Source organism: Planctomycetota bacterium (genome assembly GCA_035384565.1).
GTDB lineage: Bacteria > Planctomycetota > PUPC01 > DSUN01 > DSUN01 > DAOOIT01.
The window spans coordinates 57,672-111,705 of sequence record DAOOIT010000015.1 but is presented as its reverse complement, the minus strand read 5'-3'; the positions used below and the strand labels follow the sequence as shown (position 1 = coordinate 111,705).

Annotated in this window: 44 protein-coding genes and 1 pseudogene (1 of these 45 running past the window's edge); 19 read left to right on the top strand and 26 right to left on the bottom strand. The window is 69.0% G+C overall.

Annotated elements, in window-relative coordinates; genetic code table 11:
* Positions 1-170 precede the first annotated feature (170 nt).
* Positions 171-2,153, bottom strand: a complete 1,983-nt coding sequence (locus PLE19_07940) for a hypothetical protein (protein HPD14864.1) — start codon at positions 2,151-2,153, stop codon at positions 171-173.
* 74 nt (positions 2,154-2,227) lie between these two features.
* The gene (locus PLE19_07935) at positions 2,228-3,025 is read right to left on the bottom strand and encodes a 16S rRNA methyltransferase (GenBank protein HPD14863.1); all 798 of its coding nucleotides are present in this window, start codon (positions 3,023-3,025) and stop codon (positions 2,228-2,230) included.
* A 177-nt stretch (positions 3,026-3,202) separates the two neighbouring features.
* Here PLE19_07935 and PLE19_07930 point away from each other — a divergent pair, with 177 nt between their 5' ends.
* The 5 genes from PLE19_07930 to tgt all read left to right on the top strand — a co-directional run bounded on the left by PLE19_07930 (position 3,203) and on the right by tgt (position 9,897).
* A complete protein-coding gene (locus PLE19_07930; GenBank protein HPD14862.1) occupies positions 3,203-5,503 on the top strand; it encodes a hypothetical protein in 2,301 nt (766 codons plus the stop codon).
* A 156-nt stretch (positions 5,504-5,659) separates the two neighbouring features.
* Positions 5,660-6,955: an L-rhamnose isomerase gene (locus PLE19_07925; GenBank protein ID HPD14861.1), complete on the top strand. Its 1,296-nt coding sequence runs from the start codon at positions 5,660-5,662 to the stop codon at positions 6,953-6,955.
* A 112-nt stretch (positions 6,956-7,067) separates the two neighbouring features.
* A complete protein-coding gene (locus tag PLE19_07920) occupies positions 7,068-7,850 on the top strand; it encodes a type II restriction endonuclease (GenBank protein ID HPD14860.1) in 783 nt (260 codons plus the stop codon).
* A complete protein-coding gene (locus PLE19_07915) occupies positions 7,847-8,779 on the top strand; it encodes a Dam family site-specific DNA-(adenine-N6)-methyltransferase (protein HPD14859.1) in 933 nt (310 codons plus the stop codon). Before PLE19_07920 ends, PLE19_07915 begins: the two co-directional genes overlap by 4 nt.
* 29 nt (positions 8,780-8,808) lie before the next feature.
* Positions 8,809-9,897 (top strand): tRNA guanosine(34) transglycosylase Tgt, encoded by a 1,089-nt coding sequence (tgt, locus tag PLE19_07910; protein ID HPD14858.1) that lies wholly within the window; start codon positions 8,809-8,811, stop codon positions 9,895-9,897.
* Here tgt and PLE19_07905 read toward each other — a convergent pair.
* Positions 9,879-11,297: an FAD-dependent oxidoreductase gene (locus tag PLE19_07905; GenBank protein ID HPD14857.1), complete on the bottom strand. Its 1,419-nt coding sequence runs from the start codon at positions 11,295-11,297 to the stop codon at positions 9,879-9,881. The two genes, tgt and PLE19_07905, sit on opposite strands and share 19 nt — an antisense overlap.
* Positions 11,298-11,444: 147 nt before the next feature.
* Here PLE19_07905 and PLE19_07900 point away from each other — a divergent pair, with 147 nt between their 5' ends.
* Both PLE19_07900 and PLE19_07895 read left to right on the top strand, forming a co-directional pair.
* A complete protein-coding gene (locus PLE19_07900) occupies positions 11,445-11,654 on the top strand; it encodes an AbrB/MazE/SpoVT family DNA-binding domain-containing protein (GenBank protein ID HPD14856.1) in 210 nt (69 codons plus the stop codon).
* Complete coding sequence (locus PLE19_07895; protein ID HPD14855.1) at positions 11,651-12,037, top strand: type II toxin-antitoxin system VapC family toxin; 387 nt, start codon at positions 11,651-11,653, stop codon at positions 12,035-12,037. The genes PLE19_07900 and PLE19_07895 overlap by 4 nt, the downstream gene beginning before the upstream one ends.
* 2 nt (positions 12,038-12,039) lie before the next feature.
* Here PLE19_07895 and PLE19_07890 read toward each other — a convergent pair whose 3' ends face one another.
* Positions 12,040-13,386 carry a glycoside hydrolase family 71/99-like protein gene (locus tag PLE19_07890; GenBank protein ID HPD14854.1) on the bottom strand — a complete coding sequence of 449 codons (1,347 nt, stop codon included), beginning with the start codon at positions 13,384-13,386 and terminating at the stop codon, positions 12,040-12,042.
* 1,180 nt (positions 13,387-14,566) lie between these two features.
* Between PLE19_07890 and PLE19_07885 the strand changes: the two genes are divergently transcribed.
* Positions 14,567-15,502 (top strand): hypothetical protein, encoded by a 936-nt coding sequence (locus PLE19_07885; protein ID HPD14853.1) that lies wholly within the window; start codon positions 14,567-14,569, stop codon positions 15,500-15,502.
* A 67-nt stretch (positions 15,503-15,569) separates the two neighbouring features.
* Here the strand turns inward: PLE19_07885 and PLE19_07880 are convergent, their stop codons facing one another.
* From PLE19_07880 to PLE19_07860, 5 genes are all read right to left on the bottom strand, one after another.
* On the bottom strand, positions 15,570-16,334 hold the full coding sequence (locus PLE19_07880; GenBank protein ID HPD14852.1) for a sugar phosphate isomerase/epimerase: 765 nt from the start codon (positions 16,332-16,334) through the stop codon (positions 15,570-15,572).
* A gap of 1 nt (position 16,335) precedes the next feature.
* Positions 16,336-16,812, bottom strand: coding sequence for a class I SAM-dependent methyltransferase (locus tag PLE19_07875; protein ID HPD14851.1), 477 nt, complete (start codon positions 16,810-16,812; stop codon positions 16,336-16,338).
* Positions 16,788-17,489, bottom strand: coding sequence for a prolyl oligopeptidase family serine peptidase (locus PLE19_07870; protein ID HPD14850.1), 702 nt, complete (start codon positions 17,487-17,489; stop codon positions 16,788-16,790). The genes PLE19_07875 and PLE19_07870 overlap by 25 nt, the downstream gene beginning before the upstream one ends.
* A 99-nt stretch (positions 17,490-17,588) precedes the next feature.
* Positions 17,589-18,293: a superoxide dismutase gene (locus tag PLE19_07865; protein ID HPD14849.1), complete on the bottom strand. Its 705-nt coding sequence runs from the start codon at positions 18,291-18,293 to the stop codon at positions 17,589-17,591.
* Between the two features lie 12 nt (positions 18,294-18,305).
* Positions 18,306-19,964 carry a hypothetical protein gene (locus tag PLE19_07860; protein ID HPD14848.1) on the bottom strand — a complete coding sequence of 553 codons (1,659 nt, stop codon included), beginning with the start codon at positions 19,962-19,964 and terminating at the stop codon, positions 18,306-18,308.
* A 130-nt stretch (positions 19,965-20,094) separates the two neighbouring features.
* Here PLE19_07860 and PLE19_07855 point away from each other — a divergent pair, with 130 nt between their 5' ends.
* Positions 20,095-22,017 (top strand): hypothetical protein, encoded by a 1,923-nt coding sequence (locus tag PLE19_07855; protein ID HPD14847.1) that lies wholly within the window; start codon positions 20,095-20,097, stop codon positions 22,015-22,017.
* Positions 22,018-22,246: 229 nt separating this feature from the next.
* Here PLE19_07855 and PLE19_07850 read toward each other — a convergent pair whose 3' ends face one another.
* Positions 22,247-22,795: a rubrerythrin family protein gene (locus tag PLE19_07850; GenBank protein HPD14846.1), complete on the bottom strand. Its 549-nt coding sequence runs from the start codon at positions 22,793-22,795 to the stop codon at positions 22,247-22,249.
* A 129-nt stretch (positions 22,796-22,924) separates the two neighbouring features.
* Here PLE19_07850 and PLE19_07845 point away from each other — a divergent pair, with 129 nt between their 5' ends.
* The 5 genes and pseudogenes from PLE19_07845 (at position 22,925) to PLE19_07825 (ending at position 28,150) form a co-directional block, all read left to right on the top strand.
* Positions 22,925-23,944 carry a non-reducing end alpha-L-arabinofuranosidase family hydrolase gene (locus PLE19_07845; GenBank protein ID HPD14845.1) on the top strand — a complete coding sequence of 340 codons (1,020 nt, stop codon included), beginning with the start codon at positions 22,925-22,927 and terminating at the stop codon, positions 23,942-23,944.
* A 445-nt stretch (positions 23,945-24,389) separates the two neighbouring features.
* A pseudogene (locus PLE19_07840) lies at positions 24,390-24,638 on the top strand (hypothetical protein).
* Between the two features lie 121 nt (positions 24,639-24,759).
* A complete protein-coding gene (locus PLE19_07835) occupies positions 24,760-25,932 on the top strand; it encodes a DNA adenine methylase (GenBank protein HPD14844.1) in 1,173 nt (390 codons plus the stop codon).
* 32 nt (positions 25,933-25,964) lie between these two features.
* Positions 25,965-26,678 carry an EcoRI family type II restriction endonuclease gene (locus tag PLE19_07830; GenBank protein HPD14843.1) on the top strand — a complete coding sequence of 238 codons (714 nt, stop codon included), beginning with the start codon at positions 25,965-25,967 and terminating at the stop codon, positions 26,676-26,678.
* Between the two features lie 50 nt (positions 26,679-26,728).
* Positions 26,729-28,150: an alpha-L-fucosidase gene (locus PLE19_07825; GenBank protein HPD14842.1), complete on the top strand. Its 1,422-nt coding sequence runs from the start codon at positions 26,729-26,731 to the stop codon at positions 28,148-28,150.
* 52 nt (positions 28,151-28,202) lie between these two features.
* Here PLE19_07825 and PLE19_07820 read toward each other — a convergent pair whose 3' ends face one another.
* Genes PLE19_07820 through PLE19_07810 form a run of 3 tightly spaced genes read right to left on the bottom strand, consistent with a single transcriptional unit; the run spans position 28,203 to position 29,626 of the window.
* A complete protein-coding gene (locus tag PLE19_07820) occupies positions 28,203-28,868 on the bottom strand; it encodes a hypothetical protein (GenBank protein ID HPD14841.1) in 666 nt (221 codons plus the stop codon).
* A gap of 51 nt (positions 28,869-28,919) precedes the next feature.
* The gene (locus tag PLE19_07815; protein ID HPD14840.1) at positions 28,920-29,312 is read right to left on the bottom strand and encodes a HEPN domain-containing protein; all 393 of its coding nucleotides are present in this window, start codon (positions 29,310-29,312) and stop codon (positions 28,920-28,922) included.
* The gene (locus PLE19_07810; GenBank protein ID HPD14839.1) at positions 29,309-29,626 is read right to left on the bottom strand and encodes a nucleotidyltransferase domain-containing protein; all 318 of its coding nucleotides are present in this window, start codon (positions 29,624-29,626) and stop codon (positions 29,309-29,311) included. Before PLE19_07810 ends, PLE19_07815 begins: the two co-directional genes overlap by 4 nt.
* A gap of 204 nt (positions 29,627-29,830) precedes the next feature.
* Here PLE19_07810 and PLE19_07805 point away from each other — a divergent pair, with 204 nt between their 5' ends.
* From PLE19_07805 to PLE19_07785, 5 genes are all read left to right on the top strand, one after another.
* The gene (locus PLE19_07805) at positions 29,831-32,095 is read left to right on the top strand and encodes an ABC transporter ATP-binding protein (GenBank protein HPD14838.1); all 2,265 of its coding nucleotides are present in this window, start codon (positions 29,831-29,833) and stop codon (positions 32,093-32,095) included.
* 129 nt (positions 32,096-32,224) lie between these two features.
* On the top strand, positions 32,225-32,911 hold the full coding sequence (locus PLE19_07800) for a DUF1854 domain-containing protein (protein ID HPD14837.1): 687 nt from the start codon (positions 32,225-32,227) through the stop codon (positions 32,909-32,911).
* 40 nt (positions 32,912-32,951) lie between these two features.
* A complete protein-coding gene (locus PLE19_07795) occupies positions 32,952-34,343 on the top strand; it encodes a hypothetical protein (protein ID HPD14836.1) in 1,392 nt (463 codons plus the stop codon).
* Positions 34,336-35,001: a CPBP family intramembrane metalloprotease gene (locus PLE19_07790; protein ID HPD14835.1), complete on the top strand. Its 666-nt coding sequence runs from the start codon at positions 34,336-34,338 to the stop codon at positions 34,999-35,001. Before PLE19_07795 ends, PLE19_07790 begins: the two co-directional genes overlap by 8 nt.
* A 12-nt stretch (positions 35,002-35,013) precedes the next feature.
* Entirely contained in the window at positions 35,014-38,205 is a 3,192-nt protein-coding gene (locus tag PLE19_07785; protein HPD14834.1) for a sugar-binding protein, read from the top strand.
* 136 nt (positions 38,206-38,341) lie between these two features.
* Here PLE19_07785 and PLE19_07780 read toward each other — a convergent pair whose 3' ends face one another.
* The 13 genes from PLE19_07780 to PLE19_07720 form a co-directional block, all read right to left on the bottom strand.
* Positions 38,342-41,530 (bottom strand): CusA/CzcA family heavy metal efflux RND transporter, encoded by a 3,189-nt coding sequence (locus PLE19_07780; protein ID HPD14833.1) that lies wholly within the window; start codon positions 41,528-41,530, stop codon positions 38,342-38,344.
* Between the two features lie 140 nt (positions 41,531-41,670).
* On the bottom strand, positions 41,671-43,545 hold the full coding sequence (locus PLE19_07775; protein ID HPD14832.1) for an efflux RND transporter periplasmic adaptor subunit: 1,875 nt from the start codon (positions 43,543-43,545) through the stop codon (positions 41,671-41,673).
* Positions 43,542-44,975, bottom strand: coding sequence for a TolC family protein (locus tag PLE19_07770; GenBank protein HPD14831.1), 1,434 nt, complete (start codon positions 44,973-44,975; stop codon positions 43,542-43,544). Before PLE19_07770 ends, PLE19_07775 begins: the two co-directional genes overlap by 4 nt.
* 112 nt (positions 44,976-45,087) lie before the next feature.
* Complete coding sequence (locus PLE19_07765; protein ID HPD14830.1) at positions 45,088-45,519, bottom strand: hypothetical protein; 432 nt, start codon at positions 45,517-45,519, stop codon at positions 45,088-45,090.
* A 33-nt stretch (positions 45,520-45,552) separates the two neighbouring features.
* On the bottom strand, positions 45,553-46,245 hold the full coding sequence (locus PLE19_07760) for an amino acid racemase (protein HPD14829.1): 693 nt from the start codon (positions 46,243-46,245) through the stop codon (positions 45,553-45,555).
* 121 nt (positions 46,246-46,366) lie between these two features.
* On the bottom strand, positions 46,367-46,819 hold the full coding sequence (locus PLE19_07755; GenBank protein HPD14828.1) for a universal stress protein: 453 nt from the start codon (positions 46,817-46,819) through the stop codon (positions 46,367-46,369).
* Positions 46,820-46,822: 3 nt separating this feature from the next.
* The gene (locus PLE19_07750) at positions 46,823-47,437 is read right to left on the bottom strand and encodes a V-type ATP synthase subunit D (protein HPD14827.1); all 615 of its coding nucleotides are present in this window, start codon (positions 47,435-47,437) and stop codon (positions 46,823-46,825) included.
* A 3-nt stretch (positions 47,438-47,440) separates the two neighbouring features.
* Positions 47,441-48,946 carry a V-type ATP synthase subunit B gene (locus PLE19_07745; GenBank protein HPD14826.1) on the bottom strand — a complete coding sequence of 502 codons (1,506 nt, stop codon included), beginning with the start codon at positions 48,944-48,946 and terminating at the stop codon, positions 47,441-47,443.
* Positions 48,946-50,706 carry a V-type ATP synthase subunit A gene (locus tag PLE19_07740; protein HPD14825.1) on the bottom strand — a complete coding sequence of 587 codons (1,761 nt, stop codon included), beginning with the start codon at positions 50,704-50,706 and terminating at the stop codon, positions 48,946-48,948. Before PLE19_07740 ends, PLE19_07745 begins: the two co-directional genes overlap by 1 nt.
* A gap of 77 nt (positions 50,707-50,783) precedes the next feature.
* Positions 50,784-51,401 (bottom strand): V-type ATP synthase subunit E family protein, encoded by a 618-nt coding sequence (locus PLE19_07735; GenBank protein ID HPD14824.1) that lies wholly within the window; start codon positions 51,399-51,401, stop codon positions 50,784-50,786.
* Positions 51,402-51,420: 19 nt separating this feature from the next.
* The gene (locus tag PLE19_07730; protein ID HPD14823.1) at positions 51,421-51,726 is read right to left on the bottom strand and encodes a V-type ATP synthase subunit F; all 306 of its coding nucleotides are present in this window, start codon (positions 51,724-51,726) and stop codon (positions 51,421-51,423) included.
* A gap of 48 nt (positions 51,727-51,774) precedes the next feature.
* Positions 51,775-52,143 (bottom strand): ATP synthase subunit C, encoded by a 369-nt coding sequence (locus PLE19_07725; GenBank protein ID HPD14822.1) that lies wholly within the window; start codon positions 52,141-52,143, stop codon positions 51,775-51,777.
* Positions 52,144-52,158: 15 nt separating this feature from the next.
* Positions 52,159-54,034: the 3' portion of a V-type ATPase 116kDa subunit family protein gene (locus tag PLE19_07720; protein HPD14821.1), read on the bottom strand. Its footprint extends 77 nt past the window's final position; the window shows 1,876 of its 1,953 coding nt (coding positions 78-1,953); the start codon falls outside the window, past its right edge; its stop codon occupies positions 52,159-52,161.

Sequence of the window (54,034 nt, the reverse complement as noted above, 5' to 3'; positions counted from 1 at the left end):
GAGCCCTTCAGGCTCCAGAGACAATCACCCTGCCTACAATTCCGGCCCACACCCTGCTTGGCCGGCTCCCTGGTGCCTGAGATGACGGCCTGTTCGGCCTCATCCTCGGTGCAGCCGCGCTCGATGCACTGCTCCCTTGCGTGGTGCGTCGGGCGTATTCTCTCCATGGCTCAGATCCAGAACAGCGAATTCCCGACCTTGCCGGTGAAGTAGTCAATGACGATCCAGACTCCGCTGACGGCGTACTGGCCGAGGATGAGGCCGAGGAAGAACAGGCGGGTGCGCTTGTAGAGGTCGGCGCCGCCATAGCGCAGCACAAGGGCCTTCGCGGCCCAGGCGATGAAGATGCTGAACCACAGTTCCTCGGTGAGCCACAGGCTGGCAATGGGGAAGCCCAGGGGGTGCAGCGGCCACGAGACGAAGCGGTGGTTGAGGATCATCAGGACGGCCATGGCGGCCGCGCCGATGCCGCCGAAGAGCGCGCCGTTGACGCTCGGCCCCTCGGGGGTCCTGATCAGCCGCGTGACGTAGTCGAACGGCAGCGTGGGGCCGGCGCGCCAGAGCCAGTCGTTCGCGTTCGCGCCGCCGTGCTGGAAGGCGACGAGCATGGTGGACCACACGCTGGCGGCGATGGTGACGAGGATGGCGATGATCATGGCCCAGAAGATCGGGCGCTTGCGGCCCTTCACGTCGCTCACCATCTTCAGGCCGTTGGCGGCGGAGGCCATGATGAAGGTGCGGATGTCGCCCATCCAGATGTAGGTCATGCCGAAGGGCACGAGGTTCGACGGCCCCAGGCGCTCGGAGCCGAAGGCCGAGATAAGCACGGTGGAGGCGGTCATGGGCGAGCGGGTCTCGGCCACGCCGCCGGCGGCGACGATGCGCGTGACGCCCAGGAACGTGGCCATCGAGACCAGCACGAGCGCGACGGCGACCCAGAGGCTCATGCCGCTGCGGTGGAGCCAGAAGGCCATGTAGGCCATCCCGGCCATCAGGCCCCAGAAGGCCTGCCTGTAGGAGAGGATCTCCTCCGAGTCATCCACGTCCTTCGCCCGGCCGATGGCCTTGAGGAACACGGCCTTGAGGTGGCGCCTTGCCATCCACAGGCCGTAGAGCACGAGCACGAAGAGCGCGGCCTGCGACTGGTGGGTCAGCAGCGGCCCGCCGCCGCTCTGGCTGTAGGGGTCGAGCTGCTCGACCCCCTCGTAGCCCACGAGGCGCAGCGCGGCGCGCTCGAAGATCGTCACGAGGCCGAAGAACCACAGGCTCAGGGCCAGGCTGGTGCTCAGCAGGTACGAGAAGCCGATCATCGGGAAGCTCAGCCGCAGCTTGAGCACGGTGGTCTTGCGGAAGAGGTCGAGCTTCGTCACCATCTCGATGGCCGGGAAGCTCGGGTCGTAGTGGGTGAGCGCGATGTAGCAGCCGAGCAGGAACGGGATGATGAGGCCCGCCCACATCCACGGGTTGCGGATGAAGGGGTTGGAGAAGCCGGGCCGCGGCTCGGCCCGCACCATCTCCATCGGTAGCTGCGTGATGGGGTAGAGCAGGCGTTCGTGCTCCACCCACTGCTTGCGCAGGATCACCATGGCGCAGATCATCACCCCGTAGAGCACGAGCAGGAAGACGAGCCACTGGCCGAGCGGCAGCAGCCAGGCGCCCCACGGGAGCGCCTCGCCGCGCGGCAGGCCCTCGTAGAGCCAGCGGATCGCCATCGGGTCGTCGGGGTAGAGCCACTTGGGGATGTGGGGCAGGATGATCTCGGCCCACTGGTTCTCCGGCGCCGCGTAGTAGAAGGGTGCGGCGATGGTCGAGAGCCAGTAGGCCGTGAGGCCCATCGTGGGGATCACCGTGCCGATCATCATCATCACGTAGACGACGACCAGCTCGCCCGCGGTGAGCGCGAGCCGCGCCGAGATGGCCCGCAGCGCGCCGTTCACGAAGAAAATGAGCACGAAGAACAGGAAGATGGCGGCGGGCGTGCTGAAATCCAGGTCCATGTAGCTCGCGTGCATCACGTTCGTGGCGTAGGGCGTGCTGACGCCGATGACGGCGCACAGCAGCGCGCCCACCGCGATGGCCCGCACGGTGGCGCCCTGCGCCATGCCGGCCGCGATGCTCGCAAGGCCCTTGCTCTTCTCGCCTTCCGGCGCCATGGCGATCTCCGCGTTGGCCGCAGGATGATAGCAGCCTCGCACGGGATGAGTCAACCTGCGGACCGGGGCGCCCCTCATTTCGTCACGACGAAGGCCAGCTCGGCGGGGAACGGCAGGCGCTGCGCCCGCCAGGGCCGGCCGCGGAGCATCTGGCGGAAGCCCGTCTCGTAGTTCTCCCGCATGCCTTTGGCGCGCCCGCCGAGGCTGGCCACGGGGAACGACACGACCGTGTGCCGCGCGCGCAAGGCGTCGAGAACACGGAGCGCCCCGCCCCGCTCCTGGCGTTCGAGGCTGGCCGCCGCCTTGAGCAGGAAGGCCACGTCGGCCTCCTCGGCCGGGGGCGAACACAGGATATCCGCGTGAAACGCCTCGAAGCCCCGCCCGAGGAGCGGCCCGCAGCGGTTCAGGAAGCCGACGGCGCGGCCATCGAGGTCGCAGGCCCGATACGACGCCTCCGGCGGCAGGCCCATCCAGGGAATGGCCAGCGGGTGCAGGCCGCAGGCCAGGTCGAGCACGCGCGAGGGCACGCCCGTGAGGGCGAAGACCTCGGCGTAGAAGCGGCCGAGAATCGGCAGGCGCTCGCTGGTCGAGGCGTGGCAGTTCAGGGCCGCGCGGCAGGCCGCGCGGAATGCCTCGGCCTCGCCGCTGGCGCGGGCCGCCGCGAGCTCGCCGAAGAGGCGCTCGTAGTCGGGCGCGCGCTCGAAGGCGCCGAACACCTGGTGGAGGCGCGCTTTCGTCGCCTTCAGCGCGGCCTTCGGGCCCGAGCGCTTCGCCAGCTCGGCCGCGCCCAGTCGCCGCACGGTGTCGGGGCACACGGCCCGGTACTTCGGCGTCGCGAGCACGGCGGCCACGAGGTCGTCGAGAGCAGACATGGGTCAGCCACAGAGACACAGAGGGCACAGAGAAGACAGAGCGGCCGTCCACAGATTACACCGGCTTCCGTAGAGAAAGACAAGCTCAGAAGCTGGGGTTGCCGCCGCAGGGCGAATGGCGTAGCATACTGGGCAGCCGCCACGAGGGGAACGAAGGCGAGGCAGAAGGGGGACGCGATGAGGCTTATCTTCCGCGGTGGCGCCCTGGATGGCTACGCCATCGCTCTGCACTGGGACCCGCGCATCCTGCGACTCGGCAGTCTGCGGCTGCGAATGACGCTGTGGCTGGGGGGCGGTTCGCTGGCCGAGGCGAAGCCCAAGGGGCTCTCGGTTTCCGGGCCGTTCGCGTCGTCCAAGGAGCGCATCGTCATCCCCACAACGACCGGCGCCCGCACGCTCCATCTGCCGCGCGACACGCGGCTCGTCGGCCTGGCCGCCGACGGCAGAGGGTGGACGCCGGTCGGCACCGTGGGCCAGCACCCCGCGGCGCTCGTGCGCCGGGGCGAAGTGGTGTTCGCCTTCGACCCCACCGACCTCATCGGCCGCTACTTGAACATGATGGACACGGGCGTGACGGCCGACGTGCTGGACTGGATGGTGCGTTGCGTGCTCGTCGCCGCGGGCCAGAGGCCGGCCAGGCCGCCCGCGAACTGGCGCGACTACCACGCCCTCGGCATCGCCGCCTGGATGGTCTATCGGTTGGCCACCGAACTGCACGTGGACCATCGCCTCGGCCCCGTGAGCCGTCTTGCGGTGCAGGCATTGCGGCGAGGGGGCGACCTGGCGCCCGCCTTCGCCGCGCTGGCCAAGGCCCGCAAGCAGGTGCTCGACCTGCCCATCTACTTCGTGGACATTCTGCACGGCGGCATCCTGATCGGCCGCGAGGGTTTCGCCGAGTACGACTGGCCTCAGGCCGCCGCCGACTTGCTCGACTTCTACGAGGGCTGGAGCCGCGACCTCGGCTACCGCTACTCGCACGACGTGGCCGCGGGCACGCTGGCCAACCTGGCCCCGATGTTCCCCGAAACCATCGCTCGCCTCCGCACCGCGTGGGATGAGGGGCGCACGGAGTTCGCCAACGGCACCTGGTCGCAGCCCTACCTCCACCTTTGGAGCCGCGAGGAGTGCCGCCAGCAGTTCGTCCACGGCCTCGCCGCGTTTACGGAACTCTTCGGCCGCCGCCCCACGACCTATGCCGCTCAGGAGTTCGCCCTCCACCCCGCCCTGCCCGACATGCTCCGCGAGTTCGGCTACACCCACGCCATCCACCGCGTGCAGAATATGGGCACCGCGCCCGACGACAACCGGGCGCTGATTGACTGGGAGGGCATCGGCGGCGCCGTCATTCCCACGCTCCCCTCGCACTCGCCGAAATCCGAGAAGTTCGGCAGCGGCATTTACGCCCAGTGGCCGCGCCTGGTGGCCGAAACGCACCGCCGCGGCCTGCCCTTCGTGGCGCTCGTGAACCTGATTGACCAGACCTTCATCGGCGCCTACAAGGAGGAATTCGTCCGCGCCTGCCGCTACAGCGACGCCCTCGGTCGGTTCACCACCTGTTCTGACTTCTTCGCGGCGACTGCCGACGTGCCGTGGGCCCGCCACCGCTACGCCTGGGACGACTACGTGTTCGACCTCGAGATGCCCACGAACAACTACCACCGCTATGAGTCGGGCAGCTTCTCCTCCACCATCGAATACTGGCGGGGCGTCGTGGCCGACATGGCCGGCCGCGAGCCCACGGCCGACGAGTGGCGCCGCATCCTCGACGGCGAGGCCCACGACACCTACGTGCTGCCCCACTTCAAGACCGGCGCCTTCCTCGACCTCTATCTCACCGACTACCCCGGCCCGCGCTACCGCGTGACGGTGGACGAGCGGCGCGGCGTGACCCGCTTCATCCGCGACGCCGTGGGCTTCCCCCGCGAGTTCCACGCCACGCCCCCCGTGCCGGGCGAGGGCGATGCCCCCGTCGAGGTGGACCCGGCGACCGGCGGCGTGTGGCTCGAGGGCCGGCTCTTCGGCGTCCTCGCCTCCACGCGCGGCGCGAGCCGCGTAGCGAGCATCGAGCCGGGCGTCGCCACCCGCGTCGTGGTGGCCATCGAGGCCGTCGGCGAGTTCACCCTGCGCCTGTGGTCGCGCGACGGTGCGGCCTACGGCCTCGTCGAGCGGCCCGCCGAGATCCCCTGGTTCCGCCACGACCTTCCCTACTGGCAGGATTGCGTGTACCTTCGCCACGCCCCAGCGGAGGGCGACGCGCCGGTCGTCCGTTACTACTGGGGCATCGGCGAGGCGACCCGCCACGCGGAGTTCTATTCGCGCGACCGCGTGACGATCGGGCGCGTCGAGCTGCTCCACGGCGGCAACGGCTTCTACCGCGTCGCGGGCGGCGAGCTTCACAATCGCCTCTGGTCGCACAACGAAACGGTCCGTTCCTTCTGGTGGGGCGCGCGGGTTGACGCCAGGCCGCGGCTCCCGTAGAATGCAGACGGTCCGCTCCATGCAGCGGCACCCGTGTGCACAGGTCGGGAGTGGATGAATGGATGGGTGGATGGGTGTCAGGCAGCCATCCATTCATCCTACCCTCCAAACACCCTCTTTGCTGCCGCACTAGCTGTGTCTAGGCAGGAGGCCCCAATGCCGAAGAAGGCCCTTGACGTGACCCAGCCCCCGAAGGCCGCGCACGTGCGCGCCGCGTACAAGCTGGCCCGCGAGCGCTTCGCCGCGCTCGGCGTGGACGCCGATCAGGCGATGCGCGCCGCCCTGGCCATCCCCATCTCGGTCCAGTGCTGGCAAGCCGACGACGTGCGCGGACTCGAGGTTCACGAGGGCGCGGTAGATTCCGGCGGCCTCCAGGCCACGGGCAACTACCCCGGTGCGGCCCGCAACGGCGACGAGATCCGCGCCGACTTCGATGCCGCGGCCGCTCTCATCCCCGGCAAGCTCCGCTTCAACATCCACGCCATGTACGCCGAAACCGGCGGCCGGCGCGTGGACCGCGACGAGCTGGAGCCCAAGCACTTCGCCCGCTGGATTGACTGGTCGAAGGCCCGCCGCCGCGGCCTCGACTTCAATCCCACCCTCTTCGCGCACCCGATGGTGAAGGACGGCCTCACGCTGTCGAGCTCCGACGACGCGGCCCGCGCCTTCTGGATTCGCCACTGCCTCGCCACCCGCCGCATCGCCAATGCCATCGGCAAGGCCCTCGGCTCGCCCTGCATCAACAATATCTGGATCCCCGACGGCCGCAAGGACTCTGCCGTAGACCGCATGGGCCCGCGCCACCGCCTGCTCCACGCCCTCGACGAAGTCCTCGACCGCAAGCTCCCGCACGTGGTAGACGCCGTCGAGAGCAAGCTCTTCGGCATCGGGTGCGAGGACTACACGGTCGGCTCGCACGAGTTCTACCTCGCCTACGCGGCCACGCGCGGCGTCGCCCTGTGCTACGACCTCGGGCACTTCCACCCCACCGAGAGCGTGGCAGACAAGCTCTCCGCCACGCTGCTGTTCGTGGACAAACTGCTCATCCACGCCAGCCGCGGCATCCGGTGGGACAGCGACCACGTGGTCCGCTTCACCGACGAGTTGCGCGCCGTTTGCGACGAAGCGGTCCGCAGCGGCGCCCTGGGCGACATCCTGTGGGCGCTCGACTACTTCGACGCCAGCATCAACCGCGTGGCCGCGTGGGTGATCGGCGCGCGGGCGTTGCGCAAGGCGCTCCTCTACGCCCTGATCGAGCCCTTCGAGGCCATCGCCGGGCGCGAAGAGGCCGGCAACGGCGCGGCCAAGCTCGCCCTCGTCGAGCACCGCGCCGAGCTCCCCTTCGCCGCCGTGTGGGACTATGCGTGCCTGTGGGCCGACGTGCCCGTCGGCGCCGCCTGGCTCCGCGACGTCGCCGCCTATGAAATCCACGCCCGTGGCGAGCGAGGGTGATCCCGACCTCTGGGTAAGCGGCCTTCCGCAGATGACTTGACTTCGCCGGGAGCTGGGAGTACGATGTGCTTGGGATTGGTGCTAGGTGCCTTTCTCGGAGGCCGGAAGCCCCTTGGACAGCGAATCCTTCCTGAAGGCGCTCCAAACGCGCGTGGCCACGTTTACCAGGGCCGTCGCCACGGACCGGGGCGATTGGATCATCAAGGGCTTCATAGACATCGCGAGGAACATCTACTCCCTGTCCGTGGACACGAAGGTCATCTCCAAAGTGATGGAGCTGCTGCTCTTTCCGGAGCTGGCGCGCTTTGCCGAGGCGCATCGCCTCAAGATGGTGTTGGCGGAGCACCAGAACTTCTACCCCGACATCAGCTTTGTTGACGCCCAGGGACATCGGTTCGCCCTCGACCTCAAGAGCACGTACCGCGTGAATGCCAACCAAGTGAACGGCATGACGCTTGGCGCCTTCACCGGCTACTTCCGAGATAGGCAGAGCAAGAAGAACATCACCTTTCCGTATGCATCCTACCAGGGGCACTTCGTCCTGGGGATCATCTACTCCCAAGCGCCACGCCGACCGGACGAGCGCCGGAGGTATACCCTCGACGAACTCGAGAGCATTTCGTCCGCCATCTCGGACTTCGCCTTTTTCGTTCAGGAGAAGTACAGGATCTCCTCCGACCGGCCCGGCAGCGGCAACACCAAGAACATCGGCTCCGTCACCGCTATCTCGGAGTTGGTCGCGGGGGCCGGGCCGTTCTCGGACCTCGGCCGGGAGACGTTCGACGACTACTGGATGTTCTATCTCACGGCAGATATGGCCCGGGCAGCGGAACTGCCCAAGAGACCCTACACGAACCTCAAGAGCTACTTGAAGCACAAGGGACTGCCTACGTGACCGTTCAGCCGTTGCCCAGAGCTATCCGCAGGGTTCTCGTGCCGCCGATCAAGTGCCAGGGCATAAAGACAAAGCTTGTGCCCTTCATCCTGCGGAACATCCGGTGGGACGGGCAGGGGGCTTGGGTAGAGCCTTTCCTCGGCTCTGGCGTGGTGCTGTTCAATGTGTTGCCGCAACGCGCTCTGGCCTGCGACAGCAATCCGCACCTCATCCGTTTCTACCAAGCGACCATCGAGGGACGGCTGACGCCGAGGTCCGTGGGGGAACACCTCACTCGAGAAGGGGAGCGTTTGGCTGCCCTGGGTGAGAGGCACTACTATGCGGTACGGGACCGTTTCAACGAGGCAGGAGACCCGCTGGACTTTCTTCTTCTGAACCGCGCTTGTTTCAACGGGGTCATGCGCTTCAACCGAAGAGGGGGGTTCAATGTCCCTTTCTGTCGGAAGACCGAGCGGTTCCAACAAGCCTATGTGACCAAGATCGTCAACCAGGTCGCCGCGCTCCAAGACATGATGCGGGGCAGGCAGTGGGAGTTCCGGTGCGTGGGCTGGCGAGAGGCCCTGAGCGGACTCTCAGCCGAGGACTTCGCCTACCTCGACCCGCCCTACGTTGGGCGCCACACGGACTACTTCAGCCAATGGTCTGAGAAGGATGCCGCAGCGCTGGCGGGGGTCGCCCGGGAGTTGCCTTGCGGATTCGCGCTCTCCATGTGGAAGGAGAACAGGTACCGGTCCAACGACTATATCCGGCGACACTGGGCATTCGCCGTTGAGAGAACCGCCACCCATTTCTACCACGTGGGCCCAACGGAGAGCCTGCGCAACGCGATGGTTGAGGCCCTCCTGGTCAAGCCGGGCTACGAAGCGCCTCTGTCAGAGTTCCCGAGGCCCCGGACGGCGGAACAGATGAGCTTGGCCTTTGCGCACTGAGGTCCCAGGCAGCCGCCCCGGTGAAGACCATGCCCTCAATCCGCACCCCTCACGGCGATGTGGCGTTGCCGGCGTTTTTCCCCGATGCTACGCGGGCCGTGGTGCGCTCGCTCGATGCCGCCGACCTGGAGGCATGCGGGGTCCCAGGGCTGGTTGTGTGCGCGTTCCATCTGGCGCGCCGGCCAGGCTCGAAGGCCGTCGCGGCGATGGGTGGCGTCCACCGCCTGATGGGCTGGCAACGCCCCGTCATCACCGATTCGGGTGGGTTCCAGGTCTTCTCGCTCATCCGCCAGAACCCGAAGCTGGGCACGCTGACGAGGCGAGAGGCGATCTTCCGCCTCGCTGAGGGGGGGAAGGCGGGACGCCTCAGCCCCGAGAAGTCCATCCAAGTCCAACTGCGGTTGGGGGCCGACATCCTGGTGTGTCTCGACGACTGCACGCACCCCACGGCGCCGCGCGACGAGCAGGCGGCCTCGGTCGCCCGCACCATCGCCTGGGCCGAGCGGTGCAAGGCCGAGTTCGAGCGGGGGGTGAGCAGGCGGTCTTCTCCCGAAGCCGTTCGCCCGTTATTGTTCGCCGTCATTCAGGGCGGGGCCGACGCCGAGCTGCGCCGGCTGTGCGCAAGGGAACTGGTGGCCATGGGCTTCGACGGCTACGGCTTCGGCGGCTGGCCGTTCGACGCCCACGGGCGCCTGCTCGACGATATCCTCGCCCTCACGGCCGACCTGATGCCGTGCGACCGGCCGCGCTATGCGCTCGGCCTCGGCAGCCCCGGCGCGCTCGTCGCCTGCGCGCGGATGGGCTACACCCTGTTCGACTGCGCGCTGCCCACCCGCGACGCCCGCCGCGGCCGCCTCTACGTCTTCGGCACGCAGGGCGACTTGTCCTACGACCGCCTCTACCTCCGCGACGCCGCGCACCGCCGCGACCGCGGCCCGGTCTCGGACGCCTGCGACTGCCTGTGCTGTCGGGCCTACTCGCGGGCATACCTCCACCACCTCTTCGCCATCGGCGATTCCCTCGCCTGGCGCCTCGCCACCGTCCACAACCTGCGCTTCTACGCGATGCTCATGGGGCGGCTCAGAAACAGCGAGCGGCCTCAGCAGTTTGGGAGGTAAGCGCCGAGCTTCTTGAGGCGGGCCTGAAGCTCGGAGACGGGCACGCCGCGGGTGTCGGTGCCCTTCTCGACGGCGAGGGCCGCGGCCACGCCCGCCGCCTGGCCGGTGATGAAGCACCCAGGCATCACGCGAATCGAGCCCTGGATGTAGCGGTCGGAGCTGACGCAGCGGCCGGCGACCAGGACGTTCGAGAGCTTCCGGGGCACGAGGACTCGGTAGGGGATGCCGTAGCTCTCGCCCTTGCCGTACCGCAGGGTCTTGAACTCCTCGGCGAACTGCTTGTAGTTGGCCTCGTCGGGTTTCGAGGCGTGAATGTCCACGGGGTACGAGTAGCGGCCGATCTCGTCGGGGAAGACGGCCCGCTTCTTGAAGTCGTCGAGGCAGAGCACGTAGTCGCCCAGGATGCGGCGGCTCTCGCGGATGCCGAGGAGCGAGCCGGTGGCGACGAGGGTCATCTTCTCGAAGCCCTTGAGGTACTGCTTGTAGTAGCGCTCGTATTCGAGGAGCGACTGGCGGCCCCACAGGAGGGCCTTCGTGACCGAGCGCTCGTCCGTGCTGTCCACCCCGAAGGTGTGGCCGATGTTGCCGCCGCCGATGTCGTCGCCCACCTGCCACATGCCGGGCAGGTGGCGGTCTTCGATGGTGAACACCTTGTCCCTGAAGGCCGCCTCGAGGCGGCTCTCGCCGGCGCCCAGGCCGCTCTTGCGGACGGTCTCCCAGTCTATGTTCGCCCACAGCGAACAGAGGGTGCCGGGCATCAGGCCGCCGTCTTTGTCGCCCTTCTCGAAGGGCGCGCCCGCCCAGGCCGCCAGGTCGCCGTCGCCCGTCGCGTCCACGAAGACCTTCGCCTTGACGGCGAAGAGGCCGCTCTTGGCGGCCAGGACGGCGTGGCCGACGCGGTCGGGTGCGTCCTTTTCGGCCCCGATGAGCAGCGTCTCGAAGGTGAAGTCCACCCCTGCCTCGGCGAGGAGCGCGTCGTAGAGGCGCTTGAGCACCTCGGCCTTGATGGGCAGGCCGTCGCGGAGCGGGAAGCCGCTGGCCCTCGCCAGCTTGTCGGCCACCTCGCGGCCGATGCCGCCGGCCAGGAAGTTCACGCCGTCGGTGAACTGCATGAACACGGGCACCATGCCCGCCGTGCCCATGCCGCCCAGGCACGTGTGGCGTTCGGCGAGGAACACCTTGCGTCCCTGCCGCGCCGCGGCCACGGCGGCGGCCAGGCCCGCCGGCCCGCCTCCGGCCACAAACACATCCACCTCGTGGCGCACGGGGATACGGCGCGTGAAATCAATCATGGCTTCTCCTTTGGGATTCTCGGCGGCATCCGACGGCACGGCGAGGCCGACACCCAGCCCGGCCGCGGCCACGGATGCCTTGAGGAACGTTCGGCGATCGCAGGACATGGAGCGGACTCCTTCCGTTCTGTGCCTGGCATTCTAAGTGAGGGGGCCGCCGGGCGCAAGAGGCGCAGGATCGTCCTCCCCGGCGCTTGACGCCACCCATCGCTCCTGCTATCGTAATACCAAGAGGCTATCGTTGGAGGAACAGCCATGGCCGCGGTCACGGTGTCGCCCAAGTACCAGATCGTGATCCCCAAGGAGATTCGCGAGCCGATGGGCATTCGCCCTGGGCAGAAGATCCAGATGATGAGGCTCAGGGGACACGTCGTGCTCGTCCCCGTCCGGGACATTGGGGAGATGCGTGGTTTCCTCAAGGGGATGAACACGGATTTCGAGCGGGAAGAAGAGGACCGGCTGTGAACGTCGTGGACTCCTCTGGATGGGTCGAGTACTTCGGAGGGGGGCCGAACGCTGGGATCTTTGCCCCCCCGATACAGGACGTGGGCAACGCCATTGTGCCCAGCATCTGCATCTTCGAGGTGTTCCGCTGGGTTGTGAGGAACCAGAGCGAAGAGGAGGCCGTCGAGGCCGCGGCGCTCATGCGCCAAGGGCTGGTCGTGCCGCTCGACGACGAACTCGCTATCGAGGCCGCCGCCTTCAGCATTGATTCAGAGCTGCCGATGGCCGACAGCATCATCCTGGCCACGGCGCGGGCCTACGGCGCTACGCTGTGGACGCAGGATGCGCACTTCAGGGACGTCGAGGGCGTGAAGTACGTCGTGAAACGCAGGAAGATGGGCTAACGTCAGCGCCTCTCGGGCGGCGCCGCGGTTCGCGGAATCTCGCCCCGCAGCAGGCGCGCCGCCTGGCCCACCAGCCACAGGTAGTGGTCCGATGGCAGGCCCTCGTAGGTGAGGAACTTCGACTCGCCCACGGGCGGGTCGTTGGTGCACTTGAAGATCGCCGTCCCCTCGTCCATCTCGTCGAACATCGCCTGGTAGACCATCGTGGCGCCCGCCCGGACGGCCTCCGCGTATTGCGTCCAGAGGAAGCGGCCCTGGAGCCGCGGGATGTCGCCCAGGGGCGACGCGGGGCGCAGGTTGTGCCAACTGAAGCCCGGGAAGACCACGGGCAGGTAGTCCTTGCCGTGCTCGCGGCACCAGGCGAGATCGGGCGCCCACGTCTCGCGGGCGAACTGCGGCACCTGCTCGGGCGACCGCACGCGGCCGACGGCCCAGGGGCTCACGATGTCGGCCTGGCGCACCAGGTCGTGCACCCGCGGGTCCGCCACGCAATCGCGCCGCAGCGTGCGCCACCAGGTGGGCAGGCCGAGCATCACCGTGTTGCCGCCGTACTTCGGGTCGCTCTTGAGGAACCGGATGAGCCGTTCGCACTCGTCGAGCGTGTACCGCCGCCCGTCGCTGAAGCCGATGCCCCAGAGGGCCACGACCGGCTTGCCCCGGTGGCGCAAGTACGCAGCGTCCCTGGGGTCGCGCGCGATGTGCATGCGGTCCACGAGCAGCTTCCAGTCGTCCGCCACGAGCCGCGTCTCGCCGGCGCCGAGGCCCGAGAGGTCGTACATCACGGCGTAGGCGCGGCCGGTGCGGTTGGCGCCCTCGCGGCAATGGCCGAGCACCACGGTGGCGTGGTTCAGGCCCTTGGGGTGGCGAAGCTCGCCCCCGAAGCGCTGGGCGAAGACCCCGTCGAGGCCGTACTGCCTCATCCACTCGAAGTGGCGGAGCACGGTCTTGCGCTGGAGCGAGCTGAAGACGTGCGCCACGCGGCCGTCGGCGTGGCGGAAGGGCGTCGGGAACTTCTCGTCGGCGTCCAGCTCGCTCACGTCGGGCCACAGGTCAATCGAGCAACTGCCCGGGCGGAAGCCGTCCCGCCCGCCGTAATGGAACCAGCCGCGGCCCGAGCCGTCGCCCTCCGCCGCGAACCAGCCCTGATAGCCGCACATCACCTTGCGGTCGAGCGTCGAGGCGTCCACGCCCTTCACGCTCGGGCCGTCGTAGGGCCGCATCGTGGCCGCGATCACCTGCTCGCGGGTCGCCTGGTCGGTCATGGCGAGCGGCCCTTCGGCCCGGGCGGCCGCGCAGAGCCCGAACAGCGCGCCGCAGGCGAGCCGAGAGATCTGGTACGGCCTGTTCACATCACCTCCGCACCGAAGGCGGCTGCGCCACACGGGTTGCCCCAGCATTGTAGGCGCCGCGCCGACGGCACGCAAGTGCATCCCCCGCCTGCACTTGGGCAGAAGCCAGGAGTTGCCGCCCATGTCGTGATCCCGCCAGCACTTAGAGACTGTTTCAGAACCCACGTGGGTTCTGAGATAGCTTCTTACGCCTGCTCGGCCCCGGATCGCCGATCCTCGCCATTCCACCCATACTTGCTCATCCGCCGGACCGGTTCAGAATGCGTAGACCAGCGAGAATCGCCGATTCGCCCCATTCTGCTCATACTTGCTCACTTCCTCCCCTCAGGGTTGAGCAAGTATGGAGGGCGGGCTGGGCCGAGGCGGTTGCGATGTGGACTTTGGCCTTCGCCAGGGGCGCAGGCTGCGCCTGCAACCGATCCGCGAGCCCCCCTCCCGAACGTTCCATTCCATGCGTTCGGGAGGGTGAGGCCCCCGCGGCGGCCTCCCTCGTCCCTACGCTCTCCTCCCTATTCCTCGGCGCTACGCTCCGCTCCTTATCTCTCGTCCCTACGCTCTGCGTGGGGACGGGCTTCCTGGCCGCTCCGCGGCCTCTTCTCTTCCGCGCGCGCCGGAGCGGGAACCTCCCGCGGGTTGGGGTACATGTCTAGCGTGCGTGGCCATGGTTTCTGTCAGGAGAAAGTGCTAGAGCACGTGGGCCGGGGCCCGGCTTACTATGAGGGGAGGATGAACAACGGCAGGACCCGCAATGGACGATGCCTTGGGAGTAGCCCGCGAACGCGGGCGACCGGGCCGTAGCCCAGGGCGACCGAAGGGAGCCCTGGGACCGGGCGTCCCTGCCCGTCCAAGCCGCCGAAGGGGGCGTTTCACGCCCTGAATCGCCCCCCTTCGGGGGCTCCCCTGTGGGGCCGCCTCTCCCCAGGGCTCCCTTCGGTCGCCCTGGGCTACGGCTCAAACGCCCCCCTTCGGGGGCTAAGCCCCAGCCCCCGGAAAACGTGGGCAAAGATGGGGGTGTTGCCCTGGGCTATCCCAATTCGCTCCTTCGGAGCTCCCGCAGCCACCGACAATTCCGGCCCGCACCCGGTTCGCCCTGCACCGCTGCACCGCCAGGCGATTTGCGCTATAATGTGGTCTTCCGTCCGCCGCCAGGCGGCGCGACGCCATTCGAGGAGACCTGGCCATGGCCATCAAGTTCCAGTGCGAGTGTGGCAAGCACTTGTCGGCGAAGGACGGCTCGGAGGGCAAGCGGGCGAAGTGCCCCGCGTGCGGGCGGCTGGTGACCGTGCCGTCGTCGGGGTTCCGCCTCGAGGGCGGCGAGGCGGCGCCGGCCGCCGGCGCGGCGCGCAACGCCTGCCCCGGGTGCCACCAGGAGCTGGCCGAGGGGGCCGTGATCTGCGTGCAGTGCGGCTTCGACCTGCGCACGGGCGCCAAGGCGGGCGGCGCGTCGGTGCTGCGGGGGGAGAAGGCGCAGACGACCTACACGATCCCGGTCGGCAAGCTGCTCCTGGGCGCCGGCGTCGCGGCCGCGCTGGTGGCCGGCTGGTTCCTCGCGGGCGCGCCGCTGCTCAGCCAGGCGCGCATGTACTGGGCCGTGGGCTACGTGACCAACGGCGACCTGAAGCAGGCGCTGAGCTACTTCGAGGCCCACCGCGACGGGCTCAGCCCGGCCAACCAGGAGCGGGCCGACCTGTGGATCCGCCAGCTCCGCCTCGAGCTGGAGAAGAACTCGGGCAAGACGCTCGACCTGGGCATCGAGGTGAAGCCGGACGATGTGACGATGGAGGTGGCCAAGCAGGGCTTCGCCGGCGGCGCCTTTCTGGCCAAGCTGAAGATCACGAATCACACGAAGGAGCCGCTCACGCTGCGCAACGACCACTTCTACGTGCGCGGCCTCAGCGACATCGTGCTCGCGGCCGTCCACAGCGACAACTCGCTCGACGGCGTGGTGGTGAAGCCGGGCGAGACGAAGGAGGGGGCGGTGGCCTTCCGCAAGGTGCCCGAGCACGGCGTCATCCGCGGCCGGCTCGAGGGCCAGGCGGCCAGCGCGGCCAACACCTACTACTACCTGTCGTTCAACGACGGCACGCACTACGTCAAGCGCACGCTGCCGTTCTGAGCCGCCGGAGAACTCCGGGAGAGGGTCCGGGGGAACCGTTCTGCAAGAAGAAGGTCCCCCCGCGTCCTCACTCCAGCCCCATCGCCTTCAGATTGCGCAGCGAGATGGCCAGGCTCTCGAAGGGGTCGCGCTGGCAGGTGTCCTGCTCGACAATGTACCATTCGGTGCCCGCCTCGCGCGCGGCGGCCAGGATGTCGGGCCAGTCCAGGTTGCCCTCGCCCACCTCGGCCATGAGCTGCTGGCCGCCCCGGTTCGTCATGTCCTTCAGGTGCAGGCAGGGCGCGCGGCCCTTGAGCCGGCGTATCCACGCGGCCGGCGACCCGCCGCCGTGCTGCACCCAGTAGGTGTCCAGCTCCGACAGGAAGACGCGCGGGTCGCTGTCCTCGTAGAGGATCTGGAGTCCCGTGCGGCTGCCGAACTTCTCCAGCTCGAAGCTGTGGTTGTGGTAGACGAACTTCAGGCCGCCCTGGGCGAGGCGGCGGGCGACCTCGGAGGCCTCGCGGGCGAACCGCGGGAAGCCCTCGGCGTTGCGGTAGCTGGCCGGGAGGCCGCCGATGCCGGCGTAGGGGCAGCCGTAGGTCTGGTGCAGCTCGATGACCGCCTGCGGGTCGTCGCGCATCTGCTCGAAGCCGATGTGGGTCGCGCAGATCTTCAGCCCCTCGCCGTCGCACACCCGGCGCAGCTCCTTGGGGTCCATGGGCCCGAGGGCCGAGAGCTGCACGGCCTGGTAGCCGATGGCGGCCACCTTCTTCATCGTCGCCGCGATGTCGGACGGCGTCTTCGTGAAGTCCCGAACCGTGTAGAGCTGTGCCGCGATTGCCGACTTGGCCATGTCATCCTCCTTTCAGATCCGCGCGCCCCGCCCCCCAGGGGATGCAGTGCCAGGCGAAGCGCTTGAGGGCGTTGCTCTTGACGACGATGGCCTCGGGCCGCAGCGTGACGGCGTAGGCCATGAGCAGCGCGATGGCGTCGAGCAGGGAGTGGTAGCCCGAGAGGCCCGACATGTCGAGGTAGACCTTGGTGAAGGGCCGCCCGAGGTCGAGCACGGCGCGCAGGTCGAAGCCGTCGAGCACCTCGAAGCGAATGCCGGGGTGTTCGCGCCGCGCGCGCTCGATGCACTCGGCGCTGATGTCGGTGGCGACCAGCTCGCGGCACTGCGCGGCCAGCAGCGTGCTGGTGGTGCCCCACTCGCAGCCGACCTCGAGCACCACGTCGCCGGGCGCGACCACGTGGGGGATGGTGTCGCGGTACTCGCCCACGTTGGCCGTGGCGAGGAAGCGGGTCTTCAGCTTGAACTCGCCCTTGGACACGTTGCCGCCTTCTGCGGCCGAACCAGCCGCTTCCGGTGCCTCAGGAGCCAGGTGTAGAGGTCGGGGTTCGCGTACGTGGCGGTCCACGCGTCGTGGCCCGCGTGGGGGTAGACGGTGAGCTTCGCCTTGCCGCCGGCGGCCTGCACGGCCTTCACCATCTTCTCGGACTCGGCGAGCGGCACCACGTCGTCGTGTGCGCCGTGGAAGGCCCAGACCGGCACGTCCTTGAGCTTGTGCGCGAGCAGGCGGTTGCCGCCGCCGCAGACCGGCGCGATGGCGGCGAAGCGCTCGGGGTGCTCGCAGGCCAGGCTCCAGGCGCCGTAGCCGCCCATGCTCAGGCCGGTCAGGTACACCCGCCGCTCGTCCACGCGGTGGTGCGCGATCACGTCGTCGAGCAGCGCGGCCAGCACGTCGTCGGACCACCAGCGCCCGCCCGGGCACTGGGGCGACACCACGATGAACGGCAGGTCGTGACCTTCGGCGAGCCGGCGGGGCGGGCCGTGCTTCTTCACCAGTTCGAGATCGCGCCCGCGCTCGCCCGCGCCGTGGAGGAACAGGAGCAGCGGCCAGCGCCGGCGGCCCCGCTCGTAGCCCTTCGGCAGGTAGAGCAGGTAGCGGCAGGCGACGCGCTTGGTGACGGCTGCGGCGAAGGCCTTGGCTTCCAGGGCGGTGGTCATCAGACGCTGCTCCCATGACTCATGGGCGTCGGCACTCGAAGGCGCCGCCGAATCATACCGGGGGCCGCTCCCGGGTTCAAGCGCCTGTCGCGTTGGGCGCTACTTCACCGCCGCCTCGTAGCGCTTGGCAACGCCAGGCCAGTCAATAATCTTCATGAAGGCGTCCACGTAAGCGCCGCGGTCGTTGGCGTACTGGAGGTAGTAGGCGTGCTCCCAGACGTCGCAGATCATCAGCGGCGCGGCGCCCCAGATGGTGAGGTTCTGGTGGTTGAGCACCTGGAGGATCATGAGGCGCTTGCCGAGGGGCTCGTAGACGAGGATGGCCCAGCCGCTGCCTTCCACGGCCTTGGCCGCGGCGGCGAAGTGGGCGGCGAACTTCTCGACCGAGCCGAAGTCGCGCTCGAGGGCCGCCCGGAGCGCGCCCTCGGGCTGCGTGGCGGCGCCCGGCCGCATCGAGTGCCAGTAGAGGTCGTGCAGCACGTGGCCCGAGCCGTGGAAGGCCAGCGCGCGCGACAGGCCGCTGAGGCTCGACAGGTCGCCCGCCTCCCGGGCCTTGGCCAGCGCGGCCAGAGTGGTGTTCAGGCCCTTCACATAGGCCGCGTGGTGCTTGGTGTGGTGGAGCCGCAGGATCTTCTCCTCGATGGCCGGCGCCAGCGCGTCGTAGCCATAGGGCAGCTTCGAGAGCTCGTAGTCGCCCGAGGCCGCGGGCGCCTCGGCCGCCCCGGCCCCCACGCCGCCCAGCGCCGCCGCCAGCGCTCCCGCGCCCGCCGCGGCCAACACGTCCCGACGTCTCGGTTTCGGCATACTCGTCTCCTCCTACTGAGTTCCGGTGGGCGGCCAGAGCAGCCTGCGAACCTGAATGTGCGAGCCGGCCCAGGCCGTCTCGGGCCGGCCGAATTCCCGCACGATGGGCATCTTCGCCAGGCCGGCCGCGTCGCCGAGAAACAGGCCGAAATGGGCCAGCGTCATCGGCTCGAAGTCGAGGTAGTGGCTCACATTCGCCTCTCGCATCAGGCCGGCCAGGTCTTTCCGCCGGATCGCCTCGTAGGCCGCGTTGTTGATCGCCCCGTCGAGGTTCACCACGCGGCGGCCCGAATAGTAGCCGATGATCCCCGCGTTGAACGACGCCGCCACCTCATCCTCCCTGGTATTCTCGCGCAACCAGCGCGCGGAGTCCAGCATTTCCGCCGCCCAGGGCCACTCGCCGCGGGCCAGGGCGTCCACGCTCAGGGCCGTTTGCGCCGAGGCCAGGCCGATGAGGAGGGCGGCCAGAAAACCGTCGGGTGCGTGACGCGTGATGCGTGATGCGTGAGAGGAGGCAGAAAGCAGCAGGCTCAGTGCGAGGGCAAACATGGCGGGCAGAAGGACGAGCAACTGATCGAAGTACCAGGGCCGCGGGTACCAACGAATGGCTGAATGAACGAACAGGTGCGCGAGGCCCGCCAGCCCCAGGCCGAGGAGCACGAGGATCGCGCGCCGAGCGGCCGGTTCCCTCCGCCAGCGCACGACGAAGACGAGCAACGACAGCGCGATGGCCGGGAACGAGATGAGCCGCGAGTAGCCGATTTCGCCCCGCAGCCCCTCGTAGAGCATGACCGCGAAACGCTTGAGGCCGTGAGCGAGCGCCTCGCCGCCCGAATGGCCCTGGAGCCGGTACAGCTCGTGGTGCACGTAGGGCACCGACAGCCCGCTCACCTGGATGGGCGAGCCGAACGCGAGCCAGTTGTATGCCACCCACGGCACGGCCAGCGCCGCGGCCGCACCCGCCATCGCCAGCGCCCGCCGCAGCCGCTGGCCCTGCTCCGCCGTCGCCACCGCCGCGAGCCACAACACGGCCACGAAGAACACATTGTCCGTCCGCGCCAGGAAAAGCAGTCCCATCGACAGGCCAAGTGTCACAGCTCGGAGCGTCGCGTGCCGCGTGCCGCGTGCCGCGTGCCCAGTCTCCGAACCCCCAGCACCGAACACCGAACACCGAACACCGTCTTCCCGGATCGTGAGCCAGAGCAGCAGCGTGAAGAGGAACGTGCTCAGGCTCGTCTCGAGTCCGTTGAGGCTGGAGAGGACGGCCCGCGGGTTCAGCCAGTAGAGAATGAGCGCCAGCAGCGGAACCCACCAGACATCCGTCATCCGCCGCACGAGGCGATGGAGGAGAATCGCCGTGGCGAAGCCGAGCACCACGCCCAGCCCCAGCGCCACGCGCACGAAAAGCGCCGGGTCGCGCACCACGCCCGCCACGGGCAGCAGCGCGCCCATCCAGAGCGGGTGATAGCCGTTGGTGGGGTGAATGCCGTCGAACGTCGCGCCCTGCCCTGACACGACGTTGCGGGCGACCTGGAAGTAGTAGTAGGCGTCGTCGGGCACCACGCGCACGAGCGCGGGCTCGCTGGCCACGGCCAGGAACAGCACGCGCACAAGCAAGCCGACGCCGAGGATGAGGAGGATCACGACTCTGCTGGTCCGGTCAAGTGTCATGCAATCGCCTCGGACCCGGCAACTTGTCTCGACTGAGGCGTCCGCCTTGAAATGCCGCCGCGGCGCATTCTACAATGCTGCCGGGGCCAGATCAAGCTTGTCGGACCTGCCCTGTCAGGAGGAAGCTGCCGTGGCCGCGAACGCGTTGCGAGTCGTCTCGATGCTGCTCCTCGCCCCCGCCTGCGTGGCGGCCCGCGCGCGGGGGGCCGACGAACCGATTCAGGTGGGCATCTTCCACCCTCTCGCGTGCCTGCCCTCTGCAGAACTGAAGGCCGACGTCTACATCTACAACCGCTCCAAGACCCCCCAGCGCTACACGGGCGAAGTGGCGGACGACAAGGGGAACCTGGCCCTCACGGGCGATTGGGACCTGGTGCTGGAAGAGGTCAAGGACGGCAAAGTCGTCTCGACGAAGTCCCTGCGCCCGGCCGAGCGCGGCAAGGGCGAGAGTCACGAGCTGAAGGCGAACGGCGATGAGCGCTGGAGCCTCACGCTGTCCGTCGCGAAGCTCACGAACCACACGGGCAACTTCCGCTTCCGCGTGAGCAATGGGCAGTACACCCAGACGGGGCGCCTGCTCCGCGTCGCCCAGGACCTCGACGCCCCCAAGTGGATCGCGCTCAGCTACGTGCCCGACAAGGCCCGCGGCTTCATGGGCGAGGCGATCACGGTTCACTTCGCGCTCAGGAACAACGGTACCGACGAGTTCCACTTCGAGGAGGGGGGCGACTATCGCGGCGCTTCGCGGCACCTGCGCTTTGCTTTCGCCGCCGAGAGCGAAAGGGGCGACAAGGCGGTGGACCCCCTGCCGAACCAGCCTTGCTTCGGCGGCCTGGGCATGTCAGACCCCCACGTGAAGCCAGGGGGAGTCTACGAGAAGAAGCTGCCCCTGCTTGCGTACCTCAAGTTCCCCGCGCCCGGCACGTACCGCGTGCGGTGCTACCAGGCCATGGGCTTCGGCACGCCCGTCGAGGGCATCGCCGCCACGGACGACTCCGGCGGCTGGGGCGGGTACGCGGCCGGCGGCAGCTTCGACCTCGAGCTGCGCCTCCCGACGGAGCAGGAGGCGACGGCCGTGCTCCGCTCGCTCCTCGACGGAACCGACCCCGACGAGCGGTGGCGCGCCTTCCATTTCCTCTACCACCCCTGCTATCTCGCGCCCATCGAGGCGCTGCTGAAGAACGAAACCAACCAGGAGAAGACCGATGCGCTGATCGAGGGCATCGGCTCGATCATGACGGTCGAGGCGACCCGTCGCCTCCTCGCGCTCGCCGAGGACCCGCGGGTGGCCGTTCGCCTGGGCGCGCTCCGCCGCCTCTCGTGGCGCCTGCCCGATCCCAGGGACACGGGGAAGGCACAGCCCGACGGCCCCTTCGTGCTCTATCCCCGCGACGCCCGCCGCCGCGATGTGGCTGCCTGCTGGGACGAGGCGCTCCGGCCCGCGCTGCGCACGGTGCTGACAAAGGGACTGGAATCGCCCGAGGTCGAGGAGGTCTCAGCCTGCGCCTACTGCCTCGGCGCGCTCGGCGAGACAGATACGGTGGACCTGCTCGCCGCCGCGGCCGACCGAGTCGCCCCCGGCCTCGCGCTCCCCAAGCCCAACGAGGCGTGCGCGAACGAGATTGCGAGCGCCGCGTGCGTTCTCGCCCAGCTCGGGGCCAAGCCCTGCAAGGCCGACAAGGCCTCCTCCCCCGGACGCCTCGCGGTCTGGGCCAACATGGTCCGCACCAGGAAGGAGTACCGCACGGGCGACTGGCAGGGCCTGATCCTGCACATGCTGGCGCTCGAGTGCCCCGTCACCCGCATGGCAGCCATCCGCTGGCTGCCCGAGGACTTCGCCCCGCGCGGCCAGATCCCGTGGAGGAAGCTCTTCCTGGAGAAGGACGACCAGATCTGGTGGCACGCCATCCAGATCGCGCGGCAGACCTTCCCGCCCGAACTCAAGGCCGTCGCAGAGGAGTGCCTGAGGGATAACGCCGACGAGCGCAAGCGCCGCGACCTCGAGGAACTGCTCAAGGAGATCGCGGCGCGCGCCGTCAAGAAGGCACCATAGAAGGGGTGCGAACCGGGAAAGTAGGTGATCTCCCGCCCGCCCCCTACTGGGTGCCACCCTCAACGGCTTCCGTTGAGGGTGCGGCAGATGGCAACCCGTGAAGGCACCCTCAAGCGGGGACGCTTGAGGGTGGCACCCAATGAAGCTGTCCGCCGCCACGCGAGCCTCGAGTCGGCGCGGGCGTCACCTACTTTCCTGGGTCGCACCCCCATAGAAGGGCAAGGGCGGTTCAGGCGAAGGCCTTGAACTGGCTCTTCGAGGCGGCGCACGTGGGGCACTTGGCCGGCGCCTCGCCCTCCAGCGTGTGGCCGCATACCTCGCAGATCTGCACCGTGCCGAGCGCAAGGTCACGTCCCGCGTCCACGGCCTTCTTCGCCGCAGCGTAGAGGGCCGCGTGGAACTTCTCGGCCGAGACCGCGTAGTGGATGCTCTGGATCGCCTCTTTCTCGCCCTGCGCGCGGGCCACGGCCAGGTAGGCGGGGTACATCTCCTCGACCTCGAACGTCTCGCCCTCGATGGCGCCGGCGAGGTTGGCCGAGGTCGTGCCGAGCCCGAAGCCGCCGCCCGCGGCCACCAGATGCGCGCCCGCCTCGGCCGCCATCGCCCGGAAGTGATTCGTCGCGTGCACCTGCTCGGCGTACGAGATCGCCGTGAACAGGCGGGCCACGTTCGGGAAGCCGTCGGCCGCCGCCTTCGCGCCCCAGGCCTTGTAGCGCATGTGCGCCATGCTCTCGCCCCCGAACGCGCTCCGCAAGTTCGCCGCTGTCATCGCGTGCATGCCATCTCCTTTCCCGAAAACACTACCCTCATTCTACGCGAACCGCGCTTGGGGTCAAGCCGAGAGGCACGCTTGAAAACCACGGGTCAGCGTCGTATCTTCAGAGCCGGCTTTTTCAGGAGTGCTCGCATGAAGCTCGCTCTCGTGCTGCTGTGTCTCTGGCTCGTGGGTGCGGCGGTGTTCTCAGCGGCCAACGCGCCGTGGAAAGCCTTCGACGACGGCGCCTTCGCCTGGAAGGCCACGGGGCCCCTCGTTGGGCCGGACTCCGAAAACCCCAACCCCCAGGTCTCCATCAAGGACCCCACCATCGTCCGCTTCGAGGGCCGCTGGCACCTCTTCGCCACGGTCCGCTGGAAGCCGAACAGGCCCGTGGGAACCGAATACCTCAGCTTCGCGGACTGGCCCGACGCGGCCAAGGCGCCCAAGCACCTCCTCGCCCTCGACAGCCCTTACGCCTGTGCGCCCCAGGTCTTCTTCTTCGCCCCCCATAAGAAATGGTATCTCATCTACCAGCACGCCGACCAGGCCCGCAAGCCCCCCTTCCAGCCCTGCTTCTCCACGACTGAGACCCTCGGCGACCCGAAGTCGTGGACCAAGCCCCAGCCCCTCCTCGACAACGTGCCCGAGAAGCCCAAGTGGCTCGACTTCTGGGTCATCTGCGACGACGCCAAGGCCCACCTCTTCTACACCTCGCTCGACGGCCACATGTGGCGCTGCGAGACGAAGAAGAGCGACTTCCCCAACAAGGGCTGGTCGAAGGCCGTCCTCGCCCTTCAAGGCGACATCTTCGAGGCATCGCACACCTACAAGCTCAAGGGCATGGACAAGTACCTCACCCTCATCGAGGCCCAAGGCGACCGGCGCCGCTACTACAAAGCCTACCTCGCCGACAAGCTCGAAGGCCCCTGGAAGCCCCTCGCCGACACCATCCAGAAGCCATTCGCAGGCATGACCAACGTCAAGCAGGACACCGACTGGACCGCCAACATCAGCCACGGCGAACTCCTCCGCTGCGGCTACGATGAGAACCTGGAGGTGGACCCCTCCGACATTCGCTTCCTCTTCCAGGGCGCCAGCGACCCCGAGTATCGCGGCAACCCCTACGGCCTCATCCCCTGGCGCCTCGGCATCCTCGAAATGGCGAAGTAGGGATCTGCCTCGACTCGCCATTTGGCGATTCTAGGGCATCCGGCTCAGAGTCGCACGGGGTTCTTCATCTCCGGAGCACCCGTTTGGCGGTTCTAGGCCTTCCGGCTCGGTCTACCCCAGACTCGCCGGCTCCCCGACTCGCGGATCGCCGATTCTCCCCATTCCGGCTCAGTCTCGCCCAGACTCCCCAGAGTCGCCCACCTCTCCGCGCGGCGGTGCCAAGCCACGCTCTGCGCCCCCCGCCTGAAGGCCGAACGGCAAGCCAGGCGGCGAGCTGTTCGTAGTGCGGGCTTCAGCCCGTATCGGCACGGCCTCAAGGCCGCACGATGAACCCCACCGCAACCTGTTGGCAGTTCGGCCTTCAGGCGGCCTTCTTCTTCGGTGACGCGGCGGCCCTGCCTGGTATCATCGCAGGCGGCTCTGGGACACTCGGAGCAACGAGCCTATGGAGAGAAGAAAGACAACCGGTGACCACGACGAGTTGCGGCCGGAGTACGATCTCCGCGAGCCGCTCCGCCACGCCGTCCGGGGCGAGTAGGCCGAGCGGGATCGGCAGGGGACCAATCTCGTCCTCCTCGACCCCGCCATCGCGCGGGCATTCCCTATCGACGCCGCCGTCAACGAAGCGCCTCGCCTCGTCTTGCGCCTGACAGAAATCCCAGAGGCGCTGCGCGCAGACGCAACCAAGCGGTGAGTCTGTGGGCCGCTCCAGGAAGTCCACTCTTGCAGTTGACAGATAGGTATGGCCGGGGTAGACTAAACCGGGTTGTGCGTGCCGCGGTCGAGAGATGAGATGAGACCGCCAGGAGAATGGTTTGGCGGCGACGGACAAGGCTATCGTGTTGGCCCCACCGGCCACGCAATTGACGCTGTGGACCGACCACCCGGTGGGCGAGGATACCCAGTTCCTTTCGAGGCAGCTGATCACCTGCATAGGCAACAAACGCTCCTTGCTCGGTCCCATCAACGATGCAGTTGCGGTCGTGAAGCGGCGACTCGGGAAGAATCGGCTTCGGGTTCTAGACGCATTCTCCGGCTCAGGCGTGGTCTCGCGGTACCTCAAGGCGCATGCAACCTATCTGGCAAGCAATGACATCGAGGACTTCGCAACGGTGGCAGCGCGGTGCTACCTGCGCAACCGAAGCGAAGTCACCATGGAAACGCTCCACGAGGCGGTAGACTGCCTGAACCGGCGCGTTGATGACACTGGGTTCTCTCCGGGTTTCATAGAAGAGCTATACGCCCCCCGCGACGAGCATCACATGACTAGGGACGACCGCGCGTTCTATACCCGCCTGAACGCCAAGCGGCTAGACAATTACCGCAGACTCCTAGATTCCGTAGACGCGGAGTTGCGAGACATGCTGCTAGGTCCACTGCTCAGCGAGGCGTCGGTCCACGCGAACACCGCAGGTGTATTCAAGGGCTTCTACAAGGACCGCCACACCAAGATCGGTCGGTTCGGGGGCAGTAACTCAGATGCGCTGACCCGCATAAAGGGCGAGATCCGTTTGGAAGTGCCGGTCCTCAGCCGCTTCGAGTGTGATGTACAGGTGTTCCAGCAGGATGCCAATGCCGTGGTTCGGCACATTCGCGATCTCGACCTTGCCTACTTCGATCCCCCGTACAACCAGCATCCCTACGGGTCCAACTACTTCATGCTGAACCTGCTGGTTCACTACAAGAGGCCCGAGCGCATCAGCCGTGTTTCCGGCATCCCGGTGGACTGGCGAAGGTCGGACTACAACATCCGTTCCCGGTGCCTGCCGGCCCTCAGAGCCCTGCTCCAGGCCGTTGACGCCAAGTTCATCCTGCTTTCCTTCAATGACGAGGGTTTCATCTGCCCCGATGCAATGCGGCAACTACTGGCTGAGGTCGGGTCCGTCCAGGTTATTGAGACCCGCTACAACACGTTCCGGGGAAGCAGAAACCTTCGGAACCGCAGCATCCACGTCACCGAGCAGCTCTTCCTTGTCGAGCGCCGGTAGGCGCCTGGCACACTGGGCATAGGAGGGTGGCCGTGGCACGCAAACACCAGTTGAGGAAGCAAAGGGCTGGCACGGTCATTAACCTCACATCCAAGAAGCAGGAGGGCCGCTTGGGCAAGGCGTTGGCCGTGGTGGCAGAGCTCCTTCGCGCCGAGTTTGGCGTGGAACTCCAGCACGAGCGCCACTGGAAGCTCGCCGATGTGGTCAGCAAACTCCGCCGCCTCTTCCCAGACGTCGAGTTCTTCTACTACTTCGACACGTCCGCAATGCGCCCCGACGGTGGAATCCTGTCCATCAAGGACCGGGATGGTGCGCTCTATCCCGTGCTGATCGTCGAGGTGAAGAATCAGGGCACCAACGATCTCCGCGAGGCAGAAGGAAAGGCACCGCAGGCACGGGGGAACGCGATCGAGAGGCTGGGCAAGAACGTTATTGGCTTTCGGGCAGCGATGCTCAACGAGGGCATCGTACCATTCGTCTGCTTCGGGGACGGTTGCGACTTCGCCGAGTCCAGCAGCATCCTGGACAGGGTCGTCACGATAGCCATGTTTGGCCCCCTCAACGAGATTCAGGTTGTGAACCAGGGTGAGCGCGGGCAGTTCAACCGGGGCAGTTTCTTCTTCAGAGTGGAAGCATGGACCCCCGAGGAGATGGCGAACATCATGCACGAGATCGCCCGCCGAAGCGTTCACTACTACTACGCGAAGTACGGCAAAGAGCGGTTCCGTATCACAACCGCCACGTAGGCGGGATGGCCGGACCGCATGAACTCCCTCTCTACCCGAAGGAGTCGCACATGGGCGGCCTGCCCCCGAAGATGGCCGAAGGACCCTTTGAGCCGACGTGGGAATCGCTCGAGCAGTTCAAGCCCCCCGACTGGTACGTGGATGGCAAGTTCGGCATCTTCATCCACTGGGGCCTCTACGCGGTGCCGGCCTTCGGCAACGAATGGTATCCCCGCAACATGTACCAGCAAGGCTCCCGCGAGTTCGAGCATCACGCGAAGACCTACGGACCGCAGGAGAAGTTCGGCTACAAGGACTTCATCCCGCTCTTCAAGGCCGAGAAGTTCGACCCCGCGGCGTGGGCGAATCTGTTCCGCAGGGCGGGGGCGAAGTTCGTCGTCCCCGTGGCCGAGCATCACGACGGCTTTGCAATGTACGATTGTTCGCTCTCGGACTGGTGTGCGGCGAAGATGGGGCCGAAACGCGACCTCATCGGCGACCTCGCCCGCGCCTGCCGCGACCAATTCCTCACCTTCGGCCTCTCCAGCCACCGGGCCGAACACTGGTGGTTCTTCGACGGCGGAATGAAGTTCCCCTCGGACGTCCAGGACCCCCGCTACGCCGGCCTCTACGGGCCGGCCCAGCCAGGCTCCACGCAGCCGAACGAGGAGTTCCTCGACGACTGGCTGGCCCGCACGTGCGAGCTGGTGGACAAGTACCAGCCGCAGCTCGTGTGGTTCGACTGGTGGATCGAGCAGCCCGTCTTCGCGCCCTACCTCCGCCGCTTCGCCGCCTACTACTACAACCGCGGCGCCCAATGGCAGCGCGGCGTGGCCATCAACTTCAAGAACAAGGCCTTCCCCGCCCAGGCCGCCGTCTACGACGTCGAGCGCGGCCAGCTCGACGACATCGCCCCCCACTTCTGGCAGACCGACACGGCGGTCGCCAAGAACTCCTGGGGCTACGTCTCCGAGCCCGACTACAAGACCGCCGACCAGATCATCGGCGACCTCGCCGACATCGTGAGCAAGAACGGCGCGCTCCTGCTCAACATCGGCCCGCGGCCCGACGGCACGATCCCGGAGGGGGATGAGCGGATACTCCTCGACGTGGGGCGTTGGCTGTGGATCAACGGCGAGGCCATCTACGGCACGCGGCCCTGGAAGGTCTACGGCGAGGGCCCGACCCAGGTCGTCTCGGGCGGCTTCACCGACACCAAGCGCAGCGCCTTCACCAGCCGCGACATGCGGTTCACCGCCAAGGGCGACGCCCTCTACGCCATCGTCCTCGCCTGGCCCGAGGCGGGCGAGGTCGCCATCCAGTCATTGGGAAGCGCCTTGCGGCTCTACCCGCGCGAGATTGGCGGCGTGCACCTCCTCGGCTCCAAAGAGCCGGTCCAATGGACGCGCGACGAGGCGGCCCTGAGGGCCAAGCTCCCCGCCCAGCGCCCATGCGAGAGCGCCTGCGTGCTCAAGATCACGCCAAAGCGTTGATCGGGGTGTGTCGCCGCCGCGGCGGCGAGGCGCGCCGCCCGGCGCGATGCGCTCACGAGGCCCAGAGCCAGAACCTCTTCTTCACGACCCAGGCGCCCTTCTCCTTCGCCAGGAGCAGCAGCGTGCCGCCGGCCGCGAGGGCGCCGCTGTGCGACCCAATCTCCACAAGGGCCTGGTCGCCCGCCTTGTTGAACCCCACCCGCGAGACGGTCAAGAGGCCACGCGATTCCGGGTACTTCGCGTAGAACCTATTCCACTGGTCGTCAACCGTCTCGCCTCGCTCGCTCGGATGGCCAAAGATGCTCGCGAGTTGCTCGGCGGTCGCGAACGTGTAATCCACATCCAGGTCCAGGTCCCATCCCAGCTTCGCGGGGAACTTGGTGTTCTTGAGGACGAAGTCCTCGCGCAGGTCGCGCGGGAGGGTCATCGCGGCCTTGTAGCTCTCTTCTGCGGGGACGAACTTCTGGTCGTCCTTCTCGAATAGCTTTCTCTCGCGTTTGGACCATCTCGTGTCCTGGCGGATCACGACGAGCTTTGCCCGACCGCCCTGTAGCCACCGGGACAAGGCGACTCGGTAGACGGCGTATTCTTCGGGCTGAATGGCATCGGGCGCGGGCGGCTTCTCGGCCTCGGCGGCCGGTACAGTGGTGGCGGCAAGAAGAGCCAGCGCGAGGAATGAAGCAATGGGCACGCTTGCGGCGGGTCCGGCGGCTCGCATGGCGTCCCCTCTCCGTGCTCAGGCTCTCTGTGGCTGGCCTCCGCTGCCAGCTCACTTGCCTTCGAGTTCTTGGCGCACTGCGGCGAGGAACTCCCGGGCATGGGCAAGGGCTTCCCGCGCGTGGTCAAGCGTCACCTGGAACAGCTCCCGGTAGTCGGCGCGAAGCCTGAGATCGAATGCGGCGCGCATCCAGCGCCCTAACTGGACCGGGAACACCCCTCTCTTGATGAACTCGCGGCTGAAGAGGGCGATCACTTCGGTATGTTTCGACGCGCCCATCCCCTGCCGGGCAAGCAGGGCGAGGACGCTGTAGAACATGGCGTAGTACGAACGGTTCACAGAGCCGGGGAGATCGCCGCAGTCTATCAGCGACTCGGCGCTGCGAATGGCACGCGCGGCCTGCTCGAGCCGGTACTGGATGAGTGCTTGCGTGTGGTCGTTCACACCACCAGGCCTTCGAGCTGGATGGACTGAACCAGCGGGCTGGCCGAGCAGGGGCCGTCCTCGAATTCCTCGCGCGAGTAAGTGACCGTGGTGATGACGAGGTCGTGGGCGAAGCCGGCGTCCCAGGCGCAATCCATGATGTAGCGGTCAGCGGCGTCGTCCAGACGCGGCGCCACGACGCACAGGTCGAGGTCGGAGAACTCCCCGTGCGTGCCGCGAACCCGCGACCCGAACACCCAGATGCGGGCGTCAGGAAGGCACCGACGCACGCGCTCGGCAAAGTCTTCCACCGCTTTCTGGCTCTGAGTGTCCATAGCCATGCCTCCTGGCGCCATCTTCACAGTAGGATAGCCTCTCGCGAGCCGAAAAGCAACACCCAATGCCGTGGCATAACAGGAGTCCCAGCCCACCATGTAATGGATTCGGTGCGAGGACGGTCGGGAGCGGGACTTGACCCCCGTGCCCGAACGGGGCATCATAGATCGGTATCGCAGCAACGAGGAGTTGGGTGAACCACTATGTGGAATGAGCCCCTGCCCCCAGGCCTGGCGTTCGACGAGCCGGTGCGGATGTCGGTGGCGGCCGATCTGCGGCCCGACGGCTCGTTCGGCCGCGAGCTGCTGGTCGTGGCCGGCGAAAGGGTGTTCGTCGTCACGGTGGGCGGGATATCCTCATCCCGCGTACCGCGGCGTGGGGACACGCCGCCCACGACGGAAGACCAGCAGACCCCTTCGGTGCGCCTGGAGTTGCCCCTGGCCGAGCTCAAGGAGCCGAAGGCCGAGAGCTTCTTCGGCGGCGGGGCGCTCGAGGTGTCGCACAACGGCTCGCGAGTCGAGCTGGTGCGTTACTCGGCGGCCCGGGCGCGCCGCTTCGCCACCGCCGCGAAAGTGCTCGATAAGTGGCTCAAGGGCGAAGAGGCCCCCCTGCCCGAGGGCGACGACGAGCGCTGCCCCCGCTGCGGCCTGCCGCTGGAGAAAGGCACCAAGGTCTGCTCCGTGTGCGCGCCCAAGGGCCGCGCGCTCCGCCGCCTCATCGCCTACCTGCGGCCTCACCTGAGGTGGGCGCTGCTGCTCATGGGCCTCTCGCTCGCCGCCACGGCGATCGGCCTGATGATCCCGTACCTCCAGAAGCCGCTGATGGACGTCGTGCTGGTGCCCAAGGGCGTGCCGCGCCCGATGCCCGAGCGGCTGCGCATCCTGGGGCTGCTCGTGCTCGCGGGCCTCAGCGCCCACCTGCTCATCACCGCCATCGGCGTCGCCCAGTCGTGGCTCTCCGCCTGGGTGGGCAACCGCATCACCCACGACGTCCGCTGCCAGCTCTACCGCCACCTCCAGTACCTGTCGCTGCGCTTCTACGACCAGCGCGAGCTGGGCACCGTGATCTCGCGGGTGAACCAGGACACGGGGCAGCTCCAGGCCTTCCTCGTGTGGGGCTCGCAGGACCTGGCGGTGAACGTGCTGCGCCTCGTGGGCGTCGGCGTGATGGTGTTCGTGATCAACTGGAAGCTCGCGCTCCTCATCCTCATCCCCGCGCCGTTCGTCACCGTGCTGTCGGGCACGTTCTGGAAGCGCATCCACCACATCATCCACCGCATGTTCCACCGCTGGGGGCGGCTCAACGCGCTGCTGAGCGAGACGCTCAACGGCCTGCGCATCGTCAAGGTCTTCTCGCAGGAGGCCCGCGAAATCCGCCGCTTCGACGCCTCCAGCGCGGACCTCGCGACGGCCGGGGTGCGCGTCGAGTGGGTCTGGTCCGTGCTCTTCTCCGGCATCGGCCTGATGATCGCGCTCGGCACGCTGCTCGTGTGGTACATGGGCGGGCGCGACGTGCTGGGCGGCCGCATGACGCCGGGCGACCTCGTGGCCTTCATGATGTACGTGGCGATGTTCTACGAGCCGCTCCAATGGATGTCGCGCCTGCTCAACTGGTGCAGCCGCTCGCTCACCGCCGCCGAGCGGGTCTTCGAGGTGCTCGACAACCGGCCCGAGGTGCAGGAACCGCCCGACGCCGTGGCGATGCCGAACCTCCAGGGCCGCGTGGAGTTCCGCGCCGTGACCTTCGGCTACGAGCCGCACCGCCCGGTGCTCAAGAGCGTGAGCTTCGTGGCCCAGCCCGGCCAGATGATCGGCCTCGTGGGCCACAGCGGCGCCGGCAAGACCACCACCGTCAACCTCCTGTGCCGCTTCTACGATGCGGACGAGGGCCAGGTGCTGGTGGACGGCGTGCCGATCACCCGCATCCGCCTGGAGGACTTGCGCACCCAGCTCGGCGTGGTGCCGCAGGACACCTTCCTCTTCAGCGGCACCATCGCCGAGAACATCGCCTACGCCAAGCCGGGCGCGACCCGCGAGGAGATCGTCCGCGCCGCCAAGGTGGCCAACGCGCACGACTTCATCCTGCGCAAGCCCGACGGCTACGAGACCTACCTGGGCGAGAAGGGCGGCGGCCTGAGCGCCGGCGAGCGCCAGCGCCTGGCCATCGCCCGCGCCGTGCTGCACGACCCGCGCATCCTCATCCTCGACGAGGCCACCAGCCAGCTCGACGTGCAGACCGAGAAGCAGGTCCAGGAGGCCATCGGCCGTCTGGTCAAGGGCCGCACCACCTTCGCCATCGCCCATCGCCTGTCCACCCTCCGCAACGCCGACCGCCTCCTCGTGCTCAAGAACGGCGAAATCGTCGAGAGCGGCACCCACGACGAACTGTTGGCCAAGGAGGACGGCGAGTTCCACAAGCTCGTGAAGACCTATCAGGAGATATCGAAGGTCCGCGAGATCGAGCGCTAACCCCGCTCGTCCCTACGCTCCGCGTGGGGACGAGGTCCGCCGCCGCTCCGCGGCGATGGATGGACGCAGAGCGTCCCCCTCTTGCGCCCCCACGCAGAGCGTAGGGGCGAGGATTGGCTGAGGTGAGCCATGCCCTTCCACATCCACGACCACGGCGGCAGCGGCAAGGCGGCCGATTCCGGCCCCAGCCTGCCCATGCCCGACGAAACATCGTCCGAGCTGCGCTTCCTCGACCCCGCCGCCGTCCAGTTCCGCCAGAACGGCGCCAGGCTTCAGTTCCGCTGCGCGCCGGCCGACAGGGTGGGCGGGGCGGCCCCGTCCCATGACACTGTGGGCGGGACGTCCCCGTCCCGCGAACCGCGGCGTGAGGACACGCCGCCCACAGGGGACACGCCGCCCACACCCGACGACGCCGAATGGCGCGACGTAACGCTCGTGCGCCTGTTCCCCCTCACCGAGCCCGAGCACTGGGTGTCGCTCGTCGAGATGAACGGCAAAGAGGTGGGCGTGCTGCGCGACCTGAGCCGCCTGGGTCACGAGGCGCTGCGCCTGGCGCGCGACGAACTGCGCCGCCGCTACCTCGTGCCGCGCATCGTCCGCATCCTCGCCTGCCGGCCGCGGGCCGACCTCGTCGAGTGGACCGTCGAGACCGACCGCGGCCGCCAGAAGTTCCTCACCCGGGAGGTCCGCGAGCAGATCAAGGAGCACCAGCCCACGCGCCTGAGCATCGTGGACGTCGAGGGCAACCGCTATGACATCCCCGATCTCGCGGCCCTCGACCCCGAGAGCCGCCGGCGCCTCGATGCCCAGTTGTGACGCGAGCGTGCCCGCCCAGGCCCGGAAAAGGGGAAACGCCGTGAGAGCCAGAACCTTCGTCCTCGTGGTGGCCATCGTGGCAGGCGTCGCGCCGCTCCCGGGCGGCGAGGCCGTGTGGGACGCGCCGAAGCCGGTGAGGCTCCACGGCGTCACGGCCGCGTGCAGCTACGCCAACTCGTACCTGGCCTGGATGACGCAGGCCCGCAAGGATCGCCCGCCGGGGCTCCTCGTCCGGGACGGCGACCTGCTGTTCCTCGAACGCAAGACCGAGAGGAAAGAGGGCGACGACAAGGCCGAGGAAACCCGCCACGAGGGCGTTTACCTCTACCGCGCCAGCGACGGCGCCGAGGTGACGCTGGCCGCCGACGACTGGTCGCTCAAGCTCGGCAACGACGTGGTGTCCCTCCGGCTCGCCGACAAGCCCGAGCCCTGGGCCTGGCTGGAGAAGGCCGACCGCGACACGCTGGCCAAAGTGCGCTTTGCACGGTTCGAGGGGGAACTGGCCGTCGCCCGCGTGCCGCTGGTGAGGAAGCTGGCCGAGGCCAGCCCGGCCCTCGGCCTGGGCATCGAGCAGGCCGTCACCGCGCGGTTCGTGCTGCCGCTCGCCAAGCCGAAGCAACTCGTCGGCGGGCAGTTCCTGCTCGAAGCGGGCGCCGGCGCGCTCGTGCCGCACCTGGCCGACCTCGAGTTCCTGTGCCTGAACGTCGAGGCCGAGCACAGGAACCTGAGCATCCTCGGCCGCCTGCCGCGGCTCCAGGCGCTCGTGCTGGCCAATTGGGACCCGCTGGCCAACGGCCCGCTGCCGCCGGGCATGGAGAGGCTGCGTTCGCTCACGCTCGCCGCCGGCAAGCTCGAGGACCTCGTGCCCATCGCACACCTGACCGGGCTGGATGAGTTGCGCGTCCACGGCTGCGCCGCGCTGACCGAGGTTGACAGCGTGGGGGCGCTGGCCAACCTCAAGGCCCTGTCGTTCAGCCGCTGCGAGAAGGTCGCGTCGCTCGCGGCGTTGGGCAAGCTCAAGGGGCTGAAGGCGCTGGGCCTCCCGGCGAAGACGACGCAAGAGCAGTTCGCCGCGGCAGTGCGCGAACACCCCGCGCTTCAGCTCGTCGAGATGATCGGGTGCAAGGACGTGGGCGACCTGATGTCGCTGCGCGGGCTTCGCGATCTCCAGGCGCTGGTGCTGGTGGGCGTGCCCGCAGGCACGGCCCCGCTGCGCGACGTGAAGACGTTGCGGTTCCTGGCGCTCGACGGCGAGGTGTTCACGCAAGCGGCCGGCGACGTGGCGGCGCTGGAGAAGGCCCTGCCCGAGTGTGTGGTCGTGGAGGGCGGGGGCATGTGCCTCGGCTCGGGCTGGATTCTGCTCTTGCTGCCCGTGGCGGCGCTCGCGTGGCTGGCGGCGTGGCACAGGAGGCGGCGCGCGGCTCATGCCTGATACCGCGGCGACACGGCGCAGCGAATGGGGCGTGGCCTTCGAGGTCATGGCGGCCGGCCTGGGCATGTTCCTCTTCGGGCTGTGCGTGCACCTGCGCCCGCCATTCGTCTATCTCGCCCCGGCCGGGTTGCTGATGGCCGCTCTGTCGCTGGTCTGCTTCCTCGGCACTGAGGCGTCGCCCGCGGCGGCGCTTGGGCTCAGCCGTTTCGGGCGCCGGGCCGCCGTGGGGAGCGGCGTGGGGATCGTGATCGGCCTCGTCATTGGGCCGCTCTACCGCACGCGCTGGGGCTGGGCCATCGCGCCGCGGGCGCTCACGGGGCTTGCTCTGCTCTTCGCGCTCATCGGCGCAACCGAGGAACTGCTCTATCGCGGCTACATGCAGGGCCGGCTGCGTCGCTGGGGGCCGGTGGGCGCCGTGCTCGCCGCAGCTTTCTTCCACGCGCTCTACAAGCTTGCACTCTTCGGGTCGCTGCCTGCCCTGTTGGCGGAGGACGCCGATTGTGTCTTCCTGGTCGTCGTCACGTTTCTGGGCGGGCTGGGCTTTGGGGCGTTGCGTGAGGTCTCGGGCAGCGTCGTGCCGCCGCTGCTGGCCCACGTGGTCTTCGACATCGTGGTCTACGGCGAGCGCGCCGCCGCGCCGGGGTGGGTGTGGTCATAGGAGAATCATCCGATGCTCAAGGCCAAAGCAGCCGTTGTCGCCTTCGTGCTCCTATCGTCGGTGTGGTTTGCCGCCGCGGGCACGGTGAGCCTGGTGCTCGAGGACTATGAGGGCCCGGCCGTGCCGCGCCGCGGCGGCGAGGGCGTGCAGCCGCAGTCGCGGATCGCCCTCAGCAAGTCCGAGCCGTTCGAGGGCGCGCAGTGCGCCGAACTCCACTACGTGTTCAAGCCGCAGGGGGGCCTTCAGTACGTCGAGGTCGTGACGCCGCACCGGCTGCCGAAGGCGGCGCGGGCGCTCCGCGTGGCTGTGCGGGGCGACGGCTCGGGCCAGTTCGTCCGCGTCCGCCTCACCGACGCCCGGGGCGAGTGGCACCAGTTCGACCTGGGGCGGGTGGACTTCCAGGGCTGGAAGGTGCTCTCGACCCGCCTCGACGGCCCGCACGGCGCCTGGGGCGGCGACGGGAACAAGGCGATGGACCCGCCCGTGACGTTTCAGTGCGTACTGCTCGATTCCATCGTCAAACCCGCGGAAGGCACGGTGGCCTTCGACGCGGTGACCGTGGAGGGCGAAGGCACGGCAGGCGACTTCGTGGAATCACGGTTCGAGCCGTCGCGGCCCCACGGCTACTTCTGGGGCAAGGACGAGCGGCCCGCCGGCGCGCTCACCCTCACGGCGGGCGTCGCCCAGCCGGCCGAGGCCGAGGTCACCGTGCGGCTGCTCAACCACCGCGAGGAGCCGGTGCGGGAGGTCTGGAAGGGCAAGGTGCAGGTCGAGCGCGGCAAGCCCGTGCAGCGCGAGCTGACGCTCGGCGTCGAACGCTACGGCGTCCACTACGTCGAGGTGCAGGCCGGCGAACAGTCGCAGCGCCACTCGGTGTGCTGGCTGCCCGAGGCAGCGCCCACGTGGCCCGAAAGCCCGTTCGGCGTCTGCACCCACTTCGGCCAGCACAAGCACACCATTCCGCTCACGTTCGACCTTATCAAGCCAATGGGCGCGACCTGGATTCGCGACGAGATCTCCTGGGCTGGCGTCGAGCGCAAGAAGGGCGAGCACACGTTCGGCGAGTACTTCGACCGCTACATGGCCGCGGCCGGCGAGATGGGCCTTCGCCCCTTCATCATCTTCGACTACGGCAACGGCCTCTACGACGGCGGCAACGCGCCCGTGTCGCCCGAGGCGGTGAACGCCTTCGTCGCCTACTGCAAGGCGCTCATGGCCCGCTACGGCAAGGTGTGCCAGCACTGGGAGGTCTGGAACGAGCCCAACATCTTCTTCTGGAAGCCCAAGCCCAAGGTCGAGGACTACGCGGCGCTGATGAAGGCCGTCTACCCCGCCACCAAAGCCGCTGACCCGCAGGCCACCATCGTGGGCGTGTGCACGGCCGGCACCGACCTGCGCTTCATCGAGGGCGTGCTGGCGGCCGGCGCGGGGAAGGCGATGGACGCCATCTCCGTCCACCCCTACCGCTATCCGCGCTCGCCCGAGGAGTCGGACTTCCTGGGCGAGATGGCGCGGCTGAAGGCGCTGCTCGAGAGGCACGGCGTGGGCGACCTCAAGGTCTGGCTCACCGAGTTCGGCTACCCGACGCAGAAGGACAAGCGGGGCGTCTCCGAGGCCCGCTCAGGCGCCTACCTCGTGCGCACCTGCCTCCACGCCCTCACGCTGCCCTACGTCGAGCGACTGTTCATCTACGACTTCCAGAACGACGGCACGGACCCGCTGGACAACGAGTCGAACTTCGGCCTGATTCGCCTCGACAACACGCCCAAGGCGGCCTACGCCGCGCACAACACGATGGTGCGGATGATCGGCCGCAAGCGCTTCGCCCGCGCCGTGGACGCCGGCAAGGACGTCATCTGCTACGAGTTCGTGGACGGCCAGGGGAAAGTGCTCGTCGCGTGGCCGAAGAGCCAGGCGGCCACGCTCTCGCTCGCCACAACCTCGAAGGAGCTGAAGCTCACCGACCTGATGGGCAACACGTCGGCCCTCGCGCCCGTCGAGGGGCGCATCACCCTTGCACTCACCGAAGACCCCATTTTCCTCACCGATTATGGTGACGTGGCCAAGGCCGAGCCGCTGATTCGCATCGAGGGCGAAACCGTCGGCTGCCCCGGCGATCCCATCGCGTTGGCTATCACGACTCCGCGTGAATTGTGGGCGGGACGTCCCCGTCCCGCGACAACGCGGCGTGAGGACACGCCGCCCACAATGGTCCGCCTGCCTCAGGGCTGGCAGAGCAAGTGGGACGGCGACCGAGTGACGATCACGCCTCCACTCGATGCCCCCCTCGGCGACCACGCGCTCGTGGTCGAGGCGGGCGGCATCGGCGCCAGCGCCACGATCACCCTCCGCGAGCCGCTGATCGTCTCGGCGCGACCCGGCGGGCCGAACGAGGTCCTCCTGACCGTGCGGAACCCGGCCCCCAAGCCGCGCAAGTGGGCGGCGCAATTCGACGGGCAACCTGCGGTCGCGAGAGAGACTGGGGGGAATGGCGTGACGACCGACGCGGTCCTCGCTTCGCCGCCGACCATCGAAGGCTACGGCACGATGCCTGCGCGGTGGACAGTGACAGCCGAATCCGGCTGGCGCAAGGAGGTTGTCACGGTGTCTGGTTTCACGCCCTGCTACCGGATGCAGCAAGCCGCCGCTGACGGGGGCCTCGCGGAATGGGCGGCGCTCAAGCACTGCCTGCTTCGCCTGCCGACCCAAGTCGTTTCGCTCGAGAACCACTCGTGGTCAGGCGCGGCCGATCTCTCGGCGAAGTTGTGGACGGGCTGGGACGATGAGCGCTTCTACGTCGCCCTCGCCGTGACCGACGACCGCCACGTCCAGAACGAGGAGGCGGAGGAGATGTGGAAGGGCGACTCGGTGCAGTTCGCCATCGGGGCGAAGCCCGAGCGCAACGAGTTTGGCGTAGCACTGGGGAAAGATGGCAAGCCGCTCGCCTGGCAGTGGGCGCCGCGCAACGGCCTGCCCGACGGCGTCCAGGCGGCCGTCCGCCGCGAGGGCACGGCCACCAACTACGAGGTCACCATCCCGTGGAAACTGCTCGGCGTCGAGCCGAAGGCCGAGGCGGTGCTGCGCTTTGCGCTGCTGGTGAACGACAACGATGGCGCAGGGCGCAAGGGCTGGGCCGAGTGGTTTCAGGGCATCGGCTTCGAGAAGGCGCCCGCCCAATACGGCCCGCTCAAGCTCCTGCCGTGAGCGGGCAGAGCGCCCAGAGGTTCCCTTCGAGTTCCTTGCTGTTGCGCTGCGGGCGACTCCCCGCCCAGGCCCCAGGAACCGCCACGTGGCGCGCCAGCCAGGCGATGATCACGGGCACGAACGGGAGGCCACGCGCTCACACCGGCTCGGCAGCCACCTGCGGGGGCAGGGGCCTGTCGCGGTTCACGAGGGTGTAGAGGACAGGCAGGACGGTGAGCACGAGGACCAGTTGGGTGATGAGGCCGCCGAAGATCACGGCGATGAGCGGCTTCTGGAGCTCGGCGCCCGGGCCGACGGCATAGAGCATCGGGAAGAGGCCCAGCAGTGTGGTGAGGCTGGTGGTGATGATCGAGCGCACGCGCAGGCGGCAGGCCTCGCTGACGGCCTCGCGTACGGCCAGGCCGCGCCTGCGCAACTGGTCGCAGAAGCTCACGAGCACCAAGCCGTCCTCCACGGCGACGCCGAAGAGCGCGATGAAGCCGATGGAGGCCGACACGCTGAGGTTGAGGCCCAGCACATAGATGGCCAGGATGCCGCCCACCACCGCGAACGGGAGGGCCAAGAGCACGAGCACGGCGCTCTTGAGCGAGCCGAGCGCCGCGAGCAGCAGCACGAGGATGAGCAGGATGGCGACGGGCACGACGACCCGCAAGCGGGCCATGGCCCGCTCCTGGTTCTCGAACTGGCCGCCCCAGGTGAGGCGGTAGCCTTGGGGCAGCCCTTGCTCGACGGCGGCGAGTTTCGCCTTGGCCTCCTCGACGAAGCTGCCGATGTCGCGCCCGCGCACGTTGCACTCCACGACGAGGCGGCGGCTGGAGTCCTCGCGGCTCACCTGGGCGGGGGTTTGCACCTCGCGGATTCGGGCCAGGTCGCCTAGAGGCACGTGGTAGCCGGCGGGCGAGGGCACGAGGAGGCGCTCGATGGCCTCGGGGTCGCTGCGGCGGCTGGCCGGGTAGCGCACCTGCACGGCGAAGCGGCGCTGGCCCTCGAAGAGCGTGGTGGCCACCTTGCCGCCTACGGCGGCCTCGATGAGCAGGTTGATGTCGGCCGCGTTCACTTTGTGGCGGGCCATGGCCGCGCGGTCCATCTGCACCTCGAGTTCCGAGAAGCCCGAGATCTGCTCGATCTTGATGTCGCGCGCTCCGTGGATGGAGGTGAGGATGGGCGCGATCCGCTCGGCGGTGGCCTGGAGGATGGCCATGTCCTCGCCGAAGATCTTCACGGCGAGGTCGCTCTTGATACCGCTGATCAGCTCGTTGACGCGCAGCGCGATGGGCTGCGAGAAGGCCGCGTTCATGCCCGGGAATGCGGCCAGCTCGGCGCGCACCGCCTCGAGGAGGCCCTCGCGGGTGCGGCCAGGCGTCCACTCGGCCTGGGGCTTGAGCATGACGAAGATGTCGCTCTGCTCCGGCCCCATCGGGTCCTCGGCGATCTCGGCGCGGCCGGTCTTCGACACCACGGTGGTGACTTCGGGGATGGCGGCGAGGAGCCGGCGCTCGATGGCCGAGCACTGGAGGGCCGAGCCCTCGGCGCCGGCCGTGGGCAGGCGCACCACGTTGATCGCCAACGCCCCCTCGTCGAGAGCAGGGAGGAACTCGGTGCCGAGCTGCGGCAGGAGCGAGAACGTGCCGACCATGGCCGCCGCCGCCACAGCCACGGTGATCCCGCGCCCGCGCAGGGCCAGCCGCAGCAGCGGCGTGTAGAGCCGTTCGAAGAGGCGGGTGACGAGATCGCCGCGCGCCGCCGGCGCGGCGCGCTTCACCACCAGCGACGCCAGGGCCGGCACGACCGTGAGCGCGGCCACGAGCGCGCCCACCATCGCGAAGCACATCGTGAGCGCCAGGGGCTTGAACATCTTGCCCTCGAGCGACTCGAGGGTGAAGAGCGGCAGGAACACGACCATGATGATCAGGATGGCGAAGGCCATGGGCGCGGCCACCTCGCGCGCGGCGTCGAGGGCAATCTCGGCGCGCGACAGCCCCGTCTCGGCCCGCTCGCGCATGTGGCGCGCGATGTTCTCCGTCATCACGATGCCGCCGTCCACCACCATGCCCACGGCGATGGCCAGGCCGCCCAGGCTCATCAGGTTAGCGGTCACGCCCTGCCAGCCCATGAGCAGGAAAGCCGCGCTGGCTGCCAGCGGCACGGTGAGGGCCACGGTGACCGCGGCCCGCAAGTCCCACAGGATGAGAAACAGCACCACGAGCACGAGCCCGGCGCCCTGGAGGAGCGCGCTCGACACGGTGTTCACGCAGGCCTGGATCAGCGACGTGCGATCGTAGAACGGCTCGACCTTCACCCCCGGCGGCAGGGTCTTCTGGATCTCGGGCACGGCGGCCCGCACACGGTCCACCACGATCTTCGAGTTCGCGTCCTTCAGCATGATCGTCATGCCGATCACCACCTCGCCCTTGCCGTCGCGGGTCACGACGCCGTGGCGGGTCTGATGGCCGATCTTCACCTCCGCCAGGTCCCCGAGGTAGACGGGCGTGCCATCTTCCGCTTTGAGCACGATCCGCTCGATGTCGGCGACGTCGCGCAGCAGGCCCTTCGATACGAGGTTGATCTGCTCCCAGTCCTTCACGATGAAGCCGCCGGGCGCGTTGGCGTTGTTGGCTTCCAAGGCCTCCAGAATGTCGCGGAGCGAGAGGTCGTATTTCAGCAGCCTGTCGGGGTCGGGCACCACGTGGAACTGCTTGACCAGGCCGCCGAAGCTGTTCACCTCGGTGATGCCGGCGAGGCGCCGGAGCTGGGGCGCCACCACCCAGTCCTGAAGTGTGCGCAGGTCCATCAGGTCGGCATCGTTCCGGCGCAGCGCGGCGCCGCAGTCGGGGCACCGGCCGGGCTCCTCGGCCCAGACACGAGGGTGGCTGGGACAGTAGTGGCCGGCCAGGAGGGCGTATTGGAAGATCTCGCCGAGGCCGGTGGAGATGGGGCCGAGTTCGGGCTCGATGCCCTCCGGGAGCTGCTCGCGCGCCGCGGCCAGGCGCTGGAAGACCAGTTCGCGGGCGAAATACGTGTCTACGTGGTCCTCGAAGATCACGACGACCTGCGAAAGGCCGCTCTTGGAGAGCGAGCGGACCTGCTGGACGTCGGGCAGGCCGCTCATTTCGACCTCGATGGGGAAGGTGATGAGGCGCTCGACCTCGCCGGGCGCCAGGCCGGGGGCGTTGGTGAGCACCATCACCTGCACGTTGGTCACGTCGGGGAAGGCGTCAATCGGCAGACGCCGCCAGGCCGCGACGCCGGCGGCGAGCGCCAGCGCGCCGCCAAGAACCACCAGGAGGCGCTGGCGCAGGACGAATTGAAGGGCGTGATCGAGCATGGAGTGAAGCCTCAAAACGACCGCGAATCACGCGAATCCGCGCGAACCGGACCCCTGACACCGAACTCCCAATACCACACAACGCTTCGAGAACAAGGACGGGTGGACGGGGACGAACTGTCCCCGGGCAACTAGTCTGCTCACCCCGCGCCCATCTTAGAACGCAGGATGTCGCTCTTGAGCATGAAGGCCCCGCCCGCGGCCACGGTGGCGTCGGGGTCGAGGCCGCTCACGATCTCCACCAGGCGGCCCTGGGTGCGGCCCGTCGCCACGTCGCGGCGCAGCCACAGGCCGTCCTGCATCTCCTGGAACACGAATTGCCTGCCCTCGTCCGCAAGCACGGCCTCGCGCGGCACGAAGGCCGCCTGCTTGCCGCTGGCGAACTGGATTTCGACGTTGGCGAACATGCCCGGCTTGAGCTTGCCCTGGGCGTTGTCCACCTGCACCCGCACGCGCACCGTGCGGGTCTTCTCGTCCACGATGCTGCCGATGAGGTCAATCACGCCGCAGAACGGCTCGTCGCCGAAGGCGGCCACGCGCACACAGGCGTGCGGCGGCTGGCCCTCGGCCAGCGCGGCGTGGAGAGGGCCGAGGTCGCGCTCGTAGACGTTGCACCAGACCCAGACGTTGGACAGGTCGCCGAGCGCGAAGAGGCTTTCCTTGGCCTCCACGAACTTGCCCTCGGCCGCGGCGCGGGTGAGAATGGTGCCGGCCCGGGGCGCCCGCACGGCCAGGTGGGCGAAGCCGCCGTTCTCCTTCTCCGTACGCAGGGCGGCCACCGCGGCGTCGTCGAGCCCGAAGATGTGAAGCTGCTGTTCGGCGGCGGTGAGGGCGATTTCGGCCTGGCGGGCAGCGTTGTCGGCGCGCAGCTTCTCCAAGTGAAGGCCGAGCTGCGCCTCGTCCACGAGCGCGGTGTACTCCACCTGGGCCGCGTGCAACTCGTGCTCGGCCTGCTCGAACTCGGCGCGGCTCGAGGCCTGCTTGTCGAGCAGCGCCTTCTCGCGGCCGTAGACCGAGTGGGCGAGGCGCAGCTTGGCGGCCGCGCCGAGGAGCTTCGCGCGCCATTCGCCCAACGGCGCCTGGGGCAAGCAATTGCCCCTCAGCGGGTCGCACTTGCCGGGCACGCCGTGGTCGGTGGCCAGGTGCTCCAGGGCCTTCTCCAGCGCGCCGCTGAGCGCCGCCTGACGCTCCTGCTCGCGGCGGGCCAGCTCCAGCTTCGTCCAGGCGTCCAGATAGCCGGCCTTGGCCACCCCGAACTCCGCCGAGTGGACGATGGCCAGCACGTCGCCCTCGCTGACGGCCTGGCCGAGGACGGCTTGGACGCGCACCACGCGCCCAGGGGCAGGCGGCGCCACGTCCACCACGCGGGTCTCGTCAAGTTGCACCTGGCCGGTCAGCCTCATTGTGGTGGCCAACTCCTGGTGCTGGACCCTGGCCGGCTTGAGGAGGGCCTTGGCCACGTCGGGCCGCACCTTCACGGCGCCCACCTCGAAGCGGCAGTTGTCGCAGTCAATCTTGGCCACGCCGTGCTCGCACCTGGCCTGCGCGGCGGCGGCCGCCACGGCCGGCGGCGGCTTGAGCTTCGCGGCGGCGTCGGGGTTGCACTTCACGCACTGCGATTCGGGCAGGTTGTGCCCGTCGCACCAGTCGCCCTTCTCCTTGAACTTGGCGATCAGGCCGGGGTTGCAGCGGGTGCAGGCCGATTCGGGCACCTTGTGCTCAGCGCACCAGTCGGCCTCGCCCTCGTGCGCACAGGCTTCGCCGTGCTCATGGGCGTCGGCCTTCTTCGGTTCGTCGTGGGCGCAGCCTGCGCCGTGTTTGTGGGCGCCGGGTTCGGGCGCGTCGTGCTCGCAGGCGTCGCCGTGGGCGTGACTCGCGCCGGGGTCCGCGGCGGCCGGGGCGCCGGTCAGGCGAATCTGAAGGCTGCCCGTGCGCCAGAGGAAAAGGCCCGTGAGGGCGGTGAAGACGAACAGCGCCCAGCCCGCATGGCTGAGGGCGGCGAGCAGCTTCTTCATGGCTGGCTCCTTTCCGATGGCCCTCCCGCAGCAGAACCTCCCGCGGGTTCCGCAGCCGCGGGAGGTTGGGGGACGGGAGAGAGGGGGACGCTCTGGCCGATGAGGCGCTCGACGTCGGCCAGGGCCTTGTGGTATTCGGCCAGGGCGGTGAGGAGGTTGCCGCGGGCGTCGAACAGGGTGCGCTGGGCGTCGAGCACGTCGAGGAAGGGAAACTTGCCTTCTCGGAAGCCCGCGCTCGCCGCATCGTAGGCGGCTTGGGCCGCCGGCAGCACCTCGGCCCGGATGCCGCGTATCTCCTCGAACGCGGCGGCGAGCTCGCTGTAGGCCTCGGCCAGCTCGGCTCGGGCCTTCGCCTCGGCCGCGCGGCGCATCTCGGCGGCCTTGGCCACACTGTGCGTGGCCTCCAGAATCGCGCCCTGGTTGCGGTTCCGCACCGTGAGCGGCAGCGCCCAGCCGAAGAGCCAGGCGAAGGCGCCCGACTCCCCGAAGTAGCCGAGGCCGGGCGACAGGTTGAGGTCGGGCCAGCGGTTGGCCTTTTCCAGCTCCAGCGCAGCCCGGCGCTGCGCGGCCTCGTCGGCCCAGCGCTCCAGGTCGGGGTTCTGCGCCAGCAGGCCCGCGAGGCTCGTCTCGGGGGGCGGTGGCGCCGCGGCGGCCAGGTCGCCCACGGCCCGCTCGAAGGCCGGCTCGGCGCCGCCCCAGAACGTGGCGAGTCGGCGGCGGGCAGCGGCGACCCGGTGTCGGGCCTGCTCGCGCGCGATGCGGGCCGAGGCCAGCTCGCCCTTGGCCTTGTGCTCTTCGAGCGGCGACACCTTGCCCGCCTTGACCCGCTCCGCGACGTTGCGGAGGATACTCTCCGCGAGGGCGACGAGTTCTTCGGCGAGCGCCACCTGTTCCTGCGCGGCCACCAGGGCGATGAACGCTTTGGCCGTGGCGGTGAGCACGTCGAGGCGCTTGGTCTCGTAGTCCCACGCGGCGAGACGGCCCTCGGCCTCAGCGGCGCGGACGCGCTTGAGCCGCTTGCCGCCCAGCTCGATAGTGTAGGCGAGGCTCAACGACCCCTCGGCGTTTCCGAAGCCCTTCTTGTCCCGTGTGCCGCCGAAGCCTTCGGAGTCGAACCCCAGCTCGGGATTCGGCCCCAGGCCGGCCTGGAGCACCCTGGCCTCGGCCATGCGAATGTCCCACGCGCTTTCCGCCAGCTCGGGGCTATGCAGCAGCGCCAGGGCCAGCGCCTCGCGCAGGGTGAGCGGCCCCTTGGGCTCCTCGATTTCCGGGCGGGGGACCGCGGCATCGGCTGGCGCCTCGAAGGCGGTCAGGTCGCGGCCCAGGGGGCGGCGCTCGGGCGGTGCCACGCGGCCCGGTTGCGGGGTGGCGCAGCCACCCGCCACCAGGGCAAGAAAGATGCCTGCAAGAACGCACGCTCTGCCGACCATTCGGGTTCCTCTCGCTCGCTCGCGGCCCAGTGGCCGCCAACGCCAGGGATCGCCCCCGGACGGCGGAGCCTCCGCCGCGGGGGCCACACGCACGGCATCGGACGTGAGAGGGCTAGATCCGCAGAACCACGGTCTGGAGGGATTGGAAGCCGGCATTCGGCGGCGGGGCGTGGGACGCGGGGACCGCCGCCGCGGGCGTCACACCGGCGGGCGGCACGGCCAGGGCTGAAGCGGCCGGCGCCCGTTCGTGCAGCTTGGAGGAATGGCCCGCCGACGGCTGGACCGCCACGCCATTGACGTGGACCGCCGTGTCCACGCAGCAGAAGCTGCACGAGCCTTTGCCCCTGGCCACGGTGGGTTGGGGCGCGCGCTGAAGCGGGCTTGCGGCGGAGTCAGCGCACTGGTCGCAACAGCCGCAGGCCGCGGCCTCGAGAGCCACGCGGCCGTCGGCGCTCACGCACAGCACCAGCTCCACCTGGGCCATCAGCACATACGCGCCGATGCAAGCCAGGGCCATCAGGGATTGGGGGCGCGTCGTCTTCATCACTGTACAGCATCGCGCAAAGCCCGCTTGATTTCAAGCGCCAATTGCGCAGGCCAGCGCCGCGCGGGCCAGGAGGCGGGTGGAGTCGAGGGTGGGCAGAGGCGCCTCGTCGGGCCGCACGAGCAACGGAATCTCCGTGCAGCCGAGCACGGCCGCATCGGCCCCGCGTGCGCGGAGCCTCGCCATCACGGCGTTGAGGTAGAGCCGCGACTCCTCGGTGAAGACGGCGTTGACCAGCTCCCGGAAGATGATGGCGTCAATCCGCTCGCGGTCGGCCTCGTCGGGCACGAGAGCGGCGATGCCCGCGGGGGCTAAGGCCTCGGGGTAGACTGGGCCCTCCATCAGGTAGCGGGTGCCGAGAATGCCGAGGCGCGCGAACCCGCGCCGCTTGGCCTCGAAGGCCACGATGCGGGCGATGTGCAGCCAGGGGATGGGCGAGCGCGGCTCGACGAGGCCGAAGGCCTGGTGGATCGTGTTGTCGGGGCAGATGGCGAAGTCGGCGCCCACGGCAGCCAGCTTGTGGGCCGACGAGAGCATCAGCTCGGCCACGGCGGCCCACTCGCCGGAGCGAATGTGCACCATGTAGGCGGCGAGGGGGTGGGTGTGCATGGTGGTTTCGGGATGCGCGTGTTCGCCCATCCGGGCGGACGCTTCCGCACAGATCGTGCGGTAGCAGAGGGCTGCCCCCTCCGCGCTGCACGCGACAATGCCGATGTGCTTCGCCATAGGCTTGGCGGGCCTCCACGGTGCCCCCGCACGCTCCAAGACTGCGGGAGGCCGGCCTCTGGGCGGGCGCGCGGACGGCGGGTCCTCGCAAGGCGCCTCCGCTCCGCCGCCGGCCCGCCGTCTAGCGGACGACGAGAACGGGGCAGGGGGCCTCGTCGAGGATGAGCTGCCGCTCGCGCGCGGCCTGGTCGCGGTGGCACAGGCTCCAGCGGAAGGCGCCGATGACGATGAGGTCGGCGCCGCTCGCCTTCTGCTCGGCCAGCACGGCGCTGTGGACCGCGCCCTTGAGCAGCACGGTGCGGGCCTTCACGCCGTGCTCGGCCGCGAGGTCGGCCACGTAGGCCAGGTGCTTGCGGCCCGAGGCCTCGAGGTCGCGCTCGTACTCCTCCATCTCCGCCGCCACCATGATGTGGGTGGAGAGGAGGTGCTTGAGCGTCGCCGTGTCCACGATGCCCACGGCGGTGAGTTGCGCCTTCTCGGCCCTGGCGATCTGCACGGCGCTCTCGGCCGCCTTGAACGACGACTCGGTGCCGTCCACCAACACGAGGATGTGCCGAAACGGTTGCTGTGCCATTCGTTATGCCTGGCCTTTGGCCATCTTCATGATCACGAACTGCTCCCGTTCACGCTCTTCGAGGACGTCTTCGATGTAGTTCACGGTCTCCTGGTAGTCGGGGATGAAGACTTTGTCGAGTGCGTTGACGCGGCGCTGGGTGCGGCGCACCTCGGAGGCGAGGCGGAGGACGGCGTTCTCGACCTCGGCGAGGCGCGCCAGGGCGTCGAGCGCTCGGGTGAAGTGGGCCATTACGTCGTCGGAGGCCGCGCTGCCCGAGGCGGTGCTGAACTCGGGCTTCGGGGCCTCGTGCTCGGCCGTCACGGTGGGCAGGTCAATGCCCATCACGGGGCGGCCGCGGTAGTCGAGCTTGTGGCGGCGCACGATGCCCAGCGCCTCGCGGGCGAGGGCCTCGGTGCCGCTGCGCAGCGCCGCTTCGCGCAACGCCGCGAAGGCCGCAGCCATCGCCTCGTCCACGTCCTTCTGCGCGCGCTTGGCGGCCTCCAGGCGGCTCATGAGCTCCAGCACGAGAATCTGCCGCTTCTGCTCGAGCAGCTCGTAGCCCTCCTGGGCGAACTCCAGGCTGCGCTCGAGGGCGAGGAGGCTGGACTTGGTGGGCGGGACCTCGAGCTTGGCCACGGCTCAGACCTCCTGGGATGGCAGCATCGGGGCGCCGGGTTCCAGTTTGCGACGTTCCACCGCTTCGGCGTCCGCGCTTCCCGCGGCGCCGGTCTCTTTGCGTTCGACCACTTTGGTCTCGACGGCGGCCTTGTAGTGGGCGTCGAGCAGCGCCTCGCTGATGCGATGAAGCTCCGAGCGCGGGAGCAGCGACAGCACGTCCCAGCCGAGGTCCAGCGTCTGCTCGATCGTGCGATTCTCGTCCTCGCCCTGGGCGAGGAAGCGGCGCTCGAAGGCTTCGCCAAAGGCCAGGTAGCCTTTGTCGAGGGGCGGGAGCTCCTCCTCGCCGATGACGGCGGCGAGGCCGCGCACGCGCTTGACCACGGCGTAGGCGGCGAAGAGCTGGCTGGCCAGCGGTGCGTGGTCCTCGCGGGTGCGCCCCTTGCCGATGCCGTCTTTCATCAGGCGCGAGAGGCTGGGCAGGCCGGCGATGGGCGGGTAGATGCCGCGCTGGAAGAGGTCGCGCTCCAGCACGATCTGGCCCTCGGTGATGTAGCCCGTGAGATCGGGCACGGGGTGCGAGATGTCGTCGCTGGGCATGGTGAGGATGGCCATCTGGGTGATCGAGCCTTCGGAGCCTTCGACGCGCCCGGCCCGTTCGTAGATCGAGGCGAGGTCGCTGTAGAGGTAGCCGGGATAGCCCTTGCGGGCGGGAATCTCGCCGCGGGCCGTGCCGATCTCGCGCAGCGATTCGCAGTAGTTGGTCATATCGGTGAGCAGCACGAGCACGTGCAAGCCGCAGTCGAAGGCCAGGTGCTCGGCGAGCGTGAGGGCAGACCGCGGGGTGAGCAGGCGCTCGATGGAGGGCGCGCTGGCGAGGCTGAGGAAGAGCGCCACGTTGCCGAGCACGCCACTCTCCTCGAACGAGCGGGTGAAGAACTGCGCGACGTCGTGCTTGACGCCCATGGCGCCGAAGACGATAGCGAAGTTCACGTTCTGGTCGAGCAGCCGGGCCTGGCGGGCGATCTGCGCGGCGATGCGGTCGTGCGGCAGGCCGCTGCCCGAGAAGATCGGCAGCTTCTGCCCGCGCACCAGGGTGTTCATGCCGTCAATTGCCGAGATGCCGGTCTGGATGAAGTCGCGCGGGTAGCGGCGCGAGAAGGGGTTGACCGGCTGGCCATTGATGTCGCGCTCCTCGCGGCTCAAGGGGGCGGGGCCGCCGTCGAGCGGCCGTCCGATGCCGTCGAAGACGCGGCCCAGCATGGCCCGCGACACGGGCAGGCCCAGCGGCTTGCCGAGGAAGCGCACGCGGGTCGAGCGGCCCGCTAGGCCGCTGGTGCCCTCGAGGACCTGGACCACGGCGTGGCGGTCCGAGATGTCGAGCACCGTGCCCAGGCGGGGGGTGCCCTCGGCGTCGGCGATCTCGACGACCTCGCCGTAGCCGACGTCGCGCACGGCCTCGATGAAGATGAGGGGGCCGTTGACCTGTTCGAGGCCCACATATTCCAGACCATGGTCCACCACGGGCATCAGGCGTAGCTCCTTTCCAGCTCGCCGAGCTGGGCGCGCATGCGGTCGCGCACAGCGTCGAGGCCCTGCGGCTGGTCGTTGGGCACGGTGGAGCGCGCGCGCACGATCTCGTTGACGCAGGGCAGGTCGTGGAGGCGCACGAGCGGCGCGCCCTTGGCGATGATGCGGTCGGCGCGCTCGTAGAACTCCACGATCAGGCGCATCAGGGCCGCCTGCTTGCGCGGCAGGCAGTACATGTCGATTTCGTCGAAGGCATTCTGCTGGAGGAAGCCGTTCTTGATCATCTCGGCCACCAGCAGCACCAGGCGATGGGTGTCGGGCAGCACGTCGGGCCCGACGAGCTTGACGATCTGCTGGAGGCGGTCCTCGCGCTGGAGCAGCTCGATGAGGCGCTGGCGCAGCGCCGGCCACTCGGGCTCGATCTCCTGCCACCACTCGGCCACGTCGCCCACGTACTCGCTGTAGCTGCGCAGCCAGTGGATGGCCGGGTAGTGGCGGGCGTTGGCCAGCGTGGTGTCGAGCGCCCAGAAGCAGCGGATGAAGCGGCGGGTGTGCTGGGTGACCGGCTCCGAGAAGTCGCCGCCGGGCGGCGACACGGCGCCCACGATGCTGATCGAGGCCCGCCGGCCGCCGAGGGTCTCCACGGCGCCGCCGCGCTCGTAGAAGCCGGCCAGACGGCTGGGCAGGTAGGCGGGGAAGCCCTCCTCGGCCGGCATCTCCTCCAGGCGCGCCGCCAGCTCGCGGAGCGCCTCGGCCCACCGCGAGGTCGAGTCGGCCATCACGCCCACGTGGTAGCCCATGTCGCGGAAGTACTCGGCGATGGTGATGCCGGTGTAGATGGAGACTTCGCGCGCGGCGACCGGCATGTTCGACGTGTTGGCGATGAGCACCGTGCGCTCCATCAGCGGGCGGCCGGTGCGCGGATCGGTGAGCTCGGGGAAGCTGGTCAGCACGTCGGTCATCTCGTTGCCGCGCTCGCCGCAGCCCACGTAGACGATGAGGTCGGCGTCGCTCCACTTGGCCAGGGCGTGCTGGGTCATGGTCTTGCCGGTGCCGAAGCCGCCGGGAATGGCGGCGGCCCCGCCACGGCTGATCGGGAAGAGCGTGTCAATCACCCGCTGGCCGGTGATGAGGGGGGCCGTGGGCGGCAGGCGCAAGGCGTAAGGCCGCGCCTGGCGCACCGGCCAGCGCTGGCTCATTGTCACTTGGCGGTCGCCCGCGGGCGTGCGCACCACGGCCACGGGGTCGGCCACCCTGTAGCCGCCCTCGGGCGCCACGTGGGCCAGCGTGCCGCGGAGGCCGGGCGGGCACAGGATGCGGTGCTGGATGCATGGCGTCTCCTGCACCGTGCCGAGGAGGTGGCCGGGCGCGACCTCGGCGCCCGCGGCGACGCAGGGCACGAAGTGCCAGGCCCTCTCGGGCGGCAGGGCGGGCACCTTCTCGCCGCGGCGGATGTAGCAGCCGCTCTCGCGCGCGATCTCGGGCAGCGGGCGCTGGATGCCGTCGTAGATGTTCCCGATGAGGCCCGGGCCGAGCGAGAGCGACAGCGGCGCGCCGCTGCGGTAGACCGGCTCGCCGGGGCGGACGCCGGTGGTGTCTTCGTAGACCTGGAGGGTGGCCTGGTCGCCGCGCAGGCGGATGACCTCGCCCATGAGGCGCGGGTGCCCGACTTCGACGACCTCGTACATCATCGCGTCGCCCAGGCCGCTGGCGTGCACGATGGGGCCGGAGATGCGGGTGATGGTGCCGTGACCTTGCATAGCTTCGCTCTTATCCTTCGCGGAACCCCCGTGGTGCGCCGCCGGGCGGGGCCGCCGGCCCCTTCCCCGGCGACGGGCTACGGGCTGTTCTCCTGGAACACCTCGGCGGCGAGTTCCTTCCTGAGCTCGGGCCACAGGCGGCGGAGCCTGGCCCCGAACGAGTTGTCGTAGAGCAGCCGCCCGTCGGCCGAGCGGACGATGAGGCCGCCCTCGATGGGTGCGGGCTCGGGCGAGACCTCGATGGCCACGTCGCGTCCCAGACGGCGGCGCACGTCGGCCCGCCAGGCCTCGGTGGCGATCGCGCGGTCGGCCTCGGCCAGGGCGAGCACCACGCGGTCGGCCCGCATGGCGCCGATGGCCTGGGCCGCCAGCGCGGCGAGCACGGCCGCGGGATCGTAGGAGGAGCGGTCCGCCAGGCGCTGGCGGGCGGCCTCGAAAAGCCGGTCGAGCTCGGCCTCGCGCGCGGCGAGGAGGCCGCGGCGCACGTCCTGCTCTACGGTGGCCAGGAGCGACTGCGTCACCCGGTCGGCCCGGGCGCGGGCCACCTGGAGGGTGCGTTCGGCCGCGGCGGCCGCCTCCTTCGCCGCCTCGTCCAGGATCTTCTTCGCGTCGCGCTCGCCGCGCTTGCGCAGGCGGTCAGCCTTCGTTTGCGCGTCCTTGAGAATCTCGTCCGACAGGACCTTCTCGCTCGCCATGGGTTCGCGTTTCCTGTGGCTAGACCTTGATGCCGACGGCCTCGCGGATGAGGGTCAGCAGGTCCTTGCGTTCGGGCGACGGGCCGGCGGGCCCGGGCACCTCGACGACCAGCGGCAGCTCGAAATCGAAATGCACGCGGTTCACCTCGGGGCGGATCCAGTCGGCCACCCGATCGGTCATGATGAGGATCACCACGTCGCGCCGGCGCAGCACGCGCTCGAGCGCGTCGTGCGCTGCCTCGGCGCTCTTCACGATGTCGCCCGGCACGCCGGCGTAGCGGAAACCGAGCACGGTGTCTTCGTCGCCGATCACGTAGTAGTGCATGGCGTGCTCCGCCCGCGGGCCGTGGCCTTCGCCGCCGGGGCCGCGCGGCTACCTGAGGTAGCCGAGCAGCAGGATGGCGATGATGAGGCCATAGATGGCGATGCCTTCGGCGAGGCCGACGAAGATGAGGGCCCGCCCGAGCAACTCGGGCCGCTCGCTGGCCGCGCCGAGGGCGGCCGCGCCCACCTTGCCCACGGCATAGGCGGCGCTGAAGCACGCCATCGAGGTGGTCACGGCCACGCTGACGGCGAAGGCGATGTTCTCGCCCGACTCGCGCTTGAGCGTGGGCGCCTTCTCGGCCTCCTTGGCCGGCTCCTCGCCGCCGAGCACCGCGCTGAGGCCCAGCCCCAGCGGCAACGCCACCAGCAACACGGCCGCCGCCCAGATCATGATGGACACCCGCAGCTTGCTCTCCATGCGACCTCCTGGCTCCTAGGTGAGCTTGAACGGATGATAGGCCTTTCCCTGGCCACTGAAGAACTTGCTGAAGAACTCGTAGTACTCCAGGCGCATCGCCTGGATGGAGACCACGAGCCCCTCGAGCCCGATGACGAGCGCATTGCCGAAGACGACGACCAGCAGGCTCCACATCGGGCCGCCGGGCGCCCCGCGCACCATGCGCTCGATAGCGAAGATCGCCACGCACACCGCCGCGTGCGCCAGGGCGAAGGCGCCCACGCGCACGAACGACACCGTGTTCGCCGCGTAGGCGCTCACGGTCTCGAGAATATCCACAAACCCCTCCATCAGCCCCGCGAGCAGGTGCGCCTTGCGCGTGTGGTCGCGCCGCGTCATCAGATAGTGCAGCGGCTCCCGGAAGAACAGCACAACCAGCGGCAGGATCACGAGCACCCCGATCTCCCAGGCCGCGGGCGGCCCGCTCTCCCACACCAGCGTGCGCAGGCCGAGGCCCAGCGCGCCCCAGTAGAAGATGAAGCCCACGAGGCCGAACTTGTCAATCACCAGGGCGAAGTAGTCGCGCGCCTGGATGCGGTTGATCAGGTTGAGCACCACGCCCAGCGTCATCATCACCACACCGAGGCCCACGGTGGCGATGAGGAGGGGCTTGATCGACTCGATGCGGGTGACATCGAGGGCGAACCACCCGCCCCAGGGCGGCTGGAGGACCCGCTCGATGCCGAACACGCTGCCGTAGACCCAGCCCGACAGCATGGCCACGATGCCGCACAGCCAGAGCAGGGTGCCGAAGTCGCGCACCTTGTCGGTGCGGCCGCGGCGCGCCAGGGCAAGGCCTGCGGCCAGGAGCACGGCGCCCTGGCCCACGTCGCCGAACATGATGCCGAACATCAGCAGGAAGCTGAGGGCGACGAGCGGCGTGGGCTCGATCTCGCGGTAGCCCGGGTGCCCGTAGCCGGCGACGAGCATCTCGAACGGCTTCAGGAGCCGCGGGTTCACCAGCAGCGTGGGGGTGTCGGGGTCGGCGGCCGGCGGATCGGCCACCTCGATGACCACCCGCCCGTCGGTCAGGCGCAGCAGCTCCTCGCGCAGCGCGTCCACGCGCACCGACGGCACGTAGCCGGCGATCAGGCAGGTGGCGCTGGTGTGGCCGAAGTAGGCCTGGGCGTGGAGGAGCTGCTCGTCGGTGCGCAGGCGCTGGCGCCAGGCGGCGAGGCGGCCGCCCAGTTCGGCGGCCAGGCCGGCGGTTTCGGCGCGCAGGGCCTCCTGCTCCTTGGCGAGGGCCAGGAGCCGCTCTTCGGCCTTGCGCGAGACGTCGGCCGGCGCCCCCGCGGTGCGCTCGGGCAGCCGCTCGGCCACGAAGTGGTGCTCGGCCAGCAGCGAGTCGAGGGCGAAGCGGGCCGCGCGGGTGGCGAGGGCCACGACGCGCTGGCGGCCGTCGGGCGACTTGAAGGGCAGGAACACGGCCTTGCCCTCGAGCTTCTCGCGCAGCGGGGCGATCTCGCGCGATGGCAGGGTGCCGAGGGCGAAGTGCAGGAAGGCCAGGTCGCGCAACTGGTCGGGCGCCACTTCGATGGGCCGGTAGGCCTCCGCGTCGCGCAGCACCTGGTACTCGGCCTCGATGTCGGCGTCCAGGCTCTTCCGCCGCTCCAGCACGGCGGCCAGCCGCTGCTCGAGCGGCGCCAGCTCGGCGTCCAGCTCGCGCGCGTCGGCATAGGGCACTTGCTCGGCGGGGCGGTCCTCGCCGATCTCCAGCGCGTCGCAGAGCGCGGTCACCCGCTCGAGGAGCGAGTGGATGAGGCCCAACTCCTCGCCGAGGCGCGTGGCGTTCACGAGCTCGCCGCCCTCGGTGGCCTGCGCCTGCGAGAGGTGCACCACGCCCAGACGGCCC

Excerpts from the sequence above, each read along its gene's own strand:
- PLE19_07940 (HPD14864.1), bottom strand. The coding sequence starts at position 2,153 with ATGGCGCCGGAAGGCGAGAAGAGCAAGGGCCTTGCGAGCATCGCGGCC.
- PLE19_07935 (HPD14863.1), bottom strand. The coding sequence starts at position 3,025 with ATGTCTGCTCTCGACGACCTCGTGGCCGCCGTGCTCGCGACGCCGAAG.
- PLE19_07930 (HPD14862.1), top strand. The coding sequence starts at position 3,203 with ATGAGGCTTATCTTCCGCGGTGGCGCCCTGGATGGCTACGCCATCGCT.
- PLE19_07925 (HPD14861.1), top strand. The coding sequence starts at position 5,660 with ATGCCGAAGAAGGCCCTTGACGTGACCCAGCCCCCGAAGGCCGCGCAC.
- tgt (HPD14858.1), top strand. The coding sequence starts at position 8,809 with ATGCCCTCAATCCGCACCCCTCACGGCGATGTGGCGTTGCCGGCGTTT.
- PLE19_07905 (HPD14857.1), bottom strand. The coding sequence starts at position 11,297 with ATGTCCTGCGATCGCCGAACGTTCCTCAAGGCATCCGTGGCCGCGGCC.
- PLE19_07900 (HPD14856.1), top strand. The coding sequence starts at position 11,445 with ATGGCCGCGGTCACGGTGTCGCCCAAGTACCAGATCGTGATCCCCAAG.
- PLE19_07885 (HPD14853.1), top strand. The coding sequence starts at position 14,567 with ATGGCCATCAAGTTCCAGTGCGAGTGTGGCAAGCACTTGTCGGCGAAG.
- PLE19_07880 (HPD14852.1), bottom strand. The coding sequence starts at position 16,334 with ATGGCCAAGTCGGCAATCGCGGCACAGCTCTACACGGTTCGGGACTTC.
- PLE19_07870 (HPD14850.1), bottom strand. The coding sequence starts at position 17,489 with ATGACCACCGCCCTGGAAGCCAAGGCCTTCGCCGCAGCCGTCACCAAG.
- PLE19_07865 (HPD14849.1), bottom strand. The coding sequence starts at position 18,293 with ATGCCGAAACCGAGACGTCGGGACGTGTTGGCCGCGGCGGGCGCGGGA.
- PLE19_07860 (HPD14848.1), bottom strand. The coding sequence starts at position 19,964 with ATGACACTTGACCGGACCAGCAGAGTCGTGATCCTCCTCATCCTCGGC.
- PLE19_07850 (HPD14846.1), bottom strand. The coding sequence starts at position 22,795 with ATGCACGCGATGACAGCGGCGAACTTGCGGAGCGCGTTCGGGGGCGAG.
- PLE19_07845 (HPD14845.1), top strand. The coding sequence starts at position 22,925 with ATGAAGCTCGCTCTCGTGCTGCTGTGTCTCTGGCTCGTGGGTGCGGCG.
- PLE19_07825 (HPD14842.1), top strand. The coding sequence starts at position 26,729 with ATGGGCGGCCTGCCCCCGAAGATGGCCGAAGGACCCTTTGAGCCGACG.
- PLE19_07820 (HPD14841.1), bottom strand. The coding sequence starts at position 28,868 with ATGCGAGCCGCCGGACCCGCCGCAAGCGTGCCCATTGCTTCATTCCTC.
- PLE19_07810 (HPD14839.1), bottom strand. The coding sequence starts at position 29,626 with ATGGACACTCAGAGCCAGAAAGCGGTGGAAGACTTTGCCGAGCGCGTG.
- PLE19_07805 (HPD14838.1), top strand. The coding sequence starts at position 29,831 with ATGTGGAATGAGCCCCTGCCCCCAGGCCTGGCGTTCGACGAGCCGGTG.
- PLE19_07800 (HPD14837.1), top strand. The coding sequence starts at position 32,225 with ATGCCCTTCCACATCCACGACCACGGCGGCAGCGGCAAGGCGGCCGAT.
- PLE19_07790 (HPD14835.1), top strand. The coding sequence starts at position 34,336 with ATGCCTGATACCGCGGCGACACGGCGCAGCGAATGGGGCGTGGCCTTC.
- PLE19_07785 (HPD14834.1), top strand. The coding sequence starts at position 35,014 with ATGCTCAAGGCCAAAGCAGCCGTTGTCGCCTTCGTGCTCCTATCGTCG.
- PLE19_07780 (HPD14833.1), bottom strand. The coding sequence starts at position 41,530 with ATGCTCGATCACGCCCTTCAATTCGTCCTGCGCCAGCGCCTCCTGGTG.
- PLE19_07775 (HPD14832.1), bottom strand. The coding sequence starts at position 43,545 with ATGAAGAAGCTGCTCGCCGCCCTCAGCCATGCGGGCTGGGCGCTGTTC.
- PLE19_07770 (HPD14831.1), bottom strand. The coding sequence starts at position 44,975 with ATGGTCGGCAGAGCGTGCGTTCTTGCAGGCATCTTTCTTGCCCTGGTG.
- PLE19_07765 (HPD14830.1), bottom strand. The coding sequence starts at position 45,519 with ATGAAGACGACGCGCCCCCAATCCCTGATGGCCCTGGCTTGCATCGGC.
- PLE19_07760 (HPD14829.1), bottom strand. The coding sequence starts at position 46,245 with ATGGCGAAGCACATCGGCATTGTCGCGTGCAGCGCGGAGGGGGCAGCC.
- PLE19_07755 (HPD14828.1), bottom strand. The coding sequence starts at position 46,819 with ATGGCACAGCAACCGTTTCGGCACATCCTCGTGTTGGTGGACGGCACC.
- PLE19_07745 (HPD14826.1), bottom strand. The coding sequence starts at position 48,946 with ATGCCCGTGGTGGACCATGGTCTGGAATATGTGGGCCTCGAACAGGTC.
- PLE19_07740 (HPD14825.1), bottom strand. The coding sequence starts at position 50,706 with ATGCAAGGTCACGGCACCATCACCCGCATCTCCGGCCCCATCGTGCAC.
- PLE19_07735 (HPD14824.1), bottom strand. The coding sequence starts at position 51,401 with ATGGCGAGCGAGAAGGTCCTGTCGGACGAGATTCTCAAGGACGCGCAA.
- PLE19_07730 (HPD14823.1), bottom strand. The coding sequence starts at position 51,726 with ATGCACTACTACGTGATCGGCGACGAAGACACCGTGCTCGGTTTCCGC.
- PLE19_07725 (HPD14822.1), bottom strand. The coding sequence starts at position 52,143 with ATGGAGAGCAAGCTGCGGGTGTCCATCATGATCTGGGCGGCGGCCGTG.